This window comes from Ruegeria sp. CDSB022 (assembly GCF_059611145.1).
The window spans coordinates 113,157-169,658 of sequence record NZ_JBXWOZ010000002.1 but is presented as its reverse complement, the minus strand read 5'-3'; the positions used below and the strand labels follow the sequence as shown (position 1 = coordinate 169,658).

General features: G+C 57.8%; 53 protein-coding genes (1 of these 53 cut by a window edge). 32 read left to right on the top strand and 21 right to left on the bottom strand.

Annotated features, from left to right (window positions below):
* Positions 1-200 precede the first annotated feature (200 nt).
* The 3 genes from AC2FIZ_RS06235 to cobT all read right to left on the bottom strand — a co-directional run bounded on the left by AC2FIZ_RS06235 (position 201) and on the right by cobT (position 4,320).
* The gene (locus tag AC2FIZ_RS06235) at positions 201-542 is read right to left on the bottom strand and encodes a DUF427 domain-containing protein (protein ID WP_142634990.1); all 342 of its coding nucleotides are present in this window, start codon (positions 540-542) and stop codon (positions 201-203) included.
* A 65-nt stretch (positions 543-607) separates the two neighbouring features.
* Positions 608-2,389, bottom strand: a complete 1,782-nt coding sequence (locus tag AC2FIZ_RS06230) for an aminopeptidase P family protein (protein WP_496790771.1) — start codon at positions 2,387-2,389, stop codon at positions 608-610.
* Between the two features lie 53 nt (positions 2,390-2,442).
* Complete coding sequence (gene cobT, locus AC2FIZ_RS06225) at positions 2,443-4,320, bottom strand: cobaltochelatase subunit CobT (RefSeq protein WP_142634986.1); 1,878 nt, start codon at positions 4,318-4,320, stop codon at positions 2,443-2,445.
* Between the two features lie 251 nt (positions 4,321-4,571).
* On the opposite strand from cobT, the gene AC2FIZ_RS06220 reads away from it, so the two are divergent.
* Positions 4,572-5,603, top strand: coding sequence for a hypothetical protein (locus AC2FIZ_RS06220; RefSeq protein ID WP_281972783.1), 1,032 nt, complete (start codon positions 4,572-4,574; stop codon positions 5,601-5,603).
* A 93-nt stretch (positions 5,604-5,696) separates the two neighbouring features.
* Here the strand turns inward: AC2FIZ_RS06220 and cobS are convergent, their stop codons facing one another.
* The gene (gene cobS, locus AC2FIZ_RS06215; RefSeq protein WP_271950250.1) at positions 5,697-6,680 is read right to left on the bottom strand and encodes a cobaltochelatase subunit CobS; all 984 of its coding nucleotides are present in this window, start codon (positions 6,678-6,680) and stop codon (positions 5,697-5,699) included.
* Between the two features lie 618 nt (positions 6,681-7,298).
* Between cobS and AC2FIZ_RS06210 the strand changes: the two genes are divergently transcribed.
* On the top strand, positions 7,299-8,201 hold the full coding sequence (locus AC2FIZ_RS06210) for a Hint domain-containing protein (RefSeq protein ID WP_496790770.1): 903 nt from the start codon (positions 7,299-7,301) through the stop codon (positions 8,199-8,201).
* Positions 8,202-8,206: 5 nt separating this feature from the next.
* Here AC2FIZ_RS06210 and AC2FIZ_RS06205 read toward each other — a convergent pair whose 3' ends face one another.
* Positions 8,207-8,833 (bottom strand): J domain-containing protein, encoded by a 627-nt coding sequence (locus tag AC2FIZ_RS06205; RefSeq protein ID WP_142634977.1) that lies wholly within the window; start codon positions 8,831-8,833, stop codon positions 8,207-8,209.
* A 107-nt stretch (positions 8,834-8,940) separates the two neighbouring features.
* On the opposite strand from AC2FIZ_RS06205, the gene AC2FIZ_RS06200 reads away from it, so the two are divergent.
* Positions 8,941-9,195 carry a BolA family protein gene (locus tag AC2FIZ_RS06200; RefSeq protein WP_142634975.1) on the top strand — a complete coding sequence of 85 codons (255 nt, stop codon included), beginning with the start codon at positions 8,941-8,943 and terminating at the stop codon, positions 9,193-9,195.
* Positions 9,196-9,478: 283 nt separating this feature from the next.
* Positions 9,479-10,540, top strand: a complete 1,062-nt coding sequence (locus AC2FIZ_RS06195; protein ID WP_281972784.1) for a glycosyltransferase family 4 protein — start codon at positions 9,479-9,481, stop codon at positions 10,538-10,540.
* 55 nt (positions 10,541-10,595) lie between these two features.
* Here the strand turns inward: AC2FIZ_RS06195 and AC2FIZ_RS06190 are convergent, their stop codons facing one another.
* From AC2FIZ_RS06190 to pepN, 5 genes are all read right to left on the bottom strand, one after another.
* Positions 10,596-11,027 carry a DUF4177 domain-containing protein gene (locus AC2FIZ_RS06190; protein WP_281994895.1) on the bottom strand — a complete coding sequence of 144 codons (432 nt, stop codon included), beginning with the start codon at positions 11,025-11,027 and terminating at the stop codon, positions 10,596-10,598.
* Between the two features lie 182 nt (positions 11,028-11,209).
* Positions 11,210-12,721: an Asp-tRNA(Asn)/Glu-tRNA(Gln) amidotransferase subunit GatB gene (gatB, locus tag AC2FIZ_RS06185; protein WP_496790768.1), complete on the bottom strand. Its 1,512-nt coding sequence runs from the start codon at positions 12,719-12,721 to the stop codon at positions 11,210-11,212.
* A gap of 70 nt (positions 12,722-12,791) precedes the next feature.
* Positions 12,792-14,003 carry a hypothetical protein gene (locus tag AC2FIZ_RS06180; protein ID WP_282027533.1) on the bottom strand — a complete coding sequence of 404 codons (1,212 nt, stop codon included), beginning with the start codon at positions 14,001-14,003 and terminating at the stop codon, positions 12,792-12,794.
* 177 nt (positions 14,004-14,180) lie between these two features.
* Positions 14,181-14,609, bottom strand: a complete 429-nt coding sequence (locus AC2FIZ_RS06175; RefSeq protein ID WP_271950240.1) for a hypothetical protein — start codon at positions 14,607-14,609, stop codon at positions 14,181-14,183.
* A complete protein-coding gene (pepN, locus tag AC2FIZ_RS06170; protein WP_496790767.1) occupies positions 14,606-17,215 on the bottom strand; it encodes an aminopeptidase N in 2,610 nt (869 codons plus the stop codon). Before pepN ends, AC2FIZ_RS06175 begins: the two co-directional genes overlap by 4 nt.
* Positions 17,216-17,434: 219 nt before the next feature.
* Here pepN and AC2FIZ_RS06165 point away from each other — a divergent pair, with 219 nt between their 5' ends.
* The 3 genes from AC2FIZ_RS06165 to AC2FIZ_RS06155 all read left to right on the top strand — a co-directional run bounded on the left by AC2FIZ_RS06165 (position 17,435) and on the right by AC2FIZ_RS06155 (position 21,016).
* A complete protein-coding gene (locus tag AC2FIZ_RS06165) occupies positions 17,435-19,567 on the top strand; it encodes a malate synthase G (protein WP_496790766.1) in 2,133 nt (710 codons plus the stop codon).
* Positions 19,568-19,590: 23 nt separating this feature from the next.
* Positions 19,591-20,016 (top strand): GlcG/HbpS family heme-binding protein, encoded by a 426-nt coding sequence (locus AC2FIZ_RS06160; RefSeq protein WP_496790764.1) that lies wholly within the window; start codon positions 19,591-19,593, stop codon positions 20,014-20,016.
* A 220-nt stretch (positions 20,017-20,236) separates the two neighbouring features.
* Complete coding sequence (locus AC2FIZ_RS06155; protein WP_142634959.1) at positions 20,237-21,016, top strand: gamma-glutamyl-gamma-aminobutyrate hydrolase family protein; 780 nt, start codon at positions 20,237-20,239, stop codon at positions 21,014-21,016.
* Between the two features lie 42 nt (positions 21,017-21,058).
* On the opposite strand, the gene AC2FIZ_RS06150 is transcribed toward AC2FIZ_RS06155, so the two are convergent.
* Together AC2FIZ_RS06150 and AC2FIZ_RS06145 are read right to left on the bottom strand one after the other, a co-directional pair.
* The gene (locus AC2FIZ_RS06150; RefSeq protein ID WP_496790763.1) at positions 21,059-23,299 is read right to left on the bottom strand and encodes a xanthine dehydrogenase family protein molybdopterin-binding subunit; all 2,241 of its coding nucleotides are present in this window, start codon (positions 23,297-23,299) and stop codon (positions 21,059-21,061) included.
* A 3-nt stretch (positions 23,300-23,302) separates the two neighbouring features.
* Complete coding sequence (locus AC2FIZ_RS06145) at positions 23,303-23,767, bottom strand: (2Fe-2S)-binding protein (RefSeq protein ID WP_142634955.1); 465 nt, start codon at positions 23,765-23,767, stop codon at positions 23,303-23,305.
* Positions 23,768-23,882: 115 nt separating this feature from the next.
* Between AC2FIZ_RS06145 and AC2FIZ_RS06140 the strand changes: the two genes are divergently transcribed.
* On the top strand, positions 23,883-24,449 hold the full coding sequence (locus tag AC2FIZ_RS06140) for a TetR/AcrR family transcriptional regulator (RefSeq protein WP_496790762.1): 567 nt from the start codon (positions 23,883-23,885) through the stop codon (positions 24,447-24,449).
* Here the strand turns inward: AC2FIZ_RS06140 and kynU are convergent.
* Positions 24,442-25,635: a kynureninase gene (gene kynU, locus AC2FIZ_RS06135; RefSeq protein WP_496790760.1), complete on the bottom strand. Its 1,194-nt coding sequence runs from the start codon at positions 25,633-25,635 to the stop codon at positions 24,442-24,444. The two genes, AC2FIZ_RS06140 and kynU, sit on opposite strands and share 8 nt — an antisense overlap.
* A 183-nt stretch (positions 25,636-25,818) precedes the next feature.
* Between kynU and AC2FIZ_RS06130 the strand changes: the two genes are divergently transcribed.
* The 7 genes from AC2FIZ_RS06130 (at position 25,819) to AC2FIZ_RS06100 (ending at position 33,738) form a co-directional block, all read left to right on the top strand.
* Positions 25,819-26,271 carry a methyltransferase family protein gene (locus tag AC2FIZ_RS06130; RefSeq protein WP_142634949.1) on the top strand — a complete coding sequence of 151 codons (453 nt, stop codon included), beginning with the start codon at positions 25,819-25,821 and terminating at the stop codon, positions 26,269-26,271.
* Positions 26,272-26,399: 128 nt separating this feature from the next.
* Positions 26,400-27,971 (top strand): Re/Si-specific NAD(P)(+) transhydrogenase subunit alpha, encoded by a 1,572-nt coding sequence (locus tag AC2FIZ_RS06125; RefSeq protein ID WP_142634946.1) that lies wholly within the window; start codon positions 26,400-26,402, stop codon positions 27,969-27,971.
* A gap of 13 nt (positions 27,972-27,984) precedes the next feature.
* Positions 27,985-29,439 carry an NAD(P)(+) transhydrogenase (Re/Si-specific) subunit beta gene (locus AC2FIZ_RS06120; RefSeq protein WP_271950227.1) on the top strand — a complete coding sequence of 485 codons (1,455 nt, stop codon included), beginning with the start codon at positions 27,985-27,987 and terminating at the stop codon, positions 29,437-29,439.
* A gap of 160 nt (positions 29,440-29,599) precedes the next feature.
* Positions 29,600-29,956: a VOC family protein gene (locus tag AC2FIZ_RS06115; protein ID WP_496689734.1), complete on the top strand. Its 357-nt coding sequence runs from the start codon at positions 29,600-29,602 to the stop codon at positions 29,954-29,956.
* Between the two features lie 108 nt (positions 29,957-30,064).
* Positions 30,065-31,342, top strand: coding sequence for a DUF3422 family protein (locus AC2FIZ_RS06110; protein ID WP_142634941.1), 1,278 nt, complete (start codon positions 30,065-30,067; stop codon positions 31,340-31,342).
* Positions 31,343-31,410: 68 nt separating this feature from the next.
* Positions 31,411-32,559, top strand: a complete 1,149-nt coding sequence (locus tag AC2FIZ_RS06105; RefSeq protein ID WP_271950223.1) for an MFS transporter — start codon at positions 31,411-31,413, stop codon at positions 32,557-32,559.
* 15 nt (positions 32,560-32,574) lie between these two features.
* A complete protein-coding gene (locus AC2FIZ_RS06100; protein WP_282021430.1) occupies positions 32,575-33,738 on the top strand; it encodes a M20 aminoacylase family protein in 1,164 nt (387 codons plus the stop codon).
* 28 nt (positions 33,739-33,766) lie between these two features.
* Here the strand turns inward: AC2FIZ_RS06100 and AC2FIZ_RS06095 are convergent, their stop codons facing one another.
* Positions 33,767-35,077 carry a 3-deoxy-D-manno-octulosonic acid transferase gene (locus AC2FIZ_RS06095; protein ID WP_281994886.1) on the bottom strand — a complete coding sequence of 437 codons (1,311 nt, stop codon included), beginning with the start codon at positions 35,075-35,077 and terminating at the stop codon, positions 33,767-33,769.
* A 1-nt stretch (position 35,078) separates the two neighbouring features.
* Positions 35,079-36,086: a GTP 3',8-cyclase MoaA gene (gene moaA, locus AC2FIZ_RS06090; RefSeq protein WP_496790758.1), complete on the bottom strand. Its 1,008-nt coding sequence runs from the start codon at positions 36,084-36,086 to the stop codon at positions 35,079-35,081.
* Positions 36,087-36,176: 90 nt separating this feature from the next.
* On the opposite strand from moaA, the gene AC2FIZ_RS06085 reads away from it, so the two are divergent.
* Positions 36,177-36,593, top strand: coding sequence for a hypothetical protein (locus AC2FIZ_RS06085; protein ID WP_496750179.1), 417 nt, complete (start codon positions 36,177-36,179; stop codon positions 36,591-36,593).
* Here AC2FIZ_RS06085 and AC2FIZ_RS06080 read toward each other — a convergent pair.
* The 4 genes from AC2FIZ_RS06080 to glmU are packed head-to-tail and all read right to left on the bottom strand — an operon-like array spanning position 36,581 to position 40,992.
* Entirely contained in the window at positions 36,581-37,270 is a 690-nt protein-coding gene (locus AC2FIZ_RS06080; RefSeq protein ID WP_496790757.1) for a DNA alkylation repair protein, read from the bottom strand. The two genes, AC2FIZ_RS06085 and AC2FIZ_RS06080, sit on opposite strands and share 13 nt — an antisense overlap.
* Positions 37,267-37,812: a pyridoxamine 5'-phosphate oxidase family protein gene (locus tag AC2FIZ_RS06075; RefSeq protein ID WP_496790755.1), complete on the bottom strand. Its 546-nt coding sequence runs from the start codon at positions 37,810-37,812 to the stop codon at positions 37,267-37,269. The genes AC2FIZ_RS06080 and AC2FIZ_RS06075 overlap by 4 nt, the downstream gene beginning before the upstream one ends.
* Positions 37,813-37,815: 3 nt before the next feature.
* Positions 37,816-39,636: a glutamine--fructose-6-phosphate transaminase (isomerizing) gene (gene glmS, locus AC2FIZ_RS06070; protein WP_281994883.1), complete on the bottom strand. Its 1,821-nt coding sequence runs from the start codon at positions 39,634-39,636 to the stop codon at positions 37,816-37,818.
* A 3-nt stretch (positions 39,637-39,639) separates the two neighbouring features.
* The gene (glmU, locus tag AC2FIZ_RS06065) at positions 39,640-40,992 is read right to left on the bottom strand and encodes a bifunctional UDP-N-acetylglucosamine diphosphorylase/glucosamine-1-phosphate N-acetyltransferase GlmU (protein WP_281994882.1); all 1,353 of its coding nucleotides are present in this window, start codon (positions 40,990-40,992) and stop codon (positions 39,640-39,642) included.
* Positions 40,993-41,126: 134 nt separating this feature from the next.
* On the opposite strand from glmU, the gene AC2FIZ_RS06060 reads away from it, so the two are divergent.
* Both AC2FIZ_RS06060 and AC2FIZ_RS06055 read left to right on the top strand, forming a co-directional pair.
* Positions 41,127-41,798, top strand: a complete 672-nt coding sequence (locus AC2FIZ_RS06060) for an HAD-IA family hydrolase (protein ID WP_142634920.1) — start codon at positions 41,127-41,129, stop codon at positions 41,796-41,798.
* Between the two features lie 40 nt (positions 41,799-41,838).
* Positions 41,839-43,029, top strand: coding sequence for a DegT/DnrJ/EryC1/StrS family aminotransferase (locus tag AC2FIZ_RS06055; RefSeq protein WP_282027528.1), 1,191 nt, complete (start codon positions 41,839-41,841; stop codon positions 43,027-43,029).
* On the opposite strand, the gene AC2FIZ_RS06050 is transcribed toward AC2FIZ_RS06055, so the two are convergent.
* Complete coding sequence (locus AC2FIZ_RS06050) at positions 43,030-44,100, bottom strand: Hint domain-containing protein (RefSeq protein WP_496790753.1); 1,071 nt, start codon at positions 44,098-44,100, stop codon at positions 43,030-43,032.
* A gap of 176 nt (positions 44,101-44,276) precedes the next feature.
* Between AC2FIZ_RS06050 and AC2FIZ_RS06045 the strand changes: the two genes are divergently transcribed.
* Complete coding sequence (locus AC2FIZ_RS06045; protein WP_142634916.1) at positions 44,277-45,440, top strand: isovaleryl-CoA dehydrogenase; 1,164 nt, start codon at positions 44,277-44,279, stop codon at positions 45,438-45,440.
* A gap of 52 nt (positions 45,441-45,492) precedes the next feature.
* Here AC2FIZ_RS06045 and AC2FIZ_RS06040 read toward each other — a convergent pair whose 3' ends face one another.
* Complete coding sequence (locus tag AC2FIZ_RS06040; protein ID WP_142635181.1) at positions 45,493-46,098, bottom strand: OmpW/AlkL family protein; 606 nt, start codon at positions 46,096-46,098, stop codon at positions 45,493-45,495.
* A gap of 136 nt (positions 46,099-46,234) precedes the next feature.
* Between AC2FIZ_RS06040 and AC2FIZ_RS06035 the strand changes: the two genes are divergently transcribed.
* The 13 genes from AC2FIZ_RS06035 to AC2FIZ_RS05975 form a co-directional block, all read left to right on the top strand.
* Positions 46,235-47,767, top strand: coding sequence for an AMP-binding protein (locus tag AC2FIZ_RS06035; protein WP_496790752.1), 1,533 nt, complete (start codon positions 46,235-46,237; stop codon positions 47,765-47,767).
* Between the two features lies 1 nt (position 47,768).
* Complete coding sequence (locus tag AC2FIZ_RS06030) at positions 47,769-48,575, top strand: EcsC family protein (protein WP_496790751.1); 807 nt, start codon at positions 47,769-47,771, stop codon at positions 48,573-48,575.
* A gap of 1 nt (position 48,576) precedes the next feature.
* On the top strand, positions 48,577-50,181 hold the full coding sequence (locus AC2FIZ_RS06025) for a carboxyl transferase domain-containing protein (RefSeq protein ID WP_496790749.1): 1,605 nt from the start codon (positions 48,577-48,579) through the stop codon (positions 50,179-50,181).
* A gap of 1 nt (position 50,182) precedes the next feature.
* Complete coding sequence (locus AC2FIZ_RS06020; protein WP_142634907.1) at positions 50,183-50,608, top strand: ASCH domain-containing protein; 426 nt, start codon at positions 50,183-50,185, stop codon at positions 50,606-50,608.
* 3 nt (positions 50,609-50,611) lie between these two features.
* Positions 50,612-52,543, top strand: a complete 1,932-nt coding sequence (locus tag AC2FIZ_RS06015; protein WP_496790748.1) for an acetyl/propionyl/methylcrotonyl-CoA carboxylase subunit alpha — start codon at positions 50,612-50,614, stop codon at positions 52,541-52,543.
* A gap of 64 nt (positions 52,544-52,607) precedes the next feature.
* On the top strand, positions 52,608-53,462 hold the full coding sequence (locus tag AC2FIZ_RS06010) for a hydroxymethylglutaryl-CoA lyase (protein WP_496790747.1): 855 nt from the start codon (positions 52,608-52,610) through the stop codon (positions 53,460-53,462).
* A 3-nt stretch (positions 53,463-53,465) separates the two neighbouring features.
* Entirely contained in the window at positions 53,466-54,248 is a 783-nt protein-coding gene (locus tag AC2FIZ_RS06005; RefSeq protein ID WP_496790745.1) for a crotonase/enoyl-CoA hydratase family protein, read from the top strand.
* A 182-nt stretch (positions 54,249-54,430) separates the two neighbouring features.
* A complete protein-coding gene (locus AC2FIZ_RS06000) occupies positions 54,431-54,796 on the top strand; it encodes an NADH-quinone oxidoreductase subunit A (protein ID WP_142634899.1) in 366 nt (121 codons plus the stop codon).
* The gene (locus tag AC2FIZ_RS05995; protein ID WP_037307875.1) at positions 54,787-55,320 is read left to right on the top strand and encodes a NuoB/complex I 20 kDa subunit family protein; all 534 of its coding nucleotides are present in this window, start codon (positions 54,787-54,789) and stop codon (positions 55,318-55,320) included. Before AC2FIZ_RS06000 ends, AC2FIZ_RS05995 begins: the two co-directional genes overlap by 10 nt.
* A 10-nt stretch (positions 55,321-55,330) precedes the next feature.
* Positions 55,331-55,936, top strand: a complete 606-nt coding sequence (locus AC2FIZ_RS05990) for an NADH-quinone oxidoreductase subunit C (protein ID WP_271950203.1) — start codon at positions 55,331-55,333, stop codon at positions 55,934-55,936.
* Positions 55,936-56,109 carry a hypothetical protein gene (locus tag AC2FIZ_RS05985; RefSeq protein ID WP_170433422.1) on the top strand — a complete coding sequence of 58 codons (174 nt, stop codon included), beginning with the start codon at positions 55,936-55,938 and terminating at the stop codon, positions 56,107-56,109. Before AC2FIZ_RS05990 ends, AC2FIZ_RS05985 begins: the two co-directional genes overlap by 1 nt.
* 1 nt (position 56,110) lies before the next feature.
* Entirely contained in the window at positions 56,111-56,242 is a 132-nt protein-coding gene (locus AC2FIZ_RS05980) for a hypothetical protein (RefSeq protein ID WP_271950199.1), read from the top strand.
* Positions 56,242-56,502, top strand: partial view of an NADH-quinone oxidoreductase subunit D gene (locus AC2FIZ_RS05975; RefSeq protein ID WP_496689751.1) — the beginning only. It continues 963 nt past the right edge of the window; the window shows 261 of its 1,224 coding nt (coding positions 1-261); its start codon is at positions 56,242-56,244; its stop codon lies beyond the right edge, outside the window. Before AC2FIZ_RS05980 ends, AC2FIZ_RS05975 begins: the two co-directional genes overlap by 1 nt.

Below are 56,502 nucleotides of genomic sequence, written 5' to 3'. Positions count from 1 at the left end.
GAAAAAAGCAGTTTTTAGTGTAGGCGCAGCGAGAAATCCCAAGGTGCAGGTCGGGCTCGTTTGATACTTTCGTGGTATCCAGCGTAAAGGATCGTTCTCTTACTTCGAGCCAGATTTTGACGTGAAGGCCAAAGCGATCTGGCCTTTCATATTGTGCAACAACTCGATTGAGTAGAGGTATTGCGCATCTGGGACATACGTCAGATTTGTTCGACCTTCACGGAATCAAGCGGGTAGAAGGCGACATGGCCTTTGATGTCTAAGGCAGAATGGATCGGGTCTTCATAGCTCCAAGCAGCGTTTTCAGTGACCGAGGATTTGTTGACGATCGAAAAATGCGTGGCTTGGCCCTTGTGTTTGCACTGCGTGACCTTGTCGGTAACATCCAGAAATGCCATCGCGATATCGGTACGAGGGAAATAGATGACCGGATCAAGATCGCCCTCGAGCAATTCCAGAGCATTTGTGGTTTCACCCAGAATGGCGCCTCCTGAACGGACGCTCCATTTGCCTGGTGTCTTGCGAATGGTGATCTCGGTCATCTTTGCTCTTTCCTCTGGTCCGGTTTCCCGCTTGTCCACTGCCCGGTATATGTAACGATGCGGTGTCAGATCGGTGCGGTTGCGGCATCCAACCACAGTTGGGCGTCATCTCCCAGCCTTGGTCGAACTTTTACGGCAACTTCGCGGTGATATGCGTTCAGCCAGTCGCGTTCGACTGCCGTCAGCATATCGGTCAGAACCAAGCGTCGGTCGATAGGGACATAGGTCAATGTGCGCCATTCCAACATGGGACGTTCCGCGTCACCACTGGGCAGGGTAGGGGCAGATTGCACCACCAAAAGGTTTTCAATCCTGATTCCAAACGCACCTTCGCGGTAGTAACCCGGCTCATTCGACAAGATCATGCCCGGCAGCAAGGGCTCATGGCTGGCTTTGGACAGACGCTGAGGGCCCTCATGCACACTCAGATAGGCACCGACGCCGTGCCCGACACCGTGATTAAAGTCCTGACCCGCTGCCCATAGGGGAATACGCGCCACGGATTCGATATCACGTCCAGCCAACCCGGCAGGCCAGCGCAGCATAGACATGGCGATCATGCCTTTCAGCACGCGAGTAAAGCAGGCTTTTTCTTCTTCACCCACATTGCCGATAGCAATGGTCCGGGTAATATCAGTCGTGCCATCCAAATATTGTCCGCCGCTGTCCAGCACCAGGATATGACCGTCTTGCAGCAGGCTGTCGGTTTCCTCGGTCACCCGGTAATGCATGATCGCGCCATTGGGTCCTGTCCCTGCAATCGTATCGAACGAGATATCCTGCAGGGCATTATCCTTGCGCCGGTTCTCCTCAAGCCGAGTGACCACCTGCGTTTCCGTAACATCGCCAGCGGCTTGCGCATCCAGCCAGCACAGCGTTTCGATCACAGCGACAGCATCGCGCAGATGTGCCTCGGCACTGCCTGCGATTTCGGCAGGGTTCTTGCAGGCTTTGGGCAGCGCACAAGGGTCGCCGCCATCGACCATCTGCCCCTCTAGCACATCGGCCACTGCCTGTGGCAGCGTACCAAGATCAACCTGAACCTTACCGTCAAGCGCTGCGACAGCCGTCAAAAACGTGTCCGGCGCATGAACTGTGACTGAATCGGCCATCGCCACGTTCAGCTTTTGGTGCGCCATGAACAGATCCACGCGGCCATCCGCATGCAGTATAGCAAACCCATGCGCCACCGGGTTGTACCCGATATCGGAGCCCCGAATGTTCAACAACCACATGATCGAGTCGGGCAGGGTAATCACCGCTGCGCTACAGCCCGCGTCCTGCAGGGACTGCGCCAGACGCGCAATTTTGCTGTCTGCGCTTTCGCCCGCGAATTCGATCGGGTGCAGCTTTACCGGGTTCATTGGTGGATCGGGTTGATCCCGCCAAACCCGGTCCACCAGATTGTCGCTGCGCACCAGTGTAATATCTCGGCCTTCAAGGTCGGTCTGCGTTTTCGCGATCTGACCCGCCGAATGTAGCCACGGATCAAAGCCAACCCGACCACCCTGCGGGAGTTGTTCCTTTAGCCACGCGGCAAGGCTGACCTCGGGCCATGGAACAGGTGTGTAATCGGCGGCGACCTGCGCTTTGACCTGCGTGCGATATCGTCCGTCAATGAAGACGCCGGCCTTATCTGCCAAAACCACGCAGAACCCGGCCGAACCTGTGAACCCGGTCAGCCAGGCAAGCCGTTCGTCGCGCGGGGCCACATATTCGCCTTGATGCACATCCGCGCGCGGGACCAAGAAACCGTCCAACCCGTCGCGTGCCAATTCGGTCCGCAGATCGGCCAGCCGGGGCGGGCCCTGTTCCGGCCGTGCGGTCACGGCGAAGGACTGAAACATGTCATACCTCTATCAGTTTGGAGCGCGCGACGCCATGTCATGGAAAAGGCGATTCAGCCTACTCTCTTCATTCCCATCACCCGCGCTCGTGCGCGCGGATCACTGTCAAACAGAGCGGCCAGTTGCTCGGTCATGGCTCCGGCCAGTTGCTCGACATCCGTGATGGTCACGGCGCGGTCGTAATACCGGGTCACGTCATGGCCGATGCCGATGGCAAGCAATTCCACCATCTTGCGCTTTTCGACCATTCCGATCACATCGCGCAGGTGCTTTTCCAGATAGTTTGCTGGGTTCACGCTGAGCGTTGAATCATCGACCGGCGCCCCGTCCGAGATTACCATCAAAATCTTGCGCTGCTCGCGCCGTGCCGTCATCCGGCGATGCGCCCATTCCAGCGCCTCGCCGTCGATATTTTCCTTCAGTAGCCCTTCTTTCATCATCAGCCCCAGATTGGGCCGGGCGCGTCGCCACGGGGCATCCGCGCCTTTGTAGATGATATGGCGTAGATCGTTCAGACGACCGGGCTGCTGTGGGCGGCCATCGTTCAGCCAGGCTTCGCGCGCCAGCCCGCCTTTCCACGCTCGCGTGGTAAAGCCCAGAATCTCGACCTTGACGTTGCAGCGTTCCAGCGTGCGTGCCAGAACATCCGCGCAGATCGCCGCGATCGAAATAGGTCGCCCGCGCATCGAGCCCGAATTATCCAACAGCAGCGTCACCACCGTATCGCGGAACTCAGTGTCCTTCTCGACCTTAAAGCTCAGCGGTGTGGTTGGGCTTGCAACAACACGCGCCAGACGGCCCGCGTCCAGAATGCCTTCTTCGCGGTCGAACTCCCAGCTGCGGTTCTGTTGCGCCTGCAACCGGCGCTGCAATTTGTTGGCCAAACGGCTGACGGCACCTTTCAGCGGTTCTAGCTGTTGATCCAGATAGGCCCGAAGGCGTTCCAGCTCAGCGGGCTCCGCCAGATCCTCGGCGGCGATCTCTTCGTCATGGGTGCTCAGGTAGACCTTATAGTCGGGATCAGCATCGGATGCAGGCGGAGGGGCAGGCGGCTCCAGCGGGGCCTCGCCCTCGGGCATCTCGGCCTCTTCTCCCATTTCATCCTCGGCCATCTCATCCATGGAGACTTGGGCCTGAGACTGATCCTGCTGTTCTTCCTGTGACTGCTCAGGGGTCGCATCCGCGTCCTGTTCGTCCTGATCATCCTGACCAGTGCTGTCGGGGTCGGGCTGTTCTTCGGCGTCGTCTTCGGCCTGATCTTCCTGATCTTCGTCCAGCTCATCCGGGTCATCGCCCAGCTGATCGCCATAGCCCAGATCCTTGATCATCTGGCGTGCAAACTTGGCGAATTCGGCCTGGTCCGAAAGCACCTCGTCAAGGTTCTCCAGTACGCCCCCTGCCTGATCTTCGATAAACCCGCGCCACAGGTTCATGACATTGTCAGCCGCAGGCGGCAGGTCGCGACCAGTGGCCAGATGCCGGATCAGATAGCCGGCGGCCACCGAAAGAGGCGCGTCAGCTGGCTGTTTGCATTGATCATACCCACGCCGGATCGCTTCGTGCCCGATCTTGACGTCGATGTTGGACGCAGTGCCTGGCATGTCCCGCGCACCCATCGCTTCGCACCGGGCAACCTCCATCGCCTCGTACAGATCGCGGGCCATGTCACCTGGAGGCGCATAGCGATTATGAGTAGCATCATCGTGATAGCGTCGCTGCAAAGCCAAAGCATCCGCGGTCCCGCGCGCCAACAGAACCTCTTCCCGCGTCATGCGCCGCGAGACCTGAGGCAACCGCATCGACTCACCCGACAGGCCCGACGGGTCGACCGTATAGCTCACCGTAAGTTCCGGATCGTCGGCCATCACTTTGGTGGCTTCGGCCAGAGCTTTCTTGAACGGATCAGCGGGGTTGTCTTTGGGTTTGCTCATCGGTGGCAGGTCCGGTCTTGTTCTACTCGGGCAACCTAGAGCCAATCATAGGTCTTGACCATAGGGTCGGCCTTGTTTTCCGGGTAATCAGCGGCACGCCCGAATTGCAAAAACGCCAGACCTGTAGAAAAGAGGCAACGCCCGGCTTCTGCGTGGCCTGTGATTCTAATTGGGGGTGACTTTTCCGTCAGTACAATGCAAAACGAACGGTACACGAACGCGTGATATAGTTATTTGTTTGGGACGGTTTAATGGGACTCAGAAGACAATTTCGAAAATTGTTCGGGATCAAAAGACAGACCATAGAATTACAGCCCTCGGGCTGGTTAGCCGAGAATGTTTTCTGTCAGTCACCCTCAACGCCGCTAAGTGAGATAGTTCACGTTTTCGATCCCAAATACAAAGATCCTGACCCAATCAACCTAGTGCATATCGTCAATTTCTTTTCTGTCGACGGAGCGATGAATGATGTCCAGCGCGCTACGTTGGATAGCATGGTGACTGCCAAATCAGATCCGTTGGCTGGTGAAGGTGAAACAACTTTGGTGCAGGTTCCGGTGCATGGGGACGAAGATCTGATTCAAGCCCATTACGGCCTGCAAGTTGCGACAAAACTGGAACGCACGGTTCTGGATGTCGGAACGTTTCGAATTCCTCGGCCTTTGCCACTTTTGTTTGATGTTCTGGAAAAGGGTGCATCCGTTGCTAAACCCGGAGATTTTGTAATCTACACTAATGCAGATATTTGTCTTCAGCCCTATTTTTATGGCGCGGTACGTCAGCTTATTGCGGGTGGTTTCGATGCCATCACGATCAATCGTCGGACATTTGGCGATGCGCATGGGTTTTCCCATGACCCCCTGTCTATGGGCGAGGTTGGTATGCAGCATCCGGGTTTCGACTGCTTTGTTTTTTCCAAAGAAGTTTTCGATCAATTTGTTCGCACAGATTCCTGCCTCGGGATGTCTGGGGTCATACAGCCAATGCTATTCAATCTCGCTGCGCACTCGAAACGAATGCTGATGCTCAAGAATGTCAGTCTGACGTTTCATTTCGGCGATGATCGGCCGTGGAAAACCCAGGACTTTGATGATTATGCCATGCATAACTTCACAGAGGCGGCGGATAGTTTAACCAAATTGGCGGAAGACGTCAGTAAACGCGGTCATCTTCGCGAGTTCTGTGACAATCACATTGGAATCTGGAAACTTGACGACGATGGATTGTTGGCTCCAGATGCGGCTCAAGAAGTTGCACAGGCACATTTGGCCAATAATGCATAAAAGCTAACTTTCATAGCTTTTGATGATGTGGCCCTGCAAGAGCTTCCGAAAGCCTGTGCCACGCACAAGCCCCCGGAAATTCCGTATATTTTGTTATCCCAAGCTGGTGCTTGCAGCGCTTTCCGGGAGTTCCTCGTCAAAACACCGCTGATAGAACTCGGCTACTGTCTGGCGCTCCAGCTCGTCGCATTTGTTCAGAAAGGATAGGCGGAAAGCATAGCCGACATTGCGGAAGATCTCGGCGTTTTGGGCCCAGTTGATCACGGTCCGGGGACTCATCACGGTCGAAAGATCACCGTTCATGAATGCAGTCCGAGTCAGATCGGCAACGGTGACCATCTGAGCGACGATCTTGCGGCCCTCGGCAGTGTTGTAATGCGGCGCTTTGGACAGAACGATCATCGTTTCTGCGTCATGGCTAAGGTAGTTCAGCGTCGCGACCAGAGACCAACGGTCCATCTGGGCTTGGTTGATCTGTTGTGTGCCGTGATACAGGCCGGTCGTGTCACCCAGGCCAACAGTATTGGCGGTGGCAAACAGGCGGAAATATTTGTGCGGGGTCAGAATCTCGTTCTGGTCCAGCAGAGTCAGGCTGCCATTGGTTTCCAGAACGCGCTGGATCACAAACATCACGTCTGCGCGCCCGGCATCGTATTCGTCAAAGACGATAGCAACAGGGTTACGCAGAGCCCAGGGCAGAATTCCTTCGTGGAAATCCGTGACCTGTTTGCCATCACGCAGCTTGATCGCATCCTTGCCGATGAGGTCGATCCGGCTGATATGGCTGTCCAGATTGACGCGCACGGCCGGCCAGTTCAGTCGCGCAGCGACCTGCTCGATATGGGTCGATTTACCGGTGCCGTGATAACCCTGAATCATCACGCGGCGGTTATGGGTAAACCCTGCGAGGATTGCCAGCGTCGTATCTGGGTCGAACTTATATGTGGGGTCGATCTCGGGAACCCGTTCTGTCTGTTCGTAAAAGCGTTTGACCTGCATGTCAGAATTGATGCCGAACACATCTCGGACCGAAATCTCTTCTGTTGGTTTTGCGTTTGCGTCAATCGGCCAATCCATGCCTGTCGTCCTTATCCTGATACCGCGGCCCCCGCGCGGGCTTCTGAACCCGTGTGTGGTGCAACATATTGCAGATAAGGGCAAGGGAAAGCGGCCCCCTTGGAAAGGTGAGCAGGTTTTTCTTTCAAACTGGCCCTATTGACGCGCGGGCGATCCTTGGTCGCGACGCGTACCAGGTGCAGGTCAAGCCGCGTTTGTCAACAAAGGCACTGCGGCCTGTTCGGACGCACATGCCGATCCATGTGTCGGAAATGCTGTATGCAGGTAAGTATTCAATAATCCAAATGTTGAAAATGACCTTATCAGACATATGAAAAATGGTCTCATGGGGCTTTTTGCAAGTTGCTCAAGTACACAGCAGATTTCTTTGCTAGTCGCGAGCCAGAACTGTCAGTTGGCAATACCAGACGTCGAGATGGCAGTTTCTGGATTCAGCGTCATCCTAAGGACGTGTAGAAACTAGGCAGGGCAACACTTTCGGCGAACGGGAAAGTGACCTCGGGCAAATGCCACAAGAAATCGTCACAACTTGCGGCTCGTCACGTGCAGATATTGAAATGTGTTGTGGAGGTGGTACACTATTTTGGACTTAGTTTAAGTAATAAGTAAAAGGTTGCCATGGCTTTAGTAATTACCGGTCCAACGAGGATTTTCTTTCCTCCGAACACGGACACATTTTCTGTGGACTACAACTCCAGCAAGCCAGCGTCTTGGTTTGTATCTGTAACAGATGACGGACTTCTTTCCCCTTCAGATTACTCGGTTACGATTTCCAGTGCTGGTTTACTAACAGTGGACCTGCAGCCGGGGGTTATTGTTCCCCCAAATACAACTCTGAGTTTGATCGTCAGAGCCTCCAGCGGGCCTGGAAATGGCAACAATGCCTCGATTGGGGTAACCGTTAGGTTGCCCGCTGGAACGGTGCCGTGTTTCGTGAAAGGGACATTGATTGAAACTGAAAGTGGCTGTCGCGCTGTTGAGGAACTCGCTGTTGGTGACAAAGTGCGTGCTTCCAGTGGTGAACTGCTACGCATCGAGTGGATCGGAGAGAAGACCCTGCAGGCAGAAGCTTTGAAGCGAAACCCCCAGTTACGTCCGGTTTGCATTCAGAAAGGTGCATTCGGAAAAGGACTGCCTGACCGAGATTTGTACGTTTCTCCACAACATAGGATTGTCGTGGAGGGTTGGCGCGCAGAGTTGCTGTTTGGAGAGCCAAAAGTTTTCGCCGCGGCAGTTCATCTCGTTAACGATCAAACAATTCGCCAAGTAAATACTTATGATCCCGTTACATACTACCATATTGCTTGCTGTCGCCACGCGATACTGTTGTCGAATGGTTTGCCAACTGAAAGTTTGTTTTTAGGTGAAATGGCGGTGATGTCCTTCGATCGGGAAGATGCCGAGGAACTCCGTGAGCTATTTCCCGAACTGCGAAACGCGGCACCCGCTTTTGAGCAAACGCGCGTACGTTGCCTAAAACGCCCCGAAGCTGCTGCGTTACGCGATACGTTCGCGCACTGAACCCACTACCTAAAATTCCGGCTGTCCTTGATCTGATCCCACGCCCAGACAACCTCTTGCAACTGCTCTTCCTGAGAACGGTCGCCGCCGTTCATATCGGGGTGCAACACCTTGATCAGCTTTTTATAGGTCTTTCGGATTTCGGCCTTGGACCAGCTGTCATTGGCTTCCAGAATCTCGATAGCGCGACGTTCGGTTGGGGGCAGGCGGCGGCCGCCTCCGCCTGTAGTGCGCCCTTTGTTCTGGGTACTGTTCGCGCCCAGCACCTGGTGCGGGTCTTCGATTCCCAAACGGGCCCAGGCACGTGCCTCGGGATCGCCCATGGGTTTGGTTTCACGCTCCCAGACTTTGTCCTTAGACTGTTGAGCATTCATTTCGGCCTCGGTCGTGCCGTCGAAGAAATTCCATTTCTGGTTATACTCGCGCACATGCTGCTGGCAGAACCAGAAGAAATCATCCAAAACATCCGGTGCTTTCGGGGCCCGAAATTTACCAGGCTCTTCACAGCCCTCATGGTCACAGATTCGCACCGAAGTTTCAGACGCGCCAGACATACCACGCCGTCCACGCGGGTTTTTTTTCTTCGCGCTGGAGACGGACATATCGAATCCAAATGGGTCTGATTTCGTCATGCTATGATCCTTAAGAACGCATCTTCTCGACTCGGAGGCAGCAGTTTAGTCTAAGCAGCCGAAAGTAGAAGAGGGGGGCGGTAATATTTTTGCCGCTGAGCGTAAAAATGACCGTGACCGAAGAAATGCGAAGCCGCCTGCAATCGGCGTTTGATCCACATGAGCTTGAAATCGTTGACGACAGCGAAAGCCACCGCGGGCATGCCGGATTCCAAGAAGGTGGTGAAAGCCATTTCAACATCCGAATCCGCGCGGCTGCATTCGAGGGGCAATCTCGCGTTGCCCGCCACCGCGCAGTGCACAAAGCGCTTGGAGATATCGTGCCGCGGATCCATGCTTTGGCATTGGATATCGGTGTTTAGGCAGGCTTTTGTAACGCGGCCCGGAACGGTCGCACCCCTGCAGCGAAGACAATTCGCGGGTTTTGCCGTGATCGTTCAGAGATTGGCACAGGGTCGCGGGTTGGATAGGTGAAAGCCGGCCGGTAATTTTTCGGTGTTTTGGTGATTTCGACCGGTTTCTTGCAGTGATGGCAACAAATCAGGAAATTCAGTCTGAATGTGAAAACATTCCATGCATAACAGTTGCTCGAACGCGGGCCCTAATCTACCCTCCATTGACGGGATGTTTTTCAGGTATTTGGTTTTGAGAGTTCTTTTTGTGCAGGCTGGATTTGGGCCTGGGGGGGCAGAGAAAGTAATCGCCATGGTTTCAGGGCATTTTGCCCGGCGCGGTTGTGCTGTTCACGTTACCGGTTTTCAGATGCCGACCGATGGTCCCTATTTCCCGATGCATCTCGATGTTGAACTCAGCGTTGCAGAAAAGGCGACGGGACAGGCGTCACGTATTACGCATATCCGCTCTGTCATAAAGAAATTCCGACCGGACGTTGTAATCTCATTCCTGACCAAGGTGAATGTTCAGACTCTTCTGGCCAGCGTTGGAACCGGGATTCCCGTTATCATTTCTGAACGCAACAATCCGCTGCGACAGGACGCACATCCCCTTTGGGCACCGCTTCAGGGGATTGCGGGGATAAAGGCAGCAAAGGTTGTCGGGCTGACACATCGCGGATTGGCGGATCTTCCCTTCACTTTGCGCAAGAAGGGGATGGTTATTCCGAACCCGATCCTCCCCTTTGAGCGAGTTGAATCCTCTGGCACGAGGCGGGGTGTGCAACTGGTCGCAGTTGGCCGCCTCGTTAGGCAAAAGGGGTTCGACATGCTGCTGCAGGCGATGCAGCGCATTCATTCCCAAGCTCCAGATACCAGGCTGATTATCTATGGTGAGGGCAGCGAGCGGGAAAATCTGCAGAAACTGCGCGATGATCTGGGGCTACAGTCGGTTGCTCGGCTGCCGGGCAATACGATCGAGGTCGGGGAATGGGCGCAGCGCGCGGACATTCTGGTAGCGACCTCGCGGTTCGAAGGGTTTCACAATGTCGTCGCTGAGGCGGCGGTCAGCGGGATACCGGTCGTGTCTTTCGATTGCGATTATGGTCCGTCAGAGTTCATTCAAAACGGACGGAACGGATATCTGGTTCCCGTCAACGATGTCAGTGGTTTGGAACAGGCAGTGCTGAAGCTGATCCATGAACCCGACCTCAGGGCGCAGATGTCCAAGGTGTCACCTACGCTAAAGGCCGATCTGTCCCCAGATCAGGTCTTTGCCCAATGGGACACGCTAATTCGCGACGTCACGAGCTGAGATTCAAAACGCAACTCCTGACAGCCATTTTTTTTTACAGACCCGGTTAGGGCAATCAGGTTTTTTGACCTTCAATCTCTGCAGTTTCGTCTTCCGATTTTTCTGTTTCAGCACCTTTCAGCGACAAAGGCGGCTCTTTGGCCTGTTCCGCAATGGGGGCCGGGGCCTGAACGGTATCGGGTCCAGGAACAGGTTGAGCAAGAGCAACGCCATCCTTCGTTTCGGTCGGGCTAGGTGTCGGGGCAACAGGCACATCAATTTCACGGCGAAATATCAGCACATTGCGCCAGTTCACGGTGCTGCCAGTCAGGCCGGAGCGTTCCTCGCTGGGCAACAACTCGGCGCGTTGATATTCCCAGCCATCCTGCCCCATCTGGTTTAGCACTTGTTCAATAGAAGCAGCGAAACGTCCCTCGGCTGACTTTTCACCCTTGGTCTTGGCAGACTTTTGGGGGGAAGGGACAACTTTGTATTCGTAGCGGGGCATCGGAATTCCTACCTGTAAGTTCCGGGTAATCTAGCAGGTTGATCACAATGGGAAAGTCATCATAGCGCGGCGGGCGAATTCCGGCACATCTGCTGGTGCGGGCCTGGTGCCACAAATGACAAGCGGCGGGACTTTGCGCAAAGGCTAAAGTCCTGCCGCCGAAATCAGTAAAACCGAAAGATCTACGATCCCAGTTTCTTGGCAATCAGCTCGTTGACGGCCTTGGGATTTGCCTTGCCACCAGTCGCCTTCATCACCTGACCAACGAACCAGCCGGCCAGTTTCGGGTTTACCTTAGCCTTCTCGACCTGTGCCGGATTGGCGGCTATGATCTCGTCCAAAGCGGCCTCGATCGCGCCCGTGTCCGTCACCTGCTTCATGCCGCGGTCTTCGACGATCTGCGCCGGATCTCCGCCTTCGGTATAGACGATTTCGAACAGGTCCTTGGCGATCTTGCCCGAGATTGCGTCCGAGGAAATCAGGTCGATGATGCCGCCAAGCTGTGCAGGTGAAACCGGCGAGTCGGTGATCTCGTGATCTTCCTTCTTCAGGCGGCCAAACAGTTCGTTAATGACCCAGTTTGCAGCCAGTTTGCCATTGCGACCCTGCGCGACCTCTTCGAAATAGGCAGCCGATTCAACATCAGCAGTCAGCACCGATGCGTCATAGTCCGTCAGTCCGAACGTGCTGATAAAACGCGCTTTTTTATCGTCAGGCAGCTCGGGAAGGTTGGCGGCGATGTCGTCAACCCAGGCCTGCTCGATCTCTAGCGGCAGCAGGTCAGGGTCAGGGAAGTAGCGATAGTCATGCGCTTCTTCCTTGGACCGCATCGAACGCGTCTCGCCCTTGTCCGGGTCATACAGGCGGGTTTCCTGATCGACCTTGCCACCACCTTCGACGATGGCGATCTGGCGGCGGGCCTCGACCTCAATGGCTTGCTGGATGAAGCGCATCGAGTTCATGTTCTTGATCTCACAACGGGTGCCCAGATGCGAGAAATCCTGTGTTTCCTGATACTTTTCATAGGCCCCCGGCAAACAGATCGAGACGTTCACGTCTGCCCGCAAATTGCCGTTCTGCATGTTGCCATCACAGGTGCCCAGATAGCGCAGGATCTGACGCAACTTGGCGATATAGGCGGCGGCCTCTTCCGGGCCGCGAATGTCGGGGCGGCTGACGATCTCCATCAGGCAAACACCGGTTCGGTTCAGGTCGACGAAGGACATATGCGGGTCCATGTCGTGGATCGACTTGCCCGCGTCCTGTTCCATGTGGATGCGTTCGATCCGCACCATGCGCGCGGTGCCGTCGCCCATCTCGACCAAAACTTCACCTTCGCCGACAATAGGCTGATAAAGCTGGGAAATCTGATAACCCTGCGGAAGGTCGGGGTAGAAATAATTCTTGCGGTCAAAAGCCGATTTCAGGTTGATATCGGCTTTCAGGCCCAACCCAGTGCGCACGGCCTGTTCGACGCAATATTCGTTGATCACCGGCAGCATCCCCGGCATTGCCGCATCCACAAAGGCCACGTTCGAGTTCGGCTCGGCCCCGAATTGGGTCGACGCGCCAGAGAACAGCTTGGCATTGGACGAGACCTGCGCATGCACCTCCATCCCGATTACCAGTTCCCAATCTTGCTTGGCCCCGGCAATGGTTTTGGGCTTAGGCATTTCGTATGTCAGGTCGAGCATGGCGCGCCTCATTTCCGCAGAAGTCTAAGCCTGCGTATTAGGCCCGGCGCGCCAAAGGGGCAAGGGGGAATCAGTGTCCGGACAGGTGCAACCCTGTCGGAGTAAAGGTCACATCCATGCCACTGCGCAGTTCCTCACGAAACAGGTCACCGATTGCCCGCAATGCATCGCGGTGCCCGCGGGCTGCAAACCGTTCGGGCGAGTTGATGCGGACCGAGTTATTGAACCCTTGTGCCGCATGGGCCCAGATCAGCGGATGCAGTTCGGTCAGGTGATCACGGATCAGCCAGTTGGCCGCGTCGTGGATCTGAGCGCGCACCGCGTCGGCCTTTTCATTCCCCCCAAGGCCGTTCTGGATGGTTATCGCACAATAGGCAGCCAGCATATTGACCATCTGCTGGTCGGGACGGTTGCGCAGAATATCGTGCAAACCCTGCAGGAAATATTCGATATCCAGCTGTGCGCAGGCTTCGTCGTCCAGGGCGATGGCATCAAACTGGACCCACGTGTAGCCACCGGCGCCCCAAAGGTCATGGGTCCGGGCTGCATTGCGCAGGGCCTGAACCTCAAGCTCTTCATAGCTGCCGAACCAGCGTGGCAGCAAGTGGGTGCCCATTGCACGCATATGGCGTTGGTTATGCGGGTCCAGCGTAATCAACTGTTCATACTGATCAGCCACGCGCAGATTGGACTTGCGCTGACCTGCCAGCAGAGCACAGCCAACAGCCGCAACCAGCGCATTGTTGGGCGCGGCTTCGCGGCATTTTGGCAGGATATCGGCCGCGCGGTCGAAATGGGCGGTGCAGCGAGACCGGTGCAAGGGGGGAAGAACTGCGTTTGTCGCAGTGCCGCGCCACGCCCAGGCCAGGTCAATATGCGCCATAGCCACAACAAGGGCGATCATCGGATCATCCTCATGCGCCCGCATTTCATCCTCTAGCTCAGAAATTCCGCCAAGAAGATCATAGTCTGACAATGCCCGATAATCGGACAGAGCGTGTTCGACCGCCAGCACCACATCGGACCGAGCGCCGAATGCTAGCAAATCCGCGATTGGCATCCCATCGGGCGCAGTTTCGCGTGCGTCATCGGCGGCACGCATCTTTGCAGAAAGGTCTGCCCACCGATCCTGACGGGCCAGATCGCGGCCAAGTTCGATGACGTCCTGACCGATCAGTTCATCGGCCGAGACATTTGCGACGGGGATATTTACCGAACCCTGATCTGGCAGAGCAGCGGCCAGCACTGCATCGGCCGCGTCGAAATCTGACGCAATTTTCAAGGATGGATGTGGAACGCGGGCCTTTTGGGCCATCAGAAACCGGAACATGCTTACACTCGAAACAAAAAAAATCGTAACCTAGCTTTAAAGACTGGCCTCTATTTGGCTCAAATTCAAGCTACAACCGTCTTATTGTCGCTTTGTTCCGGTCAATGTGCCCTGAGGCTCGGGATCGTTTCAAAATGGGCCGAAATGATGCCGTTCAACCTTTAGACCAGCCTCTTTCAGGCGGGACTCGAGTTCCTTATGCGGAGGGGTCGACTCATCGGGCAGGCGAATCCGCTTTTCCGAGGTCAGCACCAGCGACATGCGCACCGAGAAATCCCAGCGTGTATCCAGACGCACATGGTCGATTTCGCTCAATCTTACGCCAGCCTCGCGCCGCCCCGAGAACCACCGCAGCCCATCCTGATCCAGCCGGAGCCCCGAACGAGTGTTTTGTGCAAAGTCCCATAATGCGGGCAGGGTGAACAGGGCCAGCAGGCCAATCAGCCACCAGACGGCATCAAAGGCGATGACCAACACAGCCAGCGCGGCATAGACCGACAGCAGAATGGCGATGACCTGCGGTGACCTGTTATGCCGTGTATAGGAATAGGGGGTCATGCGTTCAGGATGCGCGTCACCATTTCGGTCGTGTCCCGTGAAAGGTCTGGCGTTTCGGCGATGCGGGTCAGCTGGTTGCGGATAAGGGCCTGGCGATCTGCGTCATACCGCTTCCACGTCTGGAATGCCGAACACATCCGCGCCGTGGTCTGCGGATTGACCGGATCCAGTTTGATCAGCCAGTCCGCCAGCAGAGAATAACCAGCTCCATCAGCACGGTGGAAACCGGCGTGATTCGTCGCCAATGCCCCTAGAACAGCCCGGAAACGGTTCGGGTTCTTCCAGTTGAAATCCGGATGCCCGGTCAGGTGGCTTACGATATCTGCAGTCTCTGCCGGGGCTGACATCGCCACCTGCAGGCCGAACCATTTGTCCATCACCAGCCGGTCATCTTGCCACCGGTCATAAAACGCGTTCAGTTCCTGTTCCCCTTTGCCCGCACGCAACAGGCAGGACAAAGCCGAAAGCTGAAGGGTCATGTTATCGGCGCGCTGATAATCCTCGGCCGCTTTTGCACCCCCGTCCAGCCGTGAGGTCAACGCCAGTGCGGCCCCACCCAGAGCCCGCTGGCCAGCTTGTTCTGCGTCCGGGCTAAAGGGGGCTTCGATGCTGGTTTCGCTGTGCAGGCGGGGCAGCAGATCCTGAACGTGCTGGGCCGTTACCTGCCGCAGCGTTTCAACAGCGGTCCAAATGGCCATCGGGTCGGGCGTGACACCCTGTTCATGCATCATCGCAGCAAGTTCAGATTGGGACGGCAACCCCAGCATCAAGGCACGATAAGACGGGTCAAGATCGCTGTCGCGCAATACGGCGAGGATGCCATTGAGGTAATCCGTTTCCGGTGCCGCATCCGTCAAGATCATCTTGATCAGCGTGTCTTCGGCTAAAGATCGCCCTGCTTGCCAGCGGTTGAACGGGTCGCTGTCATGAGCCAGCAAAAAGGCTCGCTCAGCGCTGCTCTGGTCATGTTCCAGAATCACGGGGGCCGAGAAATCGCGCAGGATTGAGGCCGTGGGTTTGGGCGGATTGGCACCGGACACGCGTTCCGGTCCTTCGCAACCCTGCAAGCGCCAGCCTTCTACTGTGTATTCGAAAGCAAAGCTTTGGATTTCCTGCGTGAACTCCAGAATGGTTGTGGGCATGGTTTCATCCCCGTTCGCGCCGATCAGCCCGACCGCAACGGGGATAACCTGCGGCAGTTTATCTGACTGTCCGGGGGTCGGGTCGGTGCGCTGTTTCAGCGTCAAGGTGTAGATGCCATCAGTCCAATCTTCGGTCACCGATACGCGCGGGGTGCCAGACTGGCTGTACCAGCGTTTGAACTGGGTCAGGTCGCGATCTGTGGTGTCTTCAAACACCTTGATCCAGTCCTCGATGGTGCAGGCCTGACCATCGTGCCGATCAAAATACAGCTCCAGCGCCTGCGCATAGGCCTCGTCACCTACCAGACGTTTCAGCATGCCGATCACCTCGGCGCCTTTTTCGTAGACCGTCGCGGTGTAGAAGTTGTTGATCTCCTGAAAGCTCTCTGGCCTCACCGGATGTGAAAGCGGGCCGTTATCCTCGGCGAACTGGCGCGCCCGCAGGTCGATGGCATCGTGGATACGTTTGACCGGGGCCGAGCGCATGTCCGAGGTGAACTGCGCATCGCGGTACACCGTCAGACCCTCTTTCAAGCACAGCTGAAACCAGTCGCGGCAGGTGATGCGGTTGCCAGTCCAGTTGTGGAAATACTCATGCGCGATGATCGCCTCGATCCGTTCGAAATTCATATCGGTGGATGTCTCAGGGCTGGCCAGCACGGCGGACGAGTTGAAAATGTTCAGACCCTTGTTTTCCATCGCCCCCATGTTGAAATCATCGACGGCGACGATGTTAAAGACATCCAGGTCGTATTCGCGGCCATAGACGTCCTCGTCCCATTTCATCGACTTCTTCAGCGCCTCCATACCGAAGGCGCACTTTCCCTCATCGCCCGGGCGCACCCACAGGTTCAGTTCAACCTCGCGGCCCGATTTGGTTGTGAACTGACCGGGATGTGTAATCAGGTCGCCTGCGACAAGGGCGAACAGATAGGCGGGTTTGGGCCAGGGGTCATTCCATTCGGCCCAGCCATCCCCCTTGCCGGTCGGGTTGCCGTTCGACAGCAGAACCGGCAACGCGCCATTAATGCGTACGGTGAAGATCGACATCACGTCGGGTCGGTCGGGATAGAAGGTGATCTTGCGAAACCCCTCGGCCTCGCATTGGGTGCAATACATGCCGTTCGACATGTAGAGCCCCTCAAGCGCAGTGTTGTTGCCTGGGTCGATTTCGACCTCGGCTTCCCAGACAAATGCCGCGTCGGGAACAACCGCTGTCAGGCCGGTCTCTGTGACGTCTGGAGTGATCTCAACCCCGTCAACAGTAGCACGGATCAGTTTCAGTTGCTCACCATGCAGGAAAAACTGACGGTCTAAGGCATCAGGATTGGGCCGGAAGGCGATGCGCGAAGTCACTCGGGTCGCATTTGGGGCCAGATCAAAGGTCAGATGTACGCTGTCCACCAGATAACCAAACGGTGTGTAGTCTTTCAGAAAGATCGTCGTGGGGGCTGCGTCGCGCATCGGTGGCCTCGAATGGGTTGGTATCAGGCGCGACGTTATGGGTTGCTGCGATGGGCTGCAAGCGGTGCAAGTAAGCTTGCTCAATAGGCGATAAGCATCTGTCGATGTCGAAGTGGCCTGACGACCAAAGACCCAAACTGACCAAGACATGTTGCCTATCGGAAATATCCGCCCTAATTGGGGCCTGTATACAACGGCGTACATACGAGGGAATGTGGCATGAGCAGCAGACGGATGCGGAGCGGACTCAAGGTCGACGGGATTCTGACCGAATTCATAGAAGGGCATGCTCTGTCTGGAACAGGCGTTGCGGCTGACACCTTCTGGAACGGGCTTGCGCAGATGGTTCACGAGTTGGGCCCAAAGAACCGTACACTTTTGGCAAAGCGGGCCGATATCCAGGCGCGCGTCGATGCCTGGCATCTGGAAAACAATGGCCAGCCGCATAATGCTGCCGCCTATCAGGATTTCCTGCGCGAGATCGGCTATTTGGTGGCTGAAGGCGGGGATTTTCAGATCGAAACCGACAATGTCGATCCCGAGATCGCGTTGATTCCCGGTCCTCAGCTGGTGGTTCCTATTACCAATGCGCGTTTTGCACTGAACGCTGCCAATGCGCGCTGGGGCAGCTTGTATGACGCGCTTTATGGCACCGATGCGATGGGCGATCTTCCCGTCGGTGGTGGTTATGATGATGCGCGCGGAGCACGCGTGATTGCTTGGGCCAAAGCGTTTCTGGACGATGCCGCCCCGCTGGCCAGCGGATCGTGGGCTGAAATGTCAGAACTGCGCGTTAAAAATGGGGTTCTGGTGCCTGCGCTGGCAGATGCAGCGCAGTTTGTGGGTTTTGGCGGTGCCGCTGAAAACCCGGACTTTGTTCTGCTGAAGAACAACGGTCTGCATGTCAAAGTCGTGATTGACGCCTCTAGCACCATTGGCGCCACCGACCCGGCCGGTATTGCTGACGTGCATCTTGAATCGGCGCTGTCGACGATCATGGACTGCGAAGATTCAGTCGCCTGTGTGGATGCCGAGGACAAGGTGGTTGCCTATGGCAACTGGCTGGGCCTGATGAAGGGTGATCTGACCGAAGAGGTCTGCAAAGGCGGTACGACTTTTACACGCAAACTGTCCGATGACCTGACCTTTACCGCGGCGGACGGTGGCGCTGGTGTTCTTAAGGGCCGGTCGCTGATGCTGGTCCGCAATGTGGGGCACCTGATGACCAACCCCGCCGTTCTGGATGCCGAAGGGCGCGAGATCGGCGAAGGTCTGATGGACGCGCTGTGCACCACTCTGATTGCGATGCACGACCTGCAGCGCGATGGCGGCAACTCGGTCACTGGTTCAGTCTACGTGGTAAAGCCCAAGATGCACGGCCCCGAAGAGGTCGCCTTTGCCGTCGAAATTTTCGATATGGTTGAGGACATCCTCGGCCTGCCGCGGAATACCGTAAAGCTCGGTATTATGGATGAAGAGCGCCGGACCTCGGTCAACCTCAAGGAATGTATCCGCGCTGCGATATCGCGCGTGGCTTTCATCAATACCGGCTTCCTGGATCGGACCGGGGATGAGATCCACACCTCGATGGAAGCAGGTCCGATGCTGCCCAAGGGCGACATCAAGAACACGCCGTGGATTGCGTCTTATGAGGATCGTAACGTTGATATCGGTCTGGCTTGCGGCCTGAAGGGCAAGGCACAGATCGGCAAAGGCATGTGGGCGATGCCCGACCGTATGGGTGACATGCTGGACGCCAAGATCGGCCATCCCAAATCGGGCGCGACCTGCGCCTGGGTGCCGTCGCCGACCGCCGCAACGCTGCACGCAACGCATTACCACAAGATCAATGTTCTGGCGCGCCAGGACGAACTGGCCGCCGGTGGCGCGCGTGGTACGCTGGATGATCTGCTGACCGTGCCTTTGCTGGGCGGTCGCAACCTCAGCGATGAGGATATCGCACGCGAGATTGAGAACAACGCGCAGGGCATCCTGGGCTATGTCGTGCGTTGGGTTGATCAAGGTGTTGGGTGCTCGAAAGTGCCGGACATTAACGATATTGGCCTGATGGAAGACCGTGCCACTTGCCGGATTTCGTCGCAGGCGCTGGCCAACTGGCTGAACCATGGCACCGTCAATGAGGCGCAGGTCATGGCGGCGATGCAGAAGATGGCCGTGGTGGTTGACCGACAGAACGAAAACGATCCGGCATACCGGCCGATGGCGCCCGGTTTCGATGGGGTCGCCTTTCAGGCGGCCTGCGACCTGGTATTCAAGGGACGGGTTCAGCCCTCGGGCTATACCGAGCCGGTTCTGCACGCGCGCCGATTGGAACTGAAAGCCAGCCTTTAACCCCATATATGATAGGACACGACATGGCAGTCTCTTTGCGCAAAGCCCGCAGCATTATCCGTAAAGCCCTGGAAAAAGGGCGCGAGCTGGAGCTGAAACCTCTTTCGGTCGTCGTTTTGGACGCCGGTGGCCACGTCATCGCCTTCGAGCGCGAAGACGGCGCCGCCCCCGGTCGCTTTGCGATTGCTCAGGGCAAGGCCTATGGCTCGGTCATGCTGGGCATGGCTGGCACGGCGCAGATGCAACGCGCCGAGGCGCAGGCCTATTTCATGGCCGCCGTAAACGGTGTTTATGGCGGTCAGGTCGTGCCGGTTCCGGGTGGTGTTCTGCTACGTGACCGAAAAGGTGCCGTAATCGGCGCAGTCGGTGTGACCGGCGACACGTCGGATAACGACGCCATCGCTGCCATGGCCGGGATCGAAGCGGCCGGGCTGACTGGCGAAGTTTGACCTTTGGTGAACTCGGAGAGCCGGCAAAGGCTCTCCGATCTTTACGAGGCACAAGCGGCGCGCAAAGCGAATAGGGCCTATTCGGCGGTGGTCCGATCAGGCCCCTTGTTGTGCAGGGGTGAACAGAGACTTGCGCTGACACACAGGCTATGTGCTATTGCGCGCCTGTGACCCTGTCGATACCTTTCCCGGAACGTGCGGAAAGAACTAGGAAAGAATAATGGCTCGACCTGTCGTCGGTATCATCGGCAATTCATATTTGATGAACGATCAATATCCGACTCATGCCGGCGGCACGATGAACTCGGACGCCGTGGCCAATGTCTCGGGTTGCTTGCCGATGCTGATCCCTGCCGACCCGCGGTATGTCTGTGTCGAGGAACTGCTTGAGGTCTGTGATGGTTTCCTGCTGACAGGGGGGCGTCCCAATGTTCACCCCGAGGAATATGGCGAACCTGCGACCGACGCGCATGGCGATTTCGACCGGGCGCGCGATGCGATCACGTTACCCTTGGTGCGGGCCTGTGTCGAAAGAGGGCAGCCCTTTTTCGGCATCTGCCGCGGCTTTCAGGAGGTCAACGTGGCCATGGGCGGAACGCTTTATCCAGAAATCCGCGATCTGCCGGGGCGCATGAACCATCGGATGCCCCCCGACGGCACCTTGGAAGAGAAATTTGCCCTACGCCATGTGGTCAACCTGACCGAGGGGGGCGTGTTTCATCGGTTGATGGGCGCTGCCGAGGTGATGACCAACACGCTGCACGGGCAGGGGATCAAAACGGTTGGACATCGCATTGTGATTGACGGCGCTGCACCAGACGGCACGCCCGAGGCGATTTATGTGCAGGACGCGCCCGGTTTCACGCTGTCGGTGCAATGGCACCCGGAATGGGACGCGGTCAATGACCCTGTCTCGCGGCCGCTCTTTGAGGCGTTTGGCGATGCGGCACGCGACTGGTCCGCAGGAGTGCGATCGGGATTGGTTAAACAAACCGCCTGAGTCCCTGCGCCGGCCCTGATTGAAGGGACCGGCGCTTTGCTATCAAACCAGCAGATCGAATTGGTTGATCAACGGCAAGCTGCGGGCGCGCTTGCCGGTAAGGTCGAATAGGGCGTTGCCAAGTGCTGGCATCGACGGAGGCGTGCCCGGTTCACCCACACCACCCAGATGGCGATTGGTTTCCAGAATGCGGACCTCGGTCACCGGGGCATTATGCATCCGCAGTGCGTCATAGTCGGGGAAGTTAAATTGCTCGACCTCACCGTCGGCGAACGTGATCTCACCCATCACGGCTGCTGACAGGCCATAGATCATGCCACCGAACATCTGCGCTTCGACCGTTCCCGGATCCAAAGCAAGACCCACATCACAGGCAATCCACGCTTTTGCGATGCGAATGGTGCCGTCCTCATCGACCACCTCGATCACTTGCGCTACCGGGGTGCCAAAGCTGTAGGACATTGCTACGCCACGACCAACACCGGCAGGCGTATCACCCGTCCAACCTGACATTTCCTTGACGGCTTGCAGGACAGCTGCCGAAGGCGCGTGCTCGTTTTGGGCCAACTCAAGACGGAACTTCAGCGGGTCGCGACCGGCGACCAGGGCCAGCTCGTCCATGAATGTCTCGTGGAAGAACCCGTTATGGCTATTGCCGACCGAGCGCCAGAACCCCACAGGTACATCCAGATCGGCGATGTGGCCGCTGACGCGGTAGTTCGGCACGGCATAGGGCTGGTTAAAAAGACCTTCGACCAGGACCTTGTCGGGGCCAGCGCCGGGCAGGCCCGATATGCGTTCCACGGCCTGCTGTGTGCAGGATTGCGATGCAACCTTGGCGTCGATCAGAACTGCCTTGCCGTCTTTGACCGCGCCGCGCATCCGCGCCAGCGCGCCGGGGCGGTAGAAATCGTGGCGCATGTCCTCTTCACGGCTCCAGGTGGTCTGGACCGGAGTATTGGGCATGGCCATGGCGACCTTGGTTGCGATTTCGATGAAATCCAGCTCTCCGCGACGACCAAATCCGCCACCAAGATAGGTGGTGTGAATCTCGACCACTTCTTTATCCAGATTCGCCGTGTTTGCAGCGCGGGTCAGAAGGAAGGTCGGCGCCTGGTTGCCACACCACAGCTCGAGCTTGGAACCAGTGAACAGCGCGGTGGCGTTCATCGGTTCCATCGTGGAATGCGCCAGATAGGGCACCTGATATTCAGCGGTAATTTCGGTGGCCCCTTCGGGCAAGGTTTCAACATCGCCATCGTCGCGCATTGTCGAATTTGGCGAGTCGTCAAACGCCTCGGCAATTTTTGCGAATATACCGTCAGTATCCGGCGGGTAGGGGGCGTCGGCCCAATCGACGTCTATGGCCTCAACCGCTTGAATGGCCAGCCAGGTGTTATTGGCAATAACGGCCACGCCGTTGCCCAGATCGACCACCTTTTCCACGCCGGGCATGGATTCCGCAGCGCTGGCGTCAAAGCCGTTCATCGCACCGCCCAGTTTCGGGTTCATCCGAACCGACGCGAATTTCAGACCCTCGGGGCGCACGTCAATGCCAAACTCAGCCGTGCCCGTGGATTTTCCAACTATGTCGACTCGTGGCAGGTTCTGTCCCAGCAAACGCCAGTCTGAGGGATCGCGCAGCTCGACCTGCATGGGCTCGATCTGTCCGGCGGCCTCAGCCAGTTCAGTATAGGGAATGCGCGTCCCGTCCGGCGCGATCACGGCGCCGTTTTCGGTCTTCAACTGGTCACGCTCCAGGCCCAGACGATCAGCCGCTGCTTGTTTCAGCGTTTCCCGGGCTGTGGCCCCGGCTTCCCGCATGCGTTCGAACCCATCGCGCATCGAGGTCGAGCCGCCTGTGACCTGCAGACTGACAACCTTGCCCAGAACGCCCAGCGACTGTGCCAGATTGTGCTGGAAATTCGAGATGTCATATCCCTTGTTCGGCAGGCTCTCACCCAAAATGGCCGAGTTGTAATAGGCGGCTGCCGCAGGCCCGTGAAGGACCCGGATATCGTCCAATTCGACGTCCAGTTCTTCGGCAATTAGGGCTGCCCAAGTGGTCATTACGCCCTGTCCCATCTCGGCACGTGGCGCGAACAGGGTTACGCCCTGCTGATCAATCAGGATGAACGGGCTAAGCGCGGTTTCCCCATCGCCAGGCTTCAGCGGGTTGGCTGCCGGGCGGCTGACATAATAGGCGCCAAACGCGACGCCGCCAACAATGGCGGCTGAGCCGATAAGAAACGTGCGGCGAAGAATTTTTCCTACGGAAGCCATCGCTTATGCCTCCTTCAGTCTGGAGGCTGCGTCATGGATCGCGGCACGGATACGGGGATAGGTGCCGCAGCGGCACAGATTGCCCTGCATCGCATCGTCTATGTCCTGATCCGTGGGGCTGGGGTTCTCGGCCAATAGCGCGGCGGCTTGCATGACCTGACCCGATTGGCAATAACCGCATTGCGCAACCTGATGGTCAACCCAGGCCTGCTGTATCTTGGCCATCGCATCCGGGCTGCCCAGACCTTCGATTGTGGTGACGTCACCCCAGACATCGGACAAGGCAACCTGGCAAGAGCGCACGGCTTCTCCGTCTATATGAACGGTACAGGCGCCGCATGCCGCAACCCCGCAGCCAAACTTGGTGCCGGTCAGTCCGATCTCGTCGCGCAGAACCCATAAAAGGGGGACATCCTCGGGTAGATCGACCTTATATGACGTCCCATTTATCTTTAAGCTGGCCGTCATAGCTGCGTCTCCCTCTTGGCATTTAGTGACGTTCTGACATAAATGGGTGTGAGTGTCAGAGTGTCAACTGACAAATTGAGTGAAAAGTGTCAAAAAGGTTCAGATGAGAGATTTCGTGCTAGACGCAAAGTGCCTTGCCATACTGGATTCGGCGCGTAAGGCATTCGCGGCTTACGGCTTTAAAAAGACGTCGATGGATGAAATCGCAAAGGGCGTGGGGATCTCGCGCCCGGCATTGTATCTGTATTTCGACAACAAAGAGGCGATCCTGCGCAGACTCACCGAGTTGCACTATGAGGAGAAGATCGAAGCCGTTGCGAAAGCCCTGCAGGCAGACGGCTCGGTTTCGCAGATCATCGGCCAGGCAATCCACGTGCAGACCGATGGTATGGCTCAGATCATGTCCTCTCCACACGGGATGGAACTGTTAGATGCAGGAAAGTCGCTGGCCTCGGATATCATCACGCAGGGCGAGGCCCGGCTGCAATCTTTATATACCGGGTGGCTACAGAAAGAAGCGTCGAATGATCGTGCCCGTTTGTTTGATGGCGCAAGAGAAACTGCGGAGACCATTGCCTCTGCGCTGCGGGGAAACAAAATCAGCGCGAAGGATTTTCAAGAATTCGACCGGATGAACTCGAACCTTGCCGCCATGATTGGTGCAGCGTTGGAAATCAGGTAACCCGCTGTCTGACTTTGTATTCCGGTGCGTCCCATAACCGGTTGGTCATGATGTCGGCCAGAATGTCCACCGCGCCGTTTACATCCTGCTCATCGATATAGAGCGGGGTGAACCCAAAGCGCATGATGTCCGGGGCGCGGAAATCACCGATCACGCCGCGCGCGATCAAGGCCTGCATTGCGGCATAGCCATCGGCGAAACGGAATGAAACCTGACTGCCACGCTGCGCAGGGTCGCGGGGGCTGGCCAGTTTCAGGTCAGGGCAGTTGGCCTCGACGCCCGAAATAAACAGCTCGGTCAGTTCGATTGACTTGGCGCGTACGTCCTTGATGTTGGCCATGTCCCAGATGTCCATCGCCGCAGACAGCGCGGTCATCTGGATGATCGGAGGTGTGCCGACACGCATCCGCTCGATACCCTGTCCGGGGCGGTAATCTAGATCGAACGTGAACGGGGCTTCATGGCCCAGCCACCCAGATAATGCAGGGCGCACGCGATCCGCATGGCGGGGCGCCACATAGATGAACGCCGGCGCGCCAGGGCCTCCGTTCAGATACTTATAGCTGCAGCCAACGGCAAAATCTGCATTGCAGCTGGACAGATCAACCGGGATCGCCCCTGCGGAATGGGCCAAATCCCAAACGGTTATTGTGTCGTTCGCATGGGCCTGTTCCGTCAGCGCCTTCATGTCATGGATCCGGCCAGACCGGTAATCGACCTCGGTCAGCATCAGAACCGCGACGTCTTTGGTGATGTTTTCGGCAACATCCTCGGGTGCGACCACCCGTAATTCGTATTCCGATCCGAGTGAACGCAGCAGGCCGTCGACCATATAAAGGTCCGAAGGGAAATTGCCGTTATCAGACAGCACAACCTTGCGGTCGGGGCAAAGCTCCAGCGCCGAGGCAACAGCCTGATAGACCTTGATCGACAGGGTATCGCCGGTCACGATGGTACCCGGTTCCGCCCCGATCAACCGTCCGATACGGTCGCCAAGCCCGGTCGGAAGCCCCATCCACCCGGCCTTGTTCCAACCGGTGATCAGCATTTGACCCCATTCGTGTGTCATCATTCCACTCACCCGCTCGGCGGCAGCACGTGGCAATGGGCCAAGCGAGTTGCCGTCCAGATAAATGGTTCCATTCGGCAGATCGAACATGGCTTTGGTTGCAGCGAAATCAGTCATGGAGGTCCTGTGCAGAATTCTGACAAATGTCTGACTAAAGGGCTATCTGATCAGTTCTGCCGTGTCTACGCGTTCGGCCGAAAATGCACAGATGCGACCAACTGTGGTTTTGCTTTCGTGGATGCAAAGCGGTACATACCCCGACAAATGCGACATCCATACCGCAGGATCAGAGGAACAAGCATGAAGCGCAAACTCGACATTCCGCCCGCTTGGTTGGTGGCCTTTGCTGTTCTCGCCTGGCTGCAGGCGAACTATGCATCCTTCGGCCTGTCGCTGGCCAGCGGGTTTACCGACCTGCTCAGCGGCCTTCTGATCGGGGGCGGCGTCGTTCTTGTCGTGCTGGCGATTGCCGAGTTTCGTCGGCATCGAACGACCGTCCTGCCGCATGAAACTCCATCGAGTCTGGTTCAAACAGGTATCTTCAAGCGCAGCCGCAATCCGATCTACGTTGGCGATGTACTTATTCTGGCCGGCTTGATTCTGCGTTTCGACGCGGTGCTGTCCTTGGTGTTGATGCCTGTTTTTGTCTGGATTTTGGAACGCAGGTTTATTGTGCCGGAAGAAAACCGTATGCGCCGTGCCTTTCGCACGGATTTCGCCAGATATGAAAGGCAAACCCGCCGCTGGATCTGAGGTGGACGGGATTTTACACGACGTAACAATGCTGCGCTTGCGAAATAATCTTGCGCAGTTAAAACTGGTTCTTCAGATAGAATGCCAACTATCCTTGCGAACTGACCGAAAATTAGGGGGACGCGCCGTTGAAGATTGGAACGCCAAAGGAAACATTTGACGGTGAGAACCGGGTCGCGATGACTCCGGATTCAGCCCGTCAACTGCAAAAGCTCGGGTATGAGTGCCTGATCGAGAAAGGGGCCGGCGCTGCGGCCGGGTTCTCGGACGCCACATATAAAGAGGCGGGTGTCGAGGTTATCGGAACCGCGGCTGCGCTGTGGAAAGCCGCCGACATCGTCGCCAAGGTACGTCAGCCAAATGAAACCGAGCTGAAGCGTCTTGCAAAGGGCAAGACATTGATCTCGTTCTTCAACCCCGCAGGGAATGAAAAGGGCATGGAGGCCGCCAAGTCCAAGGGCGCCAACGTGATCGCCATGGAAATGGTGCCGCGTATCAGTCGTGCCCAGAAGATGGACGCTCTGTCGTCGATGGCCAATATCGCGGGCTACCGCGCGGTGATCGAAGCGGGAAACAACTTTGGCCGGTTCTTCACCGGTCAAGTGACGGCTGCTGGTAAAGTACCGCCTGCCAAGGTTCTGATCGTAGGTGCCGGTGTGGCCGGTCTGGCCGCGATCGGGACATCGACCTCGCTGGGGGCAATCACCTATGCGTTCGACGTGCGCCCCGAAGTGGCCGAGCAGGTTGAATCCATGGGCGCCGAATTTGTCTATCTGGACTTCGAAGAAGACCAGCAGGACGGCGCGGCAACCGGCGGTTACGCCAGTGTTCAGTCCGATGAATTCCGCGAGGCACAGCTGGCCAAGTTCCGCGAACTTGCTCCGGAAATGGACATCGTGATCACCACCGCGTTGATCCCGAACCGCGAAGCGCCCGAGCTTTGGACCAAGGACATGGTCGAAGCGATGAAACCGGGTTCGGTGATCGTGGACCTTGCGGCGGAAAAAGGCGGCAACTGCAAGCTGACCGTTGCTGACGAGAAGATCGTGACCGATAATGGCGTGACCATCATCGGCTATACCGATTTCCCAAGCCGGATGGCGGCGCAGTCTTCGTCGCTTTACGCAACCAACATCCGTCACATGATGACAGACCTGACGCCTGAAAAGGATGGTCAGATCAACCATGACATGGAAGACGACGTGATCCGCGGCGCAACCGTGACGCATGAAGGTGAAATCACCTTCCCGCCACCGCCGCCGAAAGTTCAGGCGATTGCCGCTCAGAAAAAGCCTGAGGTCAGGGAGCTGACCCCGGAGGAGAAAAAGGCGCAGGAAGTTGCGGCCTTCAAGGCGCAAACCAAACAGCAGTTCACCTTGCTGGGTATCGGCGGTGCGCTAATGCTGTTGATCGGTCTGATTGCTCCGGCCAGCTTCATGCAGCACTTCATCGTCTTTGTGCTGGCGATCTTCGTGGGATTCCAGGTGATCTGGGGCGTCGCGCACAGCCTGCACACACCGCTTATGGCGATTACCAACGCGATCTCGTCGATCATCATCGTTGGCGCAGTGATGCAGATCGGATCCGGGTCGTTCCTGGTTATTCTGCTGGCGGCTCTGTCCGTTTTCATGGCCGGGATCAACATCTTCGGTGGCTTCCTCGTAACTCGGCGCATGCTTGCCATGTTCCAGAAATCTTAAGGAGGCCGGGCACATGGATTATGGCTTCACCACTGCCGCCTACGTTGTTGCGGCTGTTCTGTTCATCCTCTCGCTTGGCGGCCTGTCGAACCAGGAAAGCGCCAAGCGCGCTGTCTGGTATGGCATCGTCGGTATGGCGCTGGCGGTTTTCGCTACGCTGGTCGGCCCCGGTTCGGGCTTGTGGCTGCTGTCATTGCTGCTGATCATAGGTGGTGGTCTGATCGGTCAATATGTGGCGCAGCGCGTCCAGATGACCGAGATGCCACAGCTTGTGGCTGCGATGCATTCGCTGGTTGGTTTGGCGGCTGTGTTCGTGGGTTTCAACGCGCATTTTGAAATCAAGAATGTCGCCGAAGTTTTTGCGGTTGTTGATGCCGCCAAAGACGTCGACCTTTCCGACCTGGGCGCGTTTGCCAAGCTGATCGCCAAGAAGACAGCGGCAGAGCTGGCAATCCTGCACGTGGAACTGTTCCTGGGCATCTTCATCGGCGCGATCACCTTTACCGGTTCGGTCGTGGCTTATGGCAAGCTGGCTGGCAAGGTTACATCGACGGCAACCAAACTGCCCGGTGGTCACGCGCTGAATGCGTCTGCGGCGGGGCTCTCGCTGATCTGTCTGGTTTGGTACACGTCCACGGGCGGATTCCTGCCCCTGTTCCTGATGACGCTGGCCGCCTTGTTTATTGGTTATCACCTGATCATGGGCATCGGCGGTGCCGACATGCCGGTGGTTGTGTCGATGCTGAACAGCTATTCAGGCTGGGCGGCTGCGGCCATCGGCTTTTCGCTGGGCAACGACCTGCTGATCGTGGTCGGTGCGCTGGTGGGCTCGTCCGGTGCGATCCTCTCCTACATCATGTGTAAGGCGATGAACCGGCACTTTGTCAGTGTGATCCTGGGTGGCTTTGGTGGTCCGCAAGGTGAGCAGATGGCTGTCGAAGGCGAGCAGATTGCAATCGAGGCCGACGGTGTTGCCGCAGCCCTGAATGACGCCGACAGCGTGGTGATCATTCCGGGCTATGGCATGGCCGTGGCGCAGGCACAGCAATCGGTGTCCGAACTGGTTCGCAAGCTGCGGGCGCAGGGCAAGAATGTGCGCTTTGCGATCCACCCGGTTGCCGGTCGTTTGCCGGGCCACATGAACGTTCTGCTGGCCGAGGCCAAGGTGCCGTATGACATCGTTCTGGAAATGGATGAGATCAACGACGACTTCCCGGATACGGATGTTGCCATTGTGATCGGCTCCAACGACATCGTGAACCCTGCGGCGCAAGAAGATCCCAACAGCCCCATTGCCGGCATGCCGGTTCTGGAATGCTGGAAGGCCAAGCAGGTGTTTGTATCCAAGCGTGGTCAGGGCACCGGCTATTCGGGCATCGAAAACCCGCTGTTCTTCAAAGAGAACACCCGCATGTTCTATGGCGACGCGAAACAATCGCTGGACAAGCTGCTGCCAATGATCGATTGATCTAAAGCCTTAACCAAAATGCAAAGGGCGCCTTCGGGCGCCCTTTTCTTGTTTGTCATGTTGGGGGCTTTGCCTCCAAGCCCCCAATATTTTTTTGGCCAGATGAGGCGGGCAGAATGTGGTATCCTTGGGCTATTATAGAGAGACAAGGAGGTGCCCCATGGAAAAGGTCAACGGCATAGGTGGCATGTTTTTTCGCGCCAGAGATCCGGAAGCGTTGCGGGATTGGTACGAGACCCATCTTGGCGTTCATCATTACGATCCCGTCCCCTGGAAACAGCGCGAAGGCTATACGGTCTTTGCCCCGTTTGCGCAGGACACCGATTATTTTGGCCGCGCCGAGCAGCAGTGGATGATCAATTTTCGGGTTGATGATCTGTCTGCCATGACGACCCAGTTGCAAGCCGCAGGCATTGCCGTCGAGACCAATCCGGAATGGGATAGCGAGGTTGGAAAATTCGCACGTATTCACGACCCTGAGGGCAACCCAATCGAACTGTGGCAGCCAAATCAATGACATAAGGGGTTTGTATACCGTAGTATCCATGTAAGCTATTGAAATAAAAAGATAATTGATGTATTTTTGAACTGTCGTATAGTGCGCCGGACAACGCCGGAGCATTCAATGACGCCGATCGACGATCATCCATTGCGCTATTCGCTGGCCAACGAGCTGCATGCGCGCCCGTTTCCCGTGGCCTCGACGCCATGCACCGTTGCGTTTTTGGCCATCAAGAAACCCGTGGCGGCGGTTGCGCGGGACCGGAGCGAAGACATTGCCCATCTGGTCAATCTTCTGGACCGTCACGGTGCGCAGCACCCGCAGCCGGACGCGACGCATTACGCGGGTCAGATCGGGCGTCACTGGCTCAAGTGGGAGCAGCACACGGAATTTGTGACCTATACGGCGATCACCCGGAATGTCAGTGACCGGGCCTTCAACCCCGCTGATTTTGAGGCTTTCCCACCTGATTGGCTGATGGCCAGCCCGGGCCAGAGGATAACCTCGGCCATGGTTCGGGTGACCGAAAGACCAGATGATGAGGCGGTAAAAGCCGCGCTGGCCGAATGGTTCGAACCCGAAAGCCTTGCGGTTGCGCGCGTGCTGGATGATGCTGCGATTTGTGCCAGTGACTTTCGGATTGATCCGGCTGGGCATATGCGGTTCGCGCTCTTCGTGACCAAGGGAACAGGACAGCGCCGAACCGGACGCATCATCCAGCGCCTGTGCGAGATCGAAACCTACAAGGCCATGTCCATGTTGGGCTTTGCTCGCATCAAGCAACTGATGCCGAAAATCGGAGAGCTGGATGGAAAGCTGACCCGGCTTATGGGGCAGATGACAGATAACTCGGCGCATCCTGACGAACTACTGCCGGATCTGCTGTCTACATCCATCGAATTGGAAACGCTTTCTGCCCGATGCGCATTTCGCTTTGGGGCTACCGGGGCCTATGAGGCCATCGTGAACCAACGGATCGAGGTATTGCGCGAGGAAAGGTTCGAGGGCCGTCAGTCCTTTGCCGATTTCATGATGCGCAGGTATGAGCCCGCAATTCGGACTGTGAAAGCCACGGAAAGTCGGCTGCAGACCTTGTCCGACCGGGCGATCCGGGGGGGTGAGTTGCTGCGGACCCGGGTAGATGTGGAACGCAGCGCCCAGAATCAGGCATTGCTGGAAAGTATGGACCGCCGTGCTGATCTGGCCCTGAGGTTGCAGCACACAGTCGAGGGGCTTTCCGTGGTGGCGATTAGCTATTATGCGGTCTCACTGGCCAGCTATCTGTTGTACCCGTTGACCGCCACCGGGATCAGCAAGGGGATGCTGACCGCGGCGGCAACCTTGCCGGTTGTCCTGTGTGTCTGGCTGGGTATCAGGCATATACGAAAGCGGTTGGCCTAATCCGCGTTTGCTAAACCTTCCCAAGGCTGTAGAACTGACAGGGGCGGGCGCGGAGCAAAGGAAAATACGTGATCGGAATTATGGCCGCTTGGCGGGCCGTGGCGGCCATGTTCATTTTGAACGGCGCTTTGTTCGGGATCTGGGCCTCGCGTATTCCCGCAGTCAGGGATCACCTGGACCTGTCGCACGAAGCGCTTGGCTACGGCTTGCTGTTCATGGCGGCTGGGGCTGTGTGTTCGTTCCCGGTTACCGGACGTCTGACAGATCGGTTCGGGGCTGTGGTGATCACACGGATCATCGCCATTCTTTATACCGCATCCCTTATCTTGCTGGCCTTTGCCGGAAGCTTTTGGGCATTGGCGTTTTTCCTGTTCGTATTCGGGGCCTTCCACGGCTCGATGGATGTGGCGATGAACGCCTGGGCAGCAGAGGTTGAGCGCGCTTATGACAGGCCCGTTATGTCGTCTTTTCACGCGATGTGGAGCCTGGGGGCCGGTCTGGGAGCGATGAGCGGATTTGGTGCGATACAGATGGGCCTGACGGTGTCACAGCACTTTTTGCTGGCCGGTGGCATCGTAGTTGGGCTGACACTGGCTCTGTCCCGTGTGCAGTGGAATTCGCACCGTGTTGTGGCCGCGGGCGGGGCGATATTTGCACTTCCGTCGGGTGCGTTGATACTTGTCGGATTTATTGCCCTGTGCGGGGCATTGGGTGAAGGGGCCGTCGCGGACTGGAGCGCGATTTTCCTGCGGGATGTGACCGGTGCACCCGAAAGCGTCGCGGCGCTGGGATATGCCGTCTTTTCGGTGACAATGGTCGCGTTCCGTCTGGTGGGTGGTGTCGTGATCGCGCGGTTCGGACCAACCGCGACGGCCCGTTTCGGAGGGGTATGCGCCGCTTTGGGGGTGCTGGCTGTGGTATCGGCCTATGATGCCGGGATTGCTCTGGTTGGGTTTGGACTGATGGGGCTTGGATATGCAGTGATCATGCCGCTTGCGTTCAGCAGGGCGGCAAATGATCCGCATGTCCCGCCTGGTCAAGCCATCGCCAGCGTGGCCACATTAGGGTATGGCGGGTTGTTGATTGGCCCGCCCCTTATTGGGTTTCTGGCAGAGATGCTTACATTGCGTCTTGCATTCATGGCCTTGCTGCCGCTGGCTGTTTTCATTGTCCTGTTATCCGGCGCGTTGCGCCCCGGTGACAGCGACGAACGATGATTTTGGGAGATACACATGCCGATCAAAAACCGGTTCGCAGAACTGCAGAGTGAAATCACGGAATGGCGGCGTGATATCCACCAAAATCCAGAGATCCTGTTTGAAACCCATCGCACCAGTGCGCTGGTGGCGGAAAAGCTGAAAGAGTTCGGCTGCGATGAGGTGGTCACCGGAATTGGCCGAACGGGCGTGGTTGGTGTGATCAAGGGCAAGGCGGACACGGGCGGCAAGGTTATCGGTTTGCGTGCCGATATGGATGCGCTGCCGATCCGTGAGGCGACCGGATTGGACTATGCCTCGAATACCGATGGGGCGATGCACGCCTGCGGCCATGATGGTCATACTGCGATGTTGTTGGGGGCGGCGAAATACCTTTCGGAAACGCGGAATTTTGACGGGACAGTGGTGGTCATTTTCCAACCTGCCGAAGAAGGTGGCGGCGGTGGTCGTGAGATGTGTGAAGACGGGATGATGGATCGCTGGGGCATTCAGGAAGTCTACGGAATGCATAACTGGCCCGGCCGTCCGGTGGGCAGTTTCGCCATCCGTCCTGGCGCGTTTTTCGCAGCTACTGATCAGTTCGACATCGTTTTCGAAGGCAAAGGCGGCCACGCAGCCAAGCCGCATGAAACCGTGGATACAACTGTGATGGCGGCGCAGGCGGTTCTGGCGCTCCAGACCATCGCGGCGCGAAACGCTGACCCGGTGGATCAGGTGGTTGTTTCGGTGACCTCGTTCGAAACCTCTTCAACTGCATTCAACGTGATCCCTCAGACTGTAAAGCTGCGCGGTACGGTCCGTACAATGAGCCGGGACATGCGGGATATGGCCGAAAAGCGCGTGACCGAGATCTGCTCCGGAGTGGCCGCCACATTCGGAGGAGCGGTTGAGGTGACCTATTACCGGGGCTACCCGGTGATGGTGAACAGTGATGATCAAACCGATTTCGCAGCGCGGGTGGCGCGGTCCGTCTCAGGCGATTGTGACCAGGCACCGCTGATCATGGGCGGCGAGGATTTCGCCTTTATGCTCGAAGAGCGTCCGGGCGCCTATATTTTGGTGGGTAATGGGGACACCGCAGCAGTTCACCATCCCGAATATAACTTCAACGATGAGGCTATCCCTGCAGGATGCAGCTGGTGGGCCGAAATCGTGGAGCAAAGGATGCCAGCGGCGTGATCCCAAGGGGCAGGCAGGTGCTCTGCCCCTAAACGCCGGTGGTCTTCAGGCCAAGCCGGTCGCACAGGGTCTCGACAATGGAATCGAGCGCGGATTTCTGCGTGTTGACGCAGGATTTTGCGGCATCGCGCGCTGTATCCAGCGCGTCCTGATCGCTGAGCCAAACCGCGACCGCGTCTGCCAGGGCCTGCGCCGAGTTCACCTCAACCGCGCCACCGGTTTCGATGAGCGGCGCAAAGGTCTCGGCAAAGTTGAAGTATCCGGGACCGGTTACTACTGCCGCCCCGGCCTGAGCGGGTTCGAACGGGTTATGGCCGCCGATCTCATGCAGTGATCCGCCCAGAAACACGATCGGGCAAAGCGCGTACCAGGTGCCGGTCTCGCCCAAAGTGTCGGCGACATAGACCTGTGTTTCGGTGTCGATCCGCCCATTCGATGTTCGGAACACGGCGGATTGCCCGGCCTGTTTCAACAGCGCGGCCACATCCTGCCTGCGTTCGGGGTGGCGCGGGATCAACAGCAGCAGCAGGTCGGGCCAGCGCTCCAGCAATTTCGCATGGGCGGCCAGAACAATCTCTTCTTCTCCGGCATGGGTTGAGCTAGCGATCCACACAGGGCGTCCGGCAATCTCGGTCTGGATGTCTTCCAGCACAGAATTATCGACCGGAAGCGGGTCGGACATCGCCTTGAGGTTGGTTCCCGGTTGCACGCGGTCCGCCACAGCCCCCATGTCCACCAGATTAGCGGCGGTTTTGCCATTCTGGGTCAGGAACAGGCTGAAATTGTCCAAAATGAATCGTGCGGTTTGTGGACGTTTTTTCCAACCTTCGACGGATTTCTCTGACAGGCGCGCATTCAACAGGGCCAGAGGGATTCCCCGTCCAGCCGCGTCAACGATCAGGCGTGGCCAGATTTCGCTTTCGACAAATACTCCGGCTTCGGGGCGCCAGTGATCCAGAAATCGCCTGACCGGCCCTGCGGTGTCCAGCGGCGGATACTGGTGTCGCGTACGGGGTGGCATCCGTTTTTCGATCAGCGCCGCCGAAGTTGGGGTGCCCGAGGTCACCAGGAACTGGGCATCCGGCAGGCGTTCACCCAGCCGTTTGATCAGGCTGATGACCGACAGGGTTTCCCCCACACTTGCAGCGTGGAACCAGATCAATCGGCCCTTGGGGCGTGGTAGGCTGGCATGGCCGAGCCTTTCATGCTGGCGAATTGTCGGGACATCTGCCGCCAGGAGTTTCTTGCGCACGGTGCGCCAAGCCAAAGGTGCAGCAACGGCGCTCAGGCTGCAATACAAACGGTAAAGCAGCGTCGGCTGGCCAGAGGGGGCGGTCATGTCAGCCGCCCGTATGGCTCATGTGGCGGCTCACCTTGCCGTCGACCGCCTGGCGGGAATAGTCGAAGTCGTGGCCTTTGGGCTTAAGATTTATCGCCGCGCGGATGGCCTGTTCCAGCGGCGCCTCGGTATCGAGATGATCTCGCAGGGGGGCACGTAGATCGGCCATGTCTTCTTGGCCCAGACACATGTACAATTCACCCGTACAGGTCAGGCGGACGCGATTGCAGCTTTCGCAGAAATTATGCGACAGCGGTGTGATAAAGCCGATCTTCTGGCCCGTTTCTTCAAGCCGCGCATATCGCGCTGGTCCACCAGTGCGTTCTGCCAGATCGGAGACGGTATAGTGGCTTTCATATTCCTTGCGGACATCCTTGAGCGACCAGTACTGATCCAGACGGTTCTCGTTCCCGATATCGCCCATCGGCATCACCTCGATCCAGGTCAGATCCATGTCGCGCTCAGCACACCATTGGGTGATTGTTGGAAGTTCGGCCTCGTTGAAACCCTTCAGGGCCACAGCGTTGATCTTGACCCGCAGGCCAGCCTTTTGGGCAGTATCAATTCCGTTCAGAACCTGTTTCAACCGGCCCCAACGGGTGATCTGGCTGAATTTCTCATCATCCAACGTGTCCAGCGACACATTCACCCGGCGCACGCCCGCCGCATAGAGATCGTCAGCAAAGCGGTGCAGTTGCGAGCCATTGGTTGTCAGCGTCAGCTCTTTCAACGCGCCGCTGTCCAGATGCCGGGTCATGGCATTGAAGAATGACATGATGTTTCGGCGGACCAGCGGCTCGCCCCCGGTGATGCGCAGCTTTTCCACGCCCATCTTCACGAAGGTCGTGCACATACGGTCCAGCTCTTCCAGCGTCAGCAGGTCCTTTTTCGGCAGGAACTTCATGTCTTCGGACATGCAGTAAACACAGCGAAAATCACAGCGATCCGTAACGGAGACGCGGAGATAGGTGATGGCACGTGCGAACGGGTCGATAAGCGGAGCTGTCATGCGTCATACGTAAAGCGGCGACTGGCCTGCGACAAGCCTGAACTGTGCTTTGTGCTGGCACAGTCCTGTGAGGGGGGCTAAGTTCAGGCCATGAAATACGCTCTGCTGACCATTTGTATCCTTGTTGCAGGCTGTGACACTGTCCGCTCGACAACTGATCGGGTTTTCGGTCGCGACAAACCTGCGGCTGAACCAGAGGTCGCCGCGGAAGCTGACGTCACCGAATCCGTTCCGGTCCCCGCAACCGCCGCTGGTTGGGTTGGCGCCAAGACCACCATTGCCAGCTTGGGTGATCCGACAACGCCTGGACGCTGGATGGAAACGCCTTTGGTCGAGACAGAGTTCACAGGACGTGTTGTTGTGCCCAGAACAGGGGCGCAGGCCTATATCACGCTGGTCCCGGCCCGTGGGCCCGAAAGCGGCGGCAGCAGGCTGTCGCTGGATGCAATGCGGGCGCTGCTTTTGCCTTATGACGAACTTGTCGAGCTGGAAGTTTATTCCAACTGACCTTTCAGATATTTGCCAGCTTCACGCCGGGCAAAGGGCTTCATGGCCGCACTATGGTCGCGCAGAAAGTTAACCACTCGGTCCGCGTCATGTTTCGACAGCTCGCGCAGCCACCATGCGATTGCTTTCTGGATGAACCAGTCACGGTCGGGCACATAGCCCGCTGCCCAGCCAAGAATACGGTCGCGCCGGTTCAGGTCTTCTGGCTTGGGGTGGTTCTGCTTGGTCCAAGGCAGGGTGGCCACCAGCGCGGCGCGCCGTGTCCACATATGGTCTGACGCTGTCCAGCTTTCGACCTGATCCAACCGCGCCGGGTCGGCGGACAAGCGTTTCTGCATCGCCATACAGGCGTGATCCGCCGCCGCCCAGGCATCAAAATCAGGCAACCAGCTTTGCAGCAATGCCCAAGCAGCCTCATCGGGGCGGATACGGGCTTGGGTCAGCAACTTGGCTGCGGCAAGACGGCCCTCGTGGATATCGGTCTGCCAGAGGGCGTCAGCCAGATCCACCCGCGCAGCAACGTCCAGTTCCTGTCGCCATAGTTTGGTCAGGTCGTTCAGAACCGGATTTGCAACGCCCAGATAGAGGCGTTCGACCTTGTGATAAGCCGCCATCTGCACGGCGCGCTCTGGGTCGGCATGGGCGCGGATCTGGTCAAGATAGGTGACGGGCGTCATAGGTCCGCAGCGCGTGTTGGCTTGCCGTCGATCGTCTGATGGTTCCGCTCAACCCAATAATCTCGGATATCGTCATCGGACTTACCGTCGACCCATTTCTGCATCGTGTCCCGTTCGGACAGGTATTCCATGAACGGTACGGCATACCCGCAAGAGGTTTGAACCATGTCAATCGCAAGGTCATAGATCTGGCGGGCGCTGCGGTGGTCGGGAAACAGCCCGGCCAATGCGTCCCAGCCCTCGTCCCCGGCATGCAATGTACGCGCGGTGCCATAGGTCCGCAGGATCAGCGGGCGCGTGGTGAAGGAACACCACATGAGGGTCATGCGATTGACCTCCAGCAAATGCCCGGCGGTTTCATTGCCACTGCCGGTCAGGTTCATCCAGATAATCCGATTGGGCCCCAGTACCCGCAGCGAGTCCATCCCTTTGGGAGAGATATTGACCCGTCCTTCATGTCCGGCGGTGCCGACGAAGAACAGATGCTGATCCTCGATAAACTTGCAATGGGCGTCATCCAGCGCCGGAAATTGCTTGGACATGCGTCACTCCACCGTTACGGATTTCGCCAGATTGCGCGGCTGGTCCACATCCGTGCCCTTGGCCACCGCCGTATGATAGGCCAGCAGCTGAGCGGGCACCGAATAGAGGATCGGCGCAAGGCTGGGGTGCACATGCGGCATGCGGATCGTGCTCCAGACCCCGTCTTCCGCCTCGGCGATGCCGTCATCATCGGACACCAGGATGACTTTACCCTTGCGTGCCATGACCTCTTGCATATTCGACACGGTTTTGTCGAACACCGTGTCTCGCGGGGCCAGAACCACCACGGGCATGTGTTTGTCGATCAGGGCAATGGGGCCGTGCTTTAGCTCACCCGAAGCATAACCTTCGGCATGGATATAGCTGATTTCCTTGAGTTTCAGCGCCCCTTCCATCGCCAGCGGGTACATCAGGCCGCGTCCCAGAAACAGAACATCGCGCGCCTCGGACAAGCGCTGGGCGGATTTCCTGATGGCCCGGTTCTGATCCAACGCGGTGTTCAGCACCGAAGGCAGCCCGCGCAACGCGGCGGCGTGATCGGCAAGTTCCTCGTCGCTCAACGTGCCACGGTCCGCGGCAGCCTTGAGCGCCAGCATCAGCAACACGCTCAGCTGACAGGTGAAGGCTTTGGTCGAGGCGACGCCTATCTCAACCCCGGCATGGATCGGCAGGGCGATGTCGCTTTCACGTGCGATCGAGCTTTCTGGAACATTGACGACTGAGACGACCTTGTCCGCTTTGCCGTCGCAATACCGCAGGGCGGCCAGCGTGTCGGCGGTTTCACCCGATTGGCTAACAAACAGCGCCATAGTGCGTTCCGGGATCGGAGGTTCACGATAGCGAAATTCGCTGGCGATATCGACTTCGACCGGTATTCTGGCAAGTTGCTCGAACCAGTATTTGGCGGTCAAACAGGCGTAGAAAGCAGTCCCGCAAGCGACCATCGTCAGACGGTCCAGCTTGGTGAAATCCAGATCCCCCGGCAGAACGACCTGATCTCCGGCAGAGGGCAGGTAGGACCGGATCGCCTCGGCAACCACAATCGGCTGTTCCGCGATTTCCTTGGCCATGAAATGCTTGTGCCCGGCCTTGTCGGCGCGGCTGTGATCCACTTTGATCTTGCGGGTTTCGCGATTGGCAAGCTCACCTGCTTCGTTGCGGATCTCCAGCGATGTGCGGGTCAGAACCGCACGGTCACCTTCTTCCAGATAGGTGATGCGATCCGTCAGCGGCGCTAGCGCGATGGCGTCCGAGCCGACAAACATCTCTCCGTCCCCGTGCCCGATTGCCAGTGGCGAGCCTTTGCGCGCGGCCACGATCAGGTCATCTTCGCCGTCAAACAGAAAGGCCAAGGCAAATGCGCCGACCAGCCGGTCGATGGTTTTATAGGCGGCTTCAACCGGGGGCAGCCCTGATTTGAGGTAATGTTCAGCCATCAGGGCGACGGTTTCCGTATCGGTTTCGGTTTCGAACCCGATCCCGTGTTCCGCCAGCTCTGTCCGCAGCTCTCGATAGTTTTCAACGATGCCGTTGTGAACAACGGCAACCGGCCCGGCCCGGTGGGGATGCGCATTCGAAACTGTCGGCGCGCCATGGGTGGCCCAGCGGGTATGGCCGATACCGGATTTACCGGGAAGCGGGTCATGCACCAGCAGGTCGCTGAGGTTTACCAGCTTGCCTACAGCCCGACGCCGACCCAGGGATCCGCCATTGACCGTAGCAATGCCTGCACTGTCATACCCCCTGTATTCCAGCCGTTTTAGGGCCTCGACCAGGATGGGGGCAGCTTCGTGCTTGCCCAATACGCCTACAATCCCACACATCTGTCAGGCTCCTTTGTCGCGACGAGCCTTCTTCGCCGTCAACATGTCAAACAATTTACGCGCATAACCGGGCTTGTTGTCCTGCTTGGCGCGCGCAACGGCCAAAGCATCCGCTTCCACATCGCGCGTCACCACGGTTCCGGTGGCCGTCATCGCGCCGTCACCAATGGTGACAGGTGCCACCAACATGGTGTTCGATCCGACAAAGACGTTCTGGCCGATGGTTGTTTGGTGCTTCATTACGCCATCGTAATTGCAAGTGATCGTACCCGCGCCGATATTCGTCGCCGCCCCAACCGTTGCGTCCCCGATATAGCTGAGATGGTTGACCTTCGCGCCTTCGGCGATCTCAGCATTCTTGATCTCGACAAAATTGCCGACGCGGGTGTTTTCTGCCAGCTCAGCGCCGGGGCGCAGGCGGGCATAGGGGCCGACGATGGCGCCGCGGCTGACATGGCAGCCCTCAAGATGAGAAAATGCCCGGATCGTCGCGCCGCTTTCCACCGTGACACCGGGGCCAAAGACCACATTGGGTTCTATCACCGTGTCGCGGCCAATGACGGTGTCGGCGGCCAGATAAACGGTTTCCGGCGCCATCAGCGTGACCCCCAGATCCAGCAGATCGGCGCGGGCACGGGCCTGAAAAACCGCATCCGCAGCGGCCAGGTCAACGCGTGAGTTCACACCCAGCGTCTGTGCCTCGTCACAGGCGACTGCGGTGACATTCAGGCCACGGGATCGGGCGATTGCCACGACATCCGGCAGGTAATATTCACCGGCGGCATTGTCATTTCCCACGCTGTCGATCAGCGAAAACAGCAATTCTGCGTCACAGGCCAAAAGACCAGAATTACAAAGTGTTATATCGCGCTCTTTATCCGAGGCGTCTTTGTATTCGACGATGCGTTCAAGGGTCTGTCCGTTCATGACCAACCGGCCATAGCGTGCAGGATCTGCGGCCTCAAAACCCAGAATGACCAGATCGTTCTTGGCCCGTGCTTCGATCATACGTTCCAACGTCTCGGGTTGCAAAAAGGGCGTGTCCCCGTACAGAACAACCACGTCGCCGTTGAAACCCTGCAGCGCTTCGCGCGCCTGTGCGACAGCATGGGCGGTGCCCAGCTGTTCGGCCTGAATGGCGATTTGTGCGGTCTCGTCCTCGGCCAGGGTTGCCTTGGCAACGGCTTCGGACCCGTGCCCGGTGACAATGACGGTCCGCTCGGGCGACAGAACAGCACCAGCGCGCATGGCATGGACCAGCATAGGCGCCTGAGCAATCGGGTGCAGGACTTTCGGGATATCCGAATTCATCCTGGTGCCTTTACCGGCAGCAAGGATGACAAGGGCGATACTCATGAAATCGTTTTCTCTTTGTGTTTTGTTGCAGTCCGTTTTATCCGCTGAGGGTAAAGTCGCAAGCGGTTCAGCCATCAAACTAGATTGCCGTTTGCAACAAGACGTGGCGAAAACCCGCCGAGGCAGGAGGCGTAATGCGAACAGTCATCTTTGATCTGGACGGGACACTGGCGGATACTTCCGGGGATTTGCTGGAGGCCGCAAACCATTGTTTTCGCGATATGGGGCACGGCGATGTGCTGGTCCACGGGCAGGATGCTGGTATCGCTTTGCGTGGTGGGCGGATGATGCTGACCCACGGTTTGAAGCGGGTTGGGGCCTATGACGAACAGGCTGTTCACGCTTATTACCCTATGCTTTTAGAGGCGTACTCGGAGGCGATTGACACCCATACCCGGTTTTACCCAGGCGCGCTGGACGCGGTTGGAAAGTTGAAAGAGGCCGGCTATGGCGTTGGTATCTGCACCAATAAACCCGAGGCTCTGGCACATCAGTTGCTGACCCAAATGGGTGTGCGCGACCGGTTCGGCTCACTCGTCGGTGCGGATACTTTGCCGGTTCGCAAACCCGATCCGGAGCCCCTGCGTGAAGCTGCCCGCCGGGCAGGTGGGCACCCGGATCTGTGCGTTCTGATCGGGGATTCCGACACCGACCGGAATACGGCGCGTGCTGCAGGTGTACCTTCGGTGCTTGTAACATTCGGGCCATCTGGCGACGACATGGCTGCGCTGAAACCCGAAGCGCTGTTACATCATTTTGATGACCTGCCGAAACTTGTTTTTGATTTGGTCGGAGCTGCAGCCTGACCCCTTGACCCCGGCCCATCGCGGCCTCAAGAGCGAAAAGATGACTGAGAAGTTTACTGGCAATTTCACCCAGCAGGAACCAATCCCGGATGAGGCGATCGAGGCGGCTCTGGCCGTTTTGCGTCATGGCCGGTTGCACAGATATAACGTGTCGCCCGGCGAACTGGCCGAGACCGCCCTGTTAGAACAGGAATTTGCCGCGCAGACCGGTGCAAAATACTGTCTGGCGGTCTCCTCGGGCGGCTATGCACTGGCGACAGCATTGCGCGCGATAGGGGTGCAGCCCGGAGATACGGTTCTGACCAACGCTTTCACCCTGGCGCCGGTGCCGGGGGCGATTGCCTCGATCGGAGCCAAGCCGGTATTTGTCGGTGTGACCGAAGCGCTGACGATTGATCTGGATGATCTCGAAAGCAAACTGGATCAGTCTGATGTGCTGATGCTCAGCCATATGCGCGGGCATCTGTGCGACATGGATCGGTTGATGCAAATCTGCGATGCCGCCGGTGTGGCCGTGATCGAAGATTGCGCGCACACGATGGGCGCCGCATGGCGCGGGCAAAAATCCGGACGGCAGGGCGTTATCGGGTGTTATTCCTGCCAGACCTACAAGCACATAAATTCCGGTGAAGGCGGGTTGTTGATTACCGATGACGTGGAACTGGCTGCCAAGGCGACGGTCCTTTCAGGATCCTACATGCTGTATGAGCGCCACCTTGCAGCGCCGGGCCCAGAGGTGTTCGAGCGGATCAAGTACACCACGCCCAATGTCTCAGGGCGCATGGACAATTTGAGGGCCGCGATCCTTAGGCCGCAGCTTCGCAATCTGGAACAACAGATTGACCGGTGGAATGAGCGCTATGTCGAGATCGAAAAAGGGCTGCGCGGCACGCCGGGACTTACCATTGTCGAACGGCCCGAGGCGGAAACTTATGTGGGCTCGTCGATTCAGTTCTTGCTGCTGGACTGGTCACCCGAACGGATTGCTCTTGTGATGCAGCGCTGCGCGGCGCGTGGTGTGGATCTGAAATGGTTCGGCGGAGCAGAGCCCACCGGGTTTACTTCGCGCTATGACAGTTGGCGATATGTGGAAAGCGCGCCTCTGCCTGCGAGTGACCGCATTTTGAGCGGGATCATGGATATGCGGGTGCCATTGACTTTTTCACTGGATGATTGCCGGTTGATCGCACGGATCATTCGCTCCGAGGTCGGCGCGGTGTTCCAATCCTGATCACATTACCTGTGATTCGAGCGGGGATTTTTGGTTCTTCCGCAGCCGCTCGACCAGTCGTTTTTGCAGCCGATTTTCAGGGATCGGATAAGACGGCACTGTATTCTGGGCTTCCAGCAGATTTGGAAGGATCATTTGGATTTCTTCGCGCGCCTGCGCCGTAACGGATGCCAGCGACGTGTCGGTCAGCAACAGGCTTTCGCTCGGGGCGCCATTTGCAAAAACGATTTCGTGATTGTCGAACAGCAGGTGGTAATACACAACCTGATCAAGGCTGTTGTCTATCTCGATTCCCGGCAATTCCGACAGCTTGATGGCCGCGACCAGCACATCCGGCGATCCGAACATGCGCTGCGCCACCGCCGAAGAGATTTGCATTCTGTGCTGCCGGGAAACCAGAAGATCCTGTTTCGGCAAACCGTCCCCTAATGCGGATTTCGCGATTCGAACCGGTTTCAGGTTTGGATTGATTGCCAGATCGGTTGCCGAAAGATGCCGCTGTCCGATCCATCTGACAGGTTTCAGCCCCGATCGGGTCAGCACAAGATCACCTTCACGCAAGGTTTCAACGGGACGTTCCCCGAGTTCCGTCTCGATCAGGGTGCCCTGACAAAAACACACCAGTAACTCGATGTTATCGACAATGGCGCCAAGGCTATCATTAAGGCCAAGTTCGGTAAGGCGCAGGGTATAGTCACCGGCGGAAGGGAAATCGACCTGCATGGTGAATGTGGAAAAGCTGTTCGCAGTCGGCAGAACGGTCATCGAGGCGATAACGACGCCGTTGCTGTCCAGAATCTCGACTGTAAATCCTTCGCTGCCTGCATTTGAGTTAGATGCCGTCCTAAGTGCGGAATCCAGGCTAAGCTCGCCGGATTTGGGGTCATCCAGCGTAAACGTTTGCTCCATCACCGTGACTTGGCTTGCGTTGCCATCCATTTCGGCCACACGATTCGATGAACCATTCCCGAGATAGGCACCCTCAGTGTGGTCAGCTTCGATATCCGTACCAGACCAATTTACGGAACCGCTATTAAAAGTACCATTTACGATGACATTGGTTGGGGCCATTCGCAGAATCCTTGAAGCAAAAAAACTTAACGGCTTAGGCGATCTAATCGTCGAGTATGGTGAATTTGTGACGCTCCGGATCGGCTCGCGGGTGAACCTTTTTCGGTCAGCGCTTGACCCGGGTTCATGGTCATGGCAGATTATTTGAACAATCGTTCATTTACTGGGAGAGTTCGATGTTCACGGCGGCCATGCAATTCGATCTGGGTGAAGATGTGAACGCACTGCGTGAAATGGTGCATCGCTGGGCGCAAGAGCGGGTGAAGCCGATGGCCGCGAAGGTCGATGCCTCGAACGCGTTTCCCAATGAACTTTGGCGCGAGATGGGTGAGTTGGGCCTGCTAGGAATTACAGTGCCCGAGGAATATGGTGGCGCGGCCATGTCCTATCTGGCCCATACCGTCGCGGTTGAAGAAGTGGCGCGGGCCTCTGCCTCAATCTCATTGTCATACGGGGCGCATTCAAACCTGTGCGTCAATCAGATCAAGCTGAACGGCAGCCCCGAGCAAAAGGCGAAATATCTGCCTCGGTTGATTTCCGGCGAACATGTGGGCGCGCTGGCCATGTCTGAGGCGTCCGCCGGATCAGACGTCGTTTCGATGAAGCTGAAGGCGGAAAAGCGCAATGATCACTACCGGCTGAACGGAAGCAAATACTGGATCACGAACGGGCCGGACGCGGATACTCTGGTCGTTTACGCCAAGACGGATCCTGATGCTGGATCCAAAGGGATCACCGCCTTTCTGGTCGAAAAAGAGATGACGGGCTTTTCGACCTCGCCCCATTTCGACAAGCTGGGCATGCGCGGATCAAACACGGCGGAATTGATTTTTGATGACGTCGAGGTGCCCTTTGAAAATGTTCTGGGCGAAGAGGGTAAGGGTGTCGCGGTTCTGATGTCAGGGCTGGATTACGAACGCGTTGTGCTCGCCGGGATCGGAACTGGAATCATGGCCGCCTGTCTGGACGAAGTCATGCCGTATTTGGCCGAGCGCAAGCAGTTCGGCAAACCGATTGGCAGCTTTCAGCTGATGCAAGGCAAGATTGCTGACATGTACACGGCCATGAATTCAGCCCGGGCTTATGTCTACGAGGTCGCCAAGGCCTGTGACCGCGGGGATGTGACCCGGCGGGATGCGGCAGCGTGCTGTCTGTATGCTTCGGAACAGGCCATGACGCAGGCCCATCAGGCAGTTCAGGCAATGGGCGGCGCGGGGTTCCTGTCGGATTCGCCGGTCAGCCGCATATTCCGTGACGCCAAGCTGATGGAAATCGGCGCCGGCACCAGCGAAATCCGCCGGATGCTGATCGGACGGGAACTGATGAACGAAATGCTCTGAGCAAAAAAACGCCCCGCCGACGAGGTAACGGCAGGGCGTTCTGTGTAAAGGATCAGAAGCGGTGAACGTAGGATACGCCGACCAGCCAAGGATCGATTTCAGCGGTGCCGATATCGGCACCGTTCAGTGTGACATCCGAGTCGATATCGAACCAGCGAACGTTCAGACGAACAGCGCCTTTTTCGGTGACCATATAGTCCAGACCGGCCTGCAGTGCGAGGCCGACCGAGTTGTCGAGCTCGAGATCACCCAGGGCCGATTTTTCGTCGAAGAAGATGGTATAGTTGATGCCCGCGCCGACATAGGGTTTCCAGACCGAGTTGGTCGGGAAGTGATAGTTCAGCGACAATGTGGGCGGCAGGTGTTTGACGGTCCCTGCGTCGAGGCTGCCACCCAGTGTGACCTCATGGCTGAACGGTGTGGCGGCCAGCAGCTCGATACCCAGATTATCCCGAACGAAATACTCGGCAGTAAAGATCGGGCGTGTGTCGGAATCGACATCTGCATCCAGCCCGGCGAGGGACCCATTGTCGGATTTCGGGTCGAGATAGCCGACACCGACACCAACGGTCCAGTCGCCCTGATTTTGGGCGAAAACGGGCGCAGCAAACGCGACGAGCGCGGTCGAAAGGGTCAAAGCGGCGAGTTTCTTGGTCATTTTACGGCCTTTGGATTTGTTGATGACCGGGTTTTGCATGAAGCAAAGCCCGCCGACTCTGATCTGCATCAAATTCCCGTGACCGTCTTTGGTGGCTCGATTCAGAAAAGACCTAGAAAAACAAAGGGTTTCGGTAATGTGTCCCGCTGAAGGCATACCTGGTTTGCATCAGGGTGGGGGCTGGGACCTGCCGGACCGGTTGAACATGGCGCGGCAATGTTTGGAACAGCCCCCAGAGCAGACGGCGATCATCGACCTGACCGAGGGTGAGGGCAAGGTCGTCACGTTTGCACAACTCGGACGCTTGGCCGATGACATCGCACACGCCTTGCTCGATCGGGTGCGGCCTGGGGATCGCGTTGGAGTACTGCTCAGTCAGTCACCCGGCTGCGCGGCGGCGCATCTTGCGATCTGGAAGATCGGCGCGATTTCGGTGCCTTTGTTTAAATTGTTCAAACATGACGCGCTGGCCTCGCGTGTCGCGGATGCAGGGGCGCAACTGGTGTTGACAGACGCAGAGGGTGCTGCACTGCTGGGGGATTTGGCCGTACCGGTTCGGGTCGATCAGATAGCTCCGTCTGATGATCCGGTGCCCTTTGCGGATACCGGCCCCGAGGATCCGGCAGTTCTGATCTATACTTCCGGCACAACCGGCAGCCCCAAAGGCGCGCTGCATGGGCATCGGGTTTTGACCGGCCATTTGCCGGGGGTCTCGATCAGCCACAACCATCTGCGCGAAGGTGACTGTCTGTGGACGCCCGCCGACTGGGCATGGATTGGCGGGTTGTTCGATGTGTTGATGCCAGGGCTGGCGCTGGGCATTCCCGTTGTGGCGGCCCGGCTTGAGAAATTCACCCCAGAGGCCTGTGTGGATGTTATCGCACGTGGCGGGGTACGGAACGTGTTCTTTCCGCCTACCGCATTGCGGATGCTCAAGGCCACGGATCAGGCGATTCCCGGTCTGCGCTCGGTCGCTTCCGGAGGGGAGCCGCTGGGTGCCGAGATGTTGGAATGGGGGAAGCAGGCGTTCGGCCTGACGATCAACGAATTCTACGGCCAGACCGAATGCAACATGGTCGTGTCTTCCTGCGCTGAGGATTTTCCCGTGCGCCCGGGTTGCATCGGGAAACCGGTTCCGGGGCATGAAGTTGCAGTGATCGACCAGGATGGCCAGCCCACAGATCAAGAGGGCGACGTGGCCATCCGCCGAGGCTCGGCCTCGATGCTGCTGGAATACTGGAACCGACCTGAGGCCACGGCCGAGAAGTTCCGCGGCGATTGGCTGATCACCGGAGATCGCGGCGTGTGGGAGGGTGAGTACTTACGCTTTGTTGGCCGCGATGACGATGTGATCACTTCCGCCGGGTATCGCATCGGCCCCGCCGAGATCGAGGATTGCCTACTGACCCACCCGGCGGTGGCGACAGTTGGTGTGGTCGGCAAGCCCGATCCGTTGCGGACCGAGATCGTGAAGGCGTATGTGGTGTTGAAACCGGGAGCCACGGTTGCGGAGCGAGAGTTGCAGGATTGGGTCAAGGATCGTCTGGCGCAGTATTCCTACCCGCGCGAAGTGGCGTTTCTGGAGGAACTGCCGATGACTGTGACGGGGAAAGTGATCCGGAAGGAATTGAAGGCGCGGGCTGCCATTGAAAAGAGTGGGGAGATTTAAGTTGGGCAAAGAAATAATTTCACAAAAGAACATTGTCGACATCGTCACTGAGGCAATGAAGCAGTGTCGTGAATACGAAGAGGAACGGGCATCGTTCTTGGCGCAAGGACTCTCAAGCATAACTGGCCCACTCGGTTCAGCGGTTAGTAGCGTTGTTCCGGCTGATTGGTTGAGGAGTTCCGTTGAGCTTGCCGATGATGCGGCAGCTTTGTCCCTCCCAAGCGAACAATTTTCACACGATTTTATGGACCTGCCAGCCTGTGAGGATGCCGCAACGTCAGTGGGGTATTGGGCATCAGGACAAAACGCGGTTTCCGGTGGGTTTGCCGGTTGGTTCGGTTTAGCGGGTATGGCAGCTGACGTGCCCACGACCATCACTCTGGCTGCCAGAAACGTGCGCGCTACCGCCGCCGCCTATGGTTTCGACGAAGACTCCGAATATGAAAAAGCGTTCCGCCTGATGGTTTTGGACTTGGCGACATCTATGGCTGAAGAAAGTCGTGAAGAGAGCCTTGAGAAAATTAATCAACTATCTCGAATGTTGACTTCACCAAAAGCAAGAATTCTTTGGGATGGGGCCGGACGTTGGGTGGCCGACACCGTTTTCGAACGAGTAGCCAGACAGATGGGCGCGAACTTGATAGGGCGTAAAGCTGCCCAAGTCGTTCCAATAGTTGGTGGAGTAGTTGCTGCTGCTGTGAACGCGAGTTTCCAAAACGATGTGAATCGAGCAGCGCGTTATGCATATAGATTGCGTTGGCTTATGCAGCAGAACCTAATTGCTGGTCCTTTGAATGAGGGTGAATAGAATGAAGCTCACATCCAAGGCCATGCCCGCCTCTGAGGGTTTCAAGGCAAACCGCGCGGCTCATCTCGACGCGCTGGAGCAAATCTCTGCCGCTGCCGAAGCTGCCCGCATGGGCGGAGGCGAGAAATCCCGTGCGCGGCATGAATCGCGGGGCAAGATGCTGCCCCGGCGCCGGGTTGCGAACCTGCTGGACCCAGGGTCCCCGTTTCTGGAAATCGGCGCGACGGCGGCGCATGGGATGTATGGTGATGCAGCGCCAAGCGCTGGTGTGATTGCGGGCATTGGCCGGGTGCAGGGGCGCGAGGTCATGGTGGTTTGCAACGACGCCACCGTGAAGGGCGGCACTTATTATCCGATGTCGGTCAAGAAACACCTGCGCGCGCAGGAGATTGCCGAGGAAAGCCAACTCCCCTGTATCTATCTGGTTGACAGCGGCGGGGCGAACCTGCCCAACCAGGACGAGGTCTTTCCCGACCGCGACCACTTTGGCCGCATCTTCTATAATCAGGCCCGAATGAGTGCCAAAGGAATCCCTCAGATCGCGGTGGTCATGGGTTCGTGTACGGCGGGCGGGGCCTATGTGCCCGCGATGTCGGATGTGACGATCATCGTCAAAGATCAGGGCACGATCTTTCTGGCCGGTCCGCCTTTGGTCAAGGCCGCGACCGGAGAGGTCGTCAGCGCCGAGGATTTGGGCGGTGGCGACGTCCATACCCGCCTGTCCGGCGTGGCCGATTACCTGGCTGAGGACGACGCCCACGCGCTGGCTTTGGCGCGGCAGGCGGTGGGATCTCTGAACCTGCGCAAACCGCAGACCGTGGATTGGGCCAGCCCCGAAGACCCGGCTTATGACCCCGAGGAAATTCTGGGCGTTGTTCCCGCCGACCTGCGCACGCCCTATGATATCCGCGAGGTGATCGCGCGGCTTGTCGATGGCTCGCGATTTGACGAATTCAAACCGCGCTTTGGTGAGACGCTTGTGACCGGGTTTGCCCATGTCAAAGGCTGCCCGGTTGGGATCATCGCCAACAACGGCGTGCTGTTTTCCGAGGCCGCCCAAAAGGGCGCGCATTTTGTTGAGCTGTGTTCGCAACGCAAAATCCCGCTGGTCTTCCTGCAAAATATCACCGGCTTTATGGTGGGCCGCAAATACGAAAACGAAGGCATTGCGCGGCACGGGGCAAAGATGGTGACAGCCGTTGCTACGACTTCGGTACCCAAGATCACCATGCTTGTCGGGGGCTCGTTCGGGGCCGGGAACTATGGCATGGCGGGGCGGGCCTATCAGCCCAGGTTCCTGTGGACTTGGCCGAACTCGCGTATTTCCGTAATGGGGGGCGAGCAAGCGGCGGGCGTGCTGGCCACCGTCAAACGAGACGGGATCGAGCGGCAGGGTGGCAGCTGGTCGGCTGAGGAAGAGATCGAATTCAAGCGCCCAACATTGGATATGTTCGAGGAACAATCTCACCCACTCTATGCCTCGGCGCGCCTATGGGATGATGGCATCATCGACCCGCGCAAAAGTCGCGATGTTCTGGCCTTGTCGCTGAGTGCCGCCCTGAATGCCCCGATTGAGGAGACACGTTTCGGCGTGTTCAGGATGTAAGATGAACGTTTCTTTGAATGATGTCATGGCCCGCTATCCGGGTGCTCAGACTTTCAAGTTTGGTGACAACGCAACGTTGAGCGCAGAACTTTTGGCCTTAGTGCGTGCAGGAAGGAAAACAGCGACCTGCGGTGCTTTGCGAGACTATCCCGAAGGCAGTGCGGATACTCCGGTCGTTGGGCGGCGCGATATCGCTTTGGACTGGGATGGTCGTCCCGCGCTGGTGATCGAAACGAATGAGGTAACGACCTGCCGATATTGCGATGTGACCGAGGATTTCGCGCTGGCCGAGGGCGAGAATGAGGCGCTTGAAGGATGGCGCGAAGATCACCGCCGGTATTTCGAGCGAAACGGCGGGTTTGATCCCGAAATGGAATTGCTCTGCGAGCGGTTCCGACTTGTCGAAGATCTCGGGGTTGAGGGATAAGCCATGTTCAATAAAATCCTGATTGCTAACCGAGGCGAGATTGCCTGTCGGGTGATGGAAACGGCTCAGAAAATGGGTGTATCCTGTGTTGCAGTGTACTCGGACGCGGACGCCTCGGCCAAGCATGTGCAAATGGCGGATGAGGCGGTGCATATCGGTGGCGCGGCCCCGGCGGACAGCTATTTAAAGGGTGATGTGATCATTCAGGCAGCGCTGGATACGGGCGCGCAGGCGATTCATCCGGGCTATGGGTTTCTGTCTGAAAACCCCGGTTTCGTTGACGCGGTTGCGGCTGCGGGTCTGATCTTTATCGGGCCCTCGGCGGATGCGATCCGCAAGATGGGCCTCAAAGACGCGGCAAAAGTGTTGATGGAGCTGGCGGGCGTGCCCGTGGTTCCGGGTTATCACGGCGATAACCAAGACCCTGATCATCTGGCGGGCGCGGCCCAGACCATCGGATATCCAGTGCTGATCAAGGCCGTTGCGGGGGGCGGCGGCAAGGGGATGCGGCTGGTAGAGCACCCCGAAGACTTTACTGAGGCTCTAGACAGTGCGCGGGGAGAGGCGAAAACCGCCTTTGGCAACGATGCCGTTCTGGTCGAAAAATTCGTTTCCAAGCCCCGGCATATCGAGGTGCAGGTGTTCGGCGATGGCACCCAGGCGGTGCATCTGTTCGAACGCGATTGTTCGCTGCAGCGGCGGCACCAGAAGGTGATCGAAGAAGCTCCGGCGCCCGGAATGACGGTTGAAATGCGTGAGGCCATGGGGCAGGCGGGCGTGCGCGCCGCCGAGGCGATTGGCTACAAAGGCGCAGGTACGGTTGAGTTCATCGTTGATGCATCGGACGGGCTGCGCCCGGATCGGTTCTGGTTCATGGAGATGAACACGCGCTTGCAGGTGGAACACCCCGTGACCGAGGCGATTACCGGCGTTGATCTGGTCGAATGGCAGTTGCGAGTCGCCTCGGGTGAGGCGTTGCCAAAAACGCAGGATGACCTGACGATCAACGGGCATGCGTTCGAAGCCCGGCTTTACGCCGAGGACGTGCCCAAAGGGTTTTTGCCCGCAACAGGTACGCTGACACATCTGCGCTTTCCTGCGGAATGCCGCGCCGATAGCGGAGTGCGGTCCGGCGATACAATCAGCCCCTGGTACGATCCGATGATTGCCAAGGTCGTGGTGCATGGCCCGACGCGTGCAGTGGCGCTGGAAAACCTGCACCGGGTTCTTCGGCGGACCGAGGTTGCCGGGACGGTCACGAATCTCTCGTTTCTTGGCGCGCTGACCCGGCACCCTGGATTTGCGGCGGGCGATGTCGATACCGGGCTGATCGGTCGGGATATCGACGGGCTGGTCCGAACTTCTGATGCGCGCGCGCGCTTGATTGTTGCAGCAGCCATGACGGCGCTTGATCTGGTCGAGACCGGGCCCGACACGGGTTTCAGCCTGTGGGCGCCGCTGCACCGGGCCGTCCAGTTGAAGTGCGATAGCGAGCTCATTGATCTAGACGTACAGGTCGAAGGACCTGACCGGCAGGTCTGGCAGATCAAGGACACAACGGTTCTGGCGCAACGGCGCAATGGAGGCTGGTACATTGATGACCGCCCGATGCCGCCCGTGGCACTGGCTGGTGCGACAATCACAGTATTCGATGACTATGGGCAAGTGTTTGAGCATGTCGATCCGCTGGATCGCGATGCAAGCGCCTTGGGTGATACCAATGTGGTCGAGGCGCCGATGCCCGGTCTGGTCAAGGCCATGTTAGCCACCGTAGGGCAAGCCGTTTCAGAGGGTGATCGACTGGCCATTCTGGAAGCGATGAAAATGGAACATTCCTTGCTGGCTGCCCGTGATGGCGTGATCGCCGAGGTGCTGGCCGAAACGGGCGCTCAGGTCGAGGCCGGCGCGGCGCTGGTCCGGCTGGAGGAGGAATGATCTGTCCCGCTGCGCCGCAACGTGGCACAGTCGGGACAACACGGCATAACGGGAGGCGAAAACTATGGGTGAACGGGTCGACATTTTTGAAGTAGGGCCACGTGATGGGCTGCAGAACGAACAGCGGGAAATTCCTGTTGCCGAGAAGGTCGCTCTGATCGATTGCCTGAGCAAGGCAGGCTTCAATCGGATCGAAGTTGCCAGTTTTGTGTCTCCGAAATGGGTGCCCCAGATGGCTGGCAGTGCCGATGTTCTGGCCGGGATCCAGCGGGTTGGTAAGGTGCGTTATGCGGCGCTGACGCCGAATATGCGCGGGTACGAGGACGCCTTGTCTGCCAAAGCGGATGAGATTGCCGTATTCGCATCTGCCTCGGAAGGGTTCTCGAAGGCCAATCTCAACGCGACCATCGCCGAATCCATTGAGAGGTTCAAACCGATCCTAGAGGCTGCGCGCCATATTGACCTGCCGGTGCGCGGTTACGTGTCCTGCGTGACCGACTGCCCCTATGATGGTCCGACCCCACCCGAGAAGGTGGCCGAGATTGCGGACACACTATTTGCGCTGGGTTGCTATGAGGTATCGCTGGGAGATACGATCGGGCAAGGAACACCGGACACTATCGCCCATATGCTTCTGGCGGTGCGTGAGACGGTGCCTGTTACCCGCTTGGCGGGACATTTCCACGACACCAATGGTCGGGCCATCGACAATATCGACGCTGCATTGGCGCTGGGCGTGCGGACATTTGACTCAGCAGTCGGGGGGCTGGGCGGTTGCCCCTATGCACCCGGCGCCGCAGGGAACGTGGCCACCGAAGCCGTGGTCGCGCATCTAGAGCGTCTTGGATACGAAACGGGACTTGATCTGGGGATCGTGGAACAAGCGGCACAAATGGCACTGGCCATGAGGGCGGGGTAGGCGATGTTTGAAACGATCTCGGTCACGGTTGATCCACGTGGCGTTGCAACCCTGACGCTGAACCGCCCCGAAAAGCATAATGCGATGTCCGCGCAGATGATCCGGGAACTGACACAAGCGGCGGTGCAGTTGGGCGGCGATGGCACTGTGCGCGTCGTCGTTCTGACCGGAGCAGGCAAAAGCTTTTGTGCCGGTGGGGATCTGGGCTGGATGCAAGACCAGATGGCGGCGGATCCTGAGACACGCTTTGTCGAGGCGCGAAAGCTGGCCGAGATGTTGCAGGCGTTGAACGTGATGCCCAAACCGCTGATCGGAGCGTTACAGGGCAACGCCTTCGGTGGCGGCGTGGGCCTTGCCGCCGTCTGCGACGTGGCAGTAGGTGTCGAGACCCTCAAAATGGGCCTGACCGAGACGCGACTGGGTCTGATCCCGGCCACCATCGGCCCCTATGTTGTCGCTCGGATGGGGGCGGCACGTGCGCGGCGGGTCTTTATGTCGGCCCGATTGTTTGACGCGGCCGAGGCCGTCGATTTGGGCCTGTTGGCCAAAACGGTCTCAGCAGAAGATCTGGCGGACGCTGTCGAGGCCGAGGTTGAACCCTATTTGTCATGTGCGCCTGGTGCGGTGGCCTCGGCCAAGGCCTTGGTCCATAGTCTGGGGCCGCGTGTTGACGATCCCGTTATCGACCAAACGATCCGGGCGCTGGTTGCGCGCTGGGAAACTGACGAGGCGCATGAGGGAATCAGCGCATTCTTCGACAAGCGAAAACCTGTATGGAATAGTTAGGTTTACGTTCTGTCGGTCTGGGCGTTTCACGGATCGAAGTTCGGCTGGAATGAAACGGAATATTAGGGTGCCATGCGGTTGTGTTTGGTTGACCCTCTGACCCCGCGCGGATAGAGAATGTCCAGTCAACACGCTAATTGACGGCGCTCCCCTACGGGGCACGCGCAGGAAAGGAGCTATTCGTGGAAGACCTGCTGCGGGAGTACCTCCCGATCCTGGTGTTTCTGGTCGTCGCTGCGGGCCTTGGAATCGTCCTGATTCTTGCCGCTGTGGTGCTGGCCGTCCGCAATCCCGACCCGGAAAAGGTCAGCGCATACGAGTGCGGGTTCAACGCCTTCGACGATGCGCGCATGAAATTCGACGTTCGGTTTTACCTGGTTTCGATTCTCTTCATCATCTTCGATCTGGAAATCGCGTTTCTGTTTCCCTGGGCCGTCGGTTTCAAGGACATCAGCGATGTGGGCTTCTGGTCCATGATAGTATTCCTGGGCGTTCTGACCATCGGCTTTGCCTATGAATGGAAGAAAGGGGCCCTGGAATGGGAGTGATGACGGGTGCAAACACCGCTGGCGTCGATAAAGAAGTCGCCACCCAGGCCCTGAATGCCGAGCTGCAGGACAAAGGGTTCCTGCTAACTTCGACCGAGGATATCATCAATTGGGCGCGCACCGGGTCGTTGCACTGGATGACCTTCGGGCTGGCCTGTTGCGCAGTTGAGATGATGCATACCTCGATGCCGCGTTATGATGCAGAACGGTTTGGTATCGCGCCACGCGCGTCCCCACGTCAGTCGGATGTGATGATTGTGGCCGGAACGCTTACCAACAAAATGGCGCCTGCGCTGCGTAAGGTCTATGACCAGATGCCCGAGCCGCGCTATGTGATCTCGATGGGATCCTGCGCCAACGGCGGCGGGTATTACCATTATTCCTATTCTGTTGTGCGCGGCTGTGACCGCATTGTGCCGGTCGATATCTACGTGCCCGGTTGCCCTCCGACGGCTGAGGCGCTGTTGTATGGTCTGATGCAGCTGCAGCGCAAAATCCGCCGCACCGGCACCATTGTACGCTGAGGAGAGGGCAATGAGCGAAGCACTCAAAGAACTCGGCGCGCAGCTGGAACTCAAACGGACCGATTGCGTTCTGTCCTGGGATGTCACCCATGATGAGTTGAACGTGGACGTGGCCCCGTCGAACCTTGTGGAATTTATCGAATTTCTGAAGGGCGATGCCAGTTGCAAGTTCTCGACCCTGGTGGACATCACAGCCGTTGACTATCCCGAGCGGGCCAAGCGGTTCGATGTGGTCTATCACTTCCTGTCGATGTACCAGAACCAGCGTATCCGCCTGCGCGTGTCGATCCGTGAGGATGACATGGTGCCGTCGATTGTCGACGTTCACCCTTCGGCCAACTGGTTCGAGCGCGAGGTGTTCGATATGTTCGGCATCCTTTTCTCGGGCCATCCTGATCTGCGGCGAATCCTGACCGACTATGGCTTTCGTGGCTATCCGCTGCGCAAGGATTTCCCGACCACCGGTTATACCGAGGTCCGTTATGACGAGGCGCAAAAGCGTGTGGTCTATGAGCCGGTCAATCTGGTGCAGGAATACCGTCAGTTTGATTTCATGTCTCCGTGGGAGGGTGCGAATTACATCCTGCCCGGCGATGAGAAACAGGAGAGCGAATAATGGGTGGCATTTGGTGGCTGATCCTATCTGCACTGACCATCATCCCGATGGTGAAGATTTTGCCGTTCTTCGGGATTAACAAATACTGGTGCCTGCTCTGTCTGATCCCCTTTGGCACGATCGCGTTGCTGTGGTGGGTCGGGCTGAAACTGCAAGAGCTGGAGCGCCGCTGAGATGATGATGCTGGGGGAACTGATCGTGCTGGGTGCGCTGGGGGTCCTTCTGGCGGGGGCTGCAGCCAAGGCGGCCGAGGCCGAAAAGGTCCGGGTTCGGGCTGATGCAAAAAAGAATAAGCGGGGGCGTTGATGGACGGCTCAAGATATGATGACGGCAGCACGGACGCGCTGAGCGGAGAACAGAAGATCCGCAATTTCAACATTAACTTTGGCCCGCAACACCCTGCGGCGCACGGGGTTTTGCGGCTTGTGCTTGAGCTGGATGGCGAGATTGTTGAGCGTTGCGACCCGCATATCGGTTTGTTGCACCGTGGCACCGAAAAGCTGATGGAAAGCCGGACGTATCTGCAGAACCTGCCGTATTTCGATCGTCTCGACTACGTTGCGCCG

Bases quoted from the DNA above. Each gene is read 5' to 3' on its own strand.
- AC2FIZ_RS06235 (WP_142634990.1), bottom strand. From the start codon at position 542: ATGACCGAGATCACCATTCGCAAGACACCAGGCAAATGGAGCGTCCGT.
- AC2FIZ_RS06230 (WP_496790771.1), bottom strand. From the start codon at position 2,389: ATGTTTCAGTCCTTCGCCGTGACCGCACGGCCGGAACAGGGCCCGCCC.
- cobT (WP_142634986.1), bottom strand. From the start codon at position 4,320: ATGAGCAAACCCAAAGACAACCCCGCTGATCCGTTCAAGAAAGCTCTG.
- AC2FIZ_RS06220 (WP_281972783.1), top strand. From the start codon at position 4,572: ATGGGACTCAGAAGACAATTTCGAAAATTGTTCGGGATCAAAAGACAG.
- cobS (WP_271950250.1), bottom strand. From the start codon at position 6,680: ATGGATTGGCCGATTGACGCAAACGCAAAACCAACAGAAGAGATTTCG.
- AC2FIZ_RS06210 (WP_496790770.1), top strand. From the start codon at position 7,299: ATGGCTTTAGTAATTACCGGTCCAACGAGGATTTTCTTTCCTCCGAAC.
- AC2FIZ_RS06205 (WP_142634977.1), bottom strand. From the start codon at position 8,833: ATGACGAAATCAGACCCATTTGGATTCGATATGTCCGTCTCCAGCGCG.
- AC2FIZ_RS06200 (WP_142634975.1), top strand. From the start codon at position 8,941: ATGACCGTGACCGAAGAAATGCGAAGCCGCCTGCAATCGGCGTTTGAT.
- AC2FIZ_RS06190 (WP_281994895.1), bottom strand. From the start codon at position 11,027: ATGCCCCGCTACGAATACAAAGTTGTCCCTTCCCCCCAAAAGTCTGCC.
- gatB (WP_496790768.1), bottom strand. From the start codon at position 12,721: ATGCTCGACCTGACATACGAAATGCCTAAGCCCAAAACCATTGCCGGG.
- AC2FIZ_RS06175 (WP_271950240.1), bottom strand. From the start codon at position 14,609: ATGACCCCCTATTCCTATACACGGCATAACAGGTCACCGCAGGTCATC.
- pepN (WP_496790767.1), bottom strand. From the start codon at position 17,215: ATGCGCGACGCAGCCCCCACGACGATCTTTCTGAAAGACTACACACCG.
- AC2FIZ_RS06165 (WP_496790766.1), top strand. From the start codon at position 17,435: ATGAGCAGCAGACGGATGCGGAGCGGACTCAAGGTCGACGGGATTCTG.
- AC2FIZ_RS06160 (WP_496790764.1), top strand. From the start codon at position 19,591: ATGGCAGTCTCTTTGCGCAAAGCCCGCAGCATTATCCGTAAAGCCCTG.
- AC2FIZ_RS06155 (WP_142634959.1), top strand. From the start codon at position 20,237: ATGGCTCGACCTGTCGTCGGTATCATCGGCAATTCATATTTGATGAAC.
- AC2FIZ_RS06150 (WP_496790763.1), bottom strand. From the start codon at position 23,299: ATGGCTTCCGTAGGAAAAATTCTTCGCCGCACGTTTCTTATCGGCTCA.
- AC2FIZ_RS06145 (WP_142634955.1), bottom strand. From the start codon at position 23,767: ATGACGGCCAGCTTAAAGATAAATGGGACGTCATATAAGGTCGATCTA.
- kynU (WP_496790760.1), bottom strand. From the start codon at position 25,635: ATGACTGATTTCGCTGCAACCAAAGCCATGTTCGATCTGCCGAATGGA.
- AC2FIZ_RS06130 (WP_142634949.1), top strand. From the start codon at position 25,819: ATGAAGCGCAAACTCGACATTCCGCCCGCTTGGTTGGTGGCCTTTGCT.
- AC2FIZ_RS06120 (WP_271950227.1), top strand. From the start codon at position 27,985: ATGGATTATGGCTTCACCACTGCCGCCTACGTTGTTGCGGCTGTTCTG.
- AC2FIZ_RS06115 (WP_496689734.1), top strand. From the start codon at position 29,600: ATGGAAAAGGTCAACGGCATAGGTGGCATGTTTTTTCGCGCCAGAGAT.
- AC2FIZ_RS06110 (WP_142634941.1), top strand. From the start codon at position 30,065: ATGACGCCGATCGACGATCATCCATTGCGCTATTCGCTGGCCAACGAG.
- AC2FIZ_RS06100 (WP_282021430.1), top strand. From the start codon at position 32,575: ATGCCGATCAAAAACCGGTTCGCAGAACTGCAGAGTGAAATCACGGAA.
- AC2FIZ_RS06095 (WP_281994886.1), bottom strand. From the start codon at position 35,077: ATGACCGCCCCCTCTGGCCAGCCGACGCTGCTTTACCGTTTGTATTGC.
- moaA (WP_496790758.1), bottom strand. From the start codon at position 36,086: ATGACAGCTCCGCTTATCGACCCGTTCGCACGTGCCATCACCTATCTC.
- AC2FIZ_RS06085 (WP_496750179.1), top strand. From the start codon at position 36,177: ATGAAATACGCTCTGCTGACCATTTGTATCCTTGTTGCAGGCTGTGAC.
- AC2FIZ_RS06080 (WP_496790757.1), bottom strand. From the start codon at position 37,270: ATGACGCCCGTCACCTATCTTGACCAGATCCGCGCCCATGCCGACCCA.
- AC2FIZ_RS06075 (WP_496790755.1), bottom strand. From the start codon at position 37,812: ATGTCCAAGCAATTTCCGGCGCTGGATGACGCCCATTGCAAGTTTATC.
- glmS (WP_281994883.1), bottom strand. From the start codon at position 39,636: ATGTGTGGGATTGTAGGCGTATTGGGCAAGCACGAAGCTGCCCCCATC.
- glmU (WP_281994882.1), bottom strand. From the start codon at position 40,992: ATGAGTATCGCCCTTGTCATCCTTGCTGCCGGTAAAGGCACCAGGATG.
- AC2FIZ_RS06060 (WP_142634920.1), top strand. From the start codon at position 41,127: ATGCGAACAGTCATCTTTGATCTGGACGGGACACTGGCGGATACTTCC.
- AC2FIZ_RS06055 (WP_282027528.1), top strand. From the start codon at position 41,839: ATGACTGAGAAGTTTACTGGCAATTTCACCCAGCAGGAACCAATCCCG.
- AC2FIZ_RS06050 (WP_496790753.1), bottom strand. From the start codon at position 44,100: ATGGCCCCAACCAATGTCATCGTAAATGGTACTTTTAATAGCGGTTCC.
- AC2FIZ_RS06045 (WP_142634916.1), top strand. From the start codon at position 44,277: ATGTTCACGGCGGCCATGCAATTCGATCTGGGTGAAGATGTGAACGCA.
- AC2FIZ_RS06040 (WP_142635181.1), bottom strand. From the start codon at position 46,098: ATGACCAAGAAACTCGCCGCTTTGACCCTTTCGACCGCGCTCGTCGCG.
- AC2FIZ_RS06035 (WP_496790752.1), top strand. From the start codon at position 46,235: ATGTGTCCCGCTGAAGGCATACCTGGTTTGCATCAGGGTGGGGGCTGG.
- AC2FIZ_RS06025 (WP_496790749.1), top strand. From the start codon at position 48,577: ATGAAGCTCACATCCAAGGCCATGCCCGCCTCTGAGGGTTTCAAGGCA.
- AC2FIZ_RS06020 (WP_142634907.1), top strand. From the start codon at position 50,183: ATGAACGTTTCTTTGAATGATGTCATGGCCCGCTATCCGGGTGCTCAG.
- AC2FIZ_RS06015 (WP_496790748.1), top strand. From the start codon at position 50,612: ATGTTCAATAAAATCCTGATTGCTAACCGAGGCGAGATTGCCTGTCGG.
- AC2FIZ_RS06010 (WP_496790747.1), top strand. From the start codon at position 52,608: ATGGGTGAACGGGTCGACATTTTTGAAGTAGGGCCACGTGATGGGCTG.
- AC2FIZ_RS06005 (WP_496790745.1), top strand. From the start codon at position 53,466: ATGTTTGAAACGATCTCGGTCACGGTTGATCCACGTGGCGTTGCAACC.
- AC2FIZ_RS05995 (WP_037307875.1), top strand. From the start codon at position 54,787: ATGGGAGTGATGACGGGTGCAAACACCGCTGGCGTCGATAAAGAAGTC.
- AC2FIZ_RS05990 (WP_271950203.1), top strand. From the start codon at position 55,331: ATGAGCGAAGCACTCAAAGAACTCGGCGCGCAGCTGGAACTCAAACGG.
- AC2FIZ_RS05985 (WP_170433422.1), top strand. From the start codon at position 55,936: ATGGGTGGCATTTGGTGGCTGATCCTATCTGCACTGACCATCATCCCG.
- AC2FIZ_RS05980 (WP_271950199.1), top strand. From the start codon at position 56,111: ATGATGATGCTGGGGGAACTGATCGTGCTGGGTGCGCTGGGGGTCCTT.